The following is a 57,671-nucleotide window of genomic DNA, read 5'->3' on the forward strand; positions in this document are numbered from 1 at the left end:
ACACATTCAAAACAAAGAAATTGTGGACTATCCCCAACGATACGAAAAACTTCGTCGTCGGTAATCATATTGTTACAGACGAAACGAATAACAAGCTATACGCTTTATGTTTTCCGAATGATTGTTCGAACAGCTATATCTTGCTAAAATCGTTCGATTTGACAGATGGGAATAACTGTACGAACTATGCCGATACAATCCCTTTCTCCTTCAATGATGTAAATTCTTTCTGTACACTCTACTACGACTCGTTACAGTCGAAGCTGTATGCCGTAACCAATTATAACTACAACAATAAATCAAATATAAACATATACTCATTAGCTTATCCCCCGTTAAAAATAGAAGATACGCTGCAAACAGTTGCAGGACATAAGGCACTTGTTACAAAGACAGGGTTCTTCATAGGTATAGGAATTTGCATAATTGCAGGTATGGGCTGTATGTACCTCTGCTACCGAAAAAAGAAAAGGAGAAGAAAAGAAAGCCACATTCCTCACAATCCTCCGGTCGTTACAAATACGGATCGTTCCTCCAAGACAACTACCCAAGACGAAAACTATAAGCCCCAACCGGACATTCACAAAAAATCATCTATTCTTTTCTTAGATGGATTTCAAGTATGGGATAAAAATGGTGCAGATATCACCAAATCATTCACACCTATTTTGAAACAACTGCTCATTCTTATCATATTATATAGCGTAAATAACAAGAAAGGGATTTCAAACGTCACTCTGAGAGAGTTGCTTTGGTTTGATAAAACAGACGAAAGTGCCCAAAATAACCGCCGAGTAAATATCCGAAAACTAAAACTTTTGCTGGAAAAACTCGACGGTGTAGAACTTGTAAAAGAAAGCACCTATTGGGCGTTAAAGTTCACTCACGCTTATTGCGATTATATCGATGTTTGTAATTGGATCGACAAAGTAAAAAACAAAGAACCTATCACAGCCGAAAACATCAATGATTTACCCTTAAACCTGCTATCGGGACAATTATTGCCATATGTCCAAACAGACTGGTTGGATTCTTTCAAGTCCGATTACACGAATTCCGTATTAGATATGGCAATAAATTTATCCAAGCAAGAATATATAAAGGGAAACAACGAATTATTAATTCAGATAGCCAACAGCATGTTTGCACACGACAAAACAGACGAGTATGCATTGATTCTCAAATGCCACACATTATATAAACAAGGAAGAACCAGCTTGGCCAAAACGACATTCGACACATTCTGCAATGAATATAAAGCAATGCTGAATACGAATTACACAAAAACATTCAATGAAGTAATTAATTGTCAATTGTAATCCGCAACTACATAGAAGAATAAAAACGAACGTTCATCGAGACCGGTCAATAATCGTCCATATATATTTATTTATATCGGACTCTCGTTAAAATACAAAAAATATACACCGAAAAAATTTTATATCCTGAATATTTCTCAAAATCGATCTTTACTTTCCCTCGTCAATATTAAATTATTGAACCTTCTGAATAATAATTTGTTATTACAAGAAAGGACAATTCCCACCGCTACGCTACACCTCCATATAGACAAATGACACGAGAAAGAAAATTTATACAAAACTTAACATATTGAATAAAAAGCAATTAGGCAATTAGCCACAGAAAATATACATTTGCATCTGAACTCGTGAGAGAAACAAATTAATTATATGAAACAATTCATTCGATATACGATATTATGCGTCGGATACATTTTAGGCTCCCAAAGTCTTTTGTACGCCGAAACGCCAACCGATAGTATAGATACTATTCCTACCGACTCGATTATCGCAAAAAAAGATACCACCGTAAAAAAACTGAACATATTCCAAAAGGTTCTGAAATACTTCGATGACTCCAATGCTCCACGCCCCGATAAAAAATTCGATTTCGGTATCATCGGAGGACCTCACTATTCTTCCACGACAAAGCTGGGAATAGGCTTGGCTGCCTCGGGGACATACCGGTTACGAAGAGACTCGATCACACAACTCTCCAACGTTTCGCTTTATGGAGATGCCACGACCACAGGCTTTCTTTTGATAGGAGTAAAAGGGAATAATATCTTTCCCAAAAATAAATTCAGGATAGATTACGACTTTTATTTATACACATTCCCGAGTGACTTTTGGGGCATAGGTTACGAAAACGGAAATAACAACGCCAACAAAAGCTCCTACGACAGACTGGAAACTATTTTACGTATCGACTGGCTGGCTCGCTTACATAAGGACCTCTACGGAGGAATTTCTACGGGATTTAACTGGGTGAAAGGATCGGATTTCACAAAAATCGAACTACTCGAAGGAGAAGCCCGAGAAGTAATCAGCACGAGTATAGGAGCCACACTTGTATACGACAGTCGCGATTTTATTACCAACGCAGCAAAAGGAGTTTATATAAAAGTTAACCAACGATTCTTCCCCAAATTCTTGGGCAATAAAAAAGCGTTTACTCGCACCGATTTCATTTTCGATTATTATCACCGCCTATGGGAAGGAGCGATCCTTGCTTTTGACCTACATGGAGAATTCAATTACGGCGATGTACCCTGGAATATGCTTGCAGCTTTGGGAGGGTCGGCCCGTATGCGAGGATACTACGAAGGCAGATACCGAGACAAAAATTTAATCGAAACTCAAATAGAACTCCGTCAACACATTTGGAGGCGAAATGGCATAGCCGTATGGGTAGGAGCAGGAAACGTATTTCCTTCGTTCTCAGGTTTTAAATGGGGACATACACTCCCCAATTACGGAATAGGCTATCGCTGGGAGTTCAAAAACCGAGTCAATGTACGACTCGACTACGGATTCGGAAAAAAAGGACAATCGGGATTTTTATTCAACATCAATGAAGCATTTTAATCAAATATTTACACAGAGGCGCATATTTTGGATTTTTTCGGGAATCATGTTGGTTCCCAATATTTTTCTATGTTTTACAGAACAATTGCCACTCCTGTTCAAAGTCTCCTATATCCTCATTCCGGGAGCTTTATACCTTTTGTTATTAATTCTCTCCCGCAAACCGGGAATCACCTTTTGGGCTCTTTTTCCCCTTCATTTCATAGGCGCGTTTCAATTGGTACTACTCTATCTTTTCGGTAATTCCATTATCGCCTCAGACATGTTCCTGAACATGTTTACGACCAACAGCGGAGAGGCTTTCGAATTACTCGATAAATTGGCTCCGGCGGTAGTAGGCGTATTCTTACTTTATCTTCCGGCATTGGCTCTTGCCGTTTACTCCATACGTCGCACCGAGACCCTCACACCTCTTTTTCAAAAAAGAGTGTTCATGTTGGCTATGCTCATGATCGGTAGTGGAATACTTGTTTACACACCTGCTCACCGAAAATATCCTCATACGGCAAGGCTCGACAACCTTTACCCCATCAACGCGTTCAACAATGCCCGATTCGCCGTGGACAGTTGGGAAGCAGCAAAGAACTATCCACGCACATCGAGAAAATTCGACTACCGGGCCACATCGACAAGAGACACCGAACTCCCCGAAATCTATATCTTCGTAATCGGAGAAACCTCCCGCGCCGGAAACTGGGGGCTATATGGGTACGAACGAAATACGACCCCCAAACTCGACGCCATGCCCGATGTCATTCATTTCGACGATGTACTGACACAAATCAATGCGACTCATAAAAGCGTTCCGTTAATGCTATGCCCCGCCGATGCACTCAATTACAATGAGATATACCGACAAAAGAGTCTTATTTCGGCATTTAAACAAGCCGGATTCCACACGTCGTTTCTCTCCAACCAACTGCGCAACGGATCATTTACCGAGTTCTTCGCCGACGAAGCAGACTGTACGATCTATTTCGCCGCACCGAAAAATAAACCGCATCTACATGACGATGTACTATTATCCGCAGTCGACTCGTTACTGAACATAGGTAAAACGAAGCAACTCATTATCCTTCACACCTATGGCTCCCACTTCAATTACTGTGAACGATACAATACCGATTGTCGAATATTCACCCCCGACCACATTAAAGAAATCGATCATAAGAACAAGCAAGCCATGATAAATGCCTATGACAACTCGATCGTTGCCACCGACAAATTCTTGGCACAAGTTATCGATAAACTCGACCGAACCGGAAAAACTTCGGCCATGCTGTATCTCTCCGACCACGGGGAAGATCTGCTCGACGATGAACGTAATCGATTTCTGCACGCCTCCCCCATTCCCACCTATTACCAGCTTCACATACCCTTTGTCATTTGGTTCTCGGATAATTACTCTACTCTTTTCCCCGATGACATACGACAAGCCCGGAATCGGCATACCACCCCATTCGACTCGCGAGTCGTATTCCACACCCTACTGGGTATCGGAGGCATCGAAACCGAATATCGCGATGACCAACTCTCCCTCATAAGTCCGTCGTTTCATCTCGAAAAAAGATATTATGTAGGAGAACAAAACATACCTATTCCTGTTCGACGTCTGCCACTCGAAGAAGAAGATTTACAAGCCTTCGAACGATACGGAATCTCTCCCCGATAATACAATACTTGCATCCTTGATTCTCTTTACTTCTCCTAAATAAAGGAGAAGCGAATATTCATATTTTTATATTTTATAACTATTATAATAGACCGACAAGGGAAAAGCAATAATCAAATATTTACTACAAAATAAATATTCTATACGCTGTTACACTTTCAAAATTCAAGAAATTCACTTTAATATAAGACAAAAGCTATTTTTAAAAAATCTATATTTTAAATCAATTTCAGAGAAATCAGCCCCAAATTAGTTAAAATAGCATAAATACAATACAGGTAATACGACAATATCGATGTATTATTTAATATTATAAATATTTTTGCAAATAGAGTTTCATTACAAACCAAAAATATTCATTATCAATTCTGTTTCACTATGAAAAAAAATCTAATCACATTTTGCTTTTTATTGCTATTATTTGTGCCCTTTGGTACAAAAGCGCATCTGATCGCTCCACGGAACGCATCAGAAAAAACGACTGTCATTCCGGCCTCCCGAATCTCCTCTCCAAAGGGACTTACAAAAGTTTTGGAAAACACAGTCGACGGAACGACCCTTTATGGGAACCTTATCTTTGCTCAAAGTTGGGGAAACGATTCCAGTCCTATGGGTATCTACAAATTCAATACGACAGACAACCCTAAGGCAGAATTGGTGTATCGTTCCGAAGCCGGACCGATAGGAGCCAATGGAGGAGCGACTCTCGTCGATGCAAAATATTTCTACTGTATTACCTATACAAAATTAAGCGGTACGACGATAAGCAACGAATTGATTTGTTACGACATCGAATCGTGGACAGAGGTAAGCCGTAAAGCTATACCTTTAACGACTATTTCCACCGACATGACTTGGAATCCGGCAGACCAAAAAGTGTACGGAGCCTTCTACAACACGACTAAAAACGGTTATGTATTCGGAACTCTCGACCTTGAAACCGGTGCAGTAAACAAACTATCGGATATCACTCTGCAAGACGACAAGGGATATCCTGCCGGATTCGTAGTCATAGCAGCCAATTCCATCGGTGAAGTATATGGCATTTCCCAAATGGGAGATTTATACAAATTCAATACCGAAGACGGCTCATATAGCCTTATCGGAGCTACCGGATACACACCTCTTTACCAACAAAGCGGATGCTTCGACTTCACGACCAAGCAACTTTATTGGGCAGCCTGCAACGAAAATTCCTCCGGTATTTATCAAGTAAACACCGATACGGGAGAGGCTACACTACTCGGGTCCTTTAACGATTTGGAAGAATTTGTGGGACTATATTCCCTAAGTCCTAACGCAGACCTCGAAGGGCCGGGAAGCGTTACCGACATCGACATCGCATTCGAAGGAGCAGCCCTTTCAGGTACAATAACTTTCAAACTCCCCACTACGACTGTCAGTGGTAACAAACTCTCCGGCGATATAAACTACACCGTTGAAATAGACGATGAAACCCTTTCGTCAGGCACATCGACCGCCGGTTCGCTTGTCGAACTGCCGATAACCCTATCCGAAGGGAATCACACTTTGGGAATCACGACACATACAATACATGGCACAGGTCCGGCTTACAAGGCCTCATTCTATGTCGGCACAGATACTCCGGCAACGGTCACAGGAATCACGGTCAACCGAGAAAGCGACAATGTAACAATCGCATGGGAAGCAGTAACGAAGGGTCAACATGGAGGATACGTAGATATAAGCCTATTGACTTATAACGTCATACGCAAACCCGACAACAAGATTATCGCTACCCGAACAACCGAAACGACCGTCACGGATACAGAGCTACCTCTCATTCTGAGTGAATACACATACGAAATCATAGTCTCAGACGGCACTCGACAAAGTGATCCCGCTCTATCCGACGGAATAATGCTCGGTTCATATCTCGAACCACCTTACAACCATTCGTTCAAGTCGATGGATAGTTTCGACCAATATACTATCATCAATGCCAACGAGGACGACAAAGCATGGACGGCAACGGTCAACGGTGCACAACTCAATTATAGCCGCACACTCGCCGCCGACGACTGGATCGTCTCTCCGGCCATGAAGTTGAAAGCGGGTTTCCTATATACCCTCATCTTAAAAGGACGTTCCAGTAGCGCCACTTACAAAGAACGGTTTGAAGTAAAATACGGGACAGAAGCAACAGCCGACGCTTTGACAAACGTCATTATAGAACCTAATTTCTTCACAACCTCGAAAGAAGAGACCTTCCAAGCTGTATTCTCGCCTCAATCCGACGGAACATATTATATAGGTATTCACGGTATCAGCGATAAATACATGGGGTCGTTATATATCTATTCCATCGAAATTACAGAGCCGATCAACGCGCTTGCCCCAGCAGCGACAGACGAAATGAACGCTGTTGCCGCTCCCGAAGGAGCGCTCGGAGCGACCATATCGGCGACCGCCCCCTCTAAGCGAGCCGATGGCAGCAACTTGACAACAATCGCCAAAGCCGAAATTTGGAACAAAACAAAAGAAAGACTTGTAGGAAGCATCGACAATCCACAACCCGGTAGCGAAGTATCCATAACCGATACTCAGGCTGCTAACGGATTCAATACCTACTCGATCGCATTCTTTAATGAGGCTGGAAAAGGATACGAAACAGAATGCAATGCATACATCGGGATAGACATTCCCACCGCTGTTATAAACCCACACGTAGTACAAGCCGGAGACAAGGCAGTACTTACATGGGAAGCACCTGTGACAGGTATCAACGGCGGTTACATCGACCCCGAAAAACTAACCTACCAGATTTCGCAATTGCAGCCGATGTCTGTTTCGACTGCCACCGAAATAACCGGACTTACCTATACCGACGAATCATTGAACGCCGATTCGGGACAAATGCTTCTAAGTTATCAAATAAGCGCAAAAAGTATCGCAGGCGAGGGCGAAGCCACACCTACCAACTCCATACTTTTCGGGACTCCCTATCCGGCTCCATTCACAGAGTCTTGGCCTGAGGGTAAAACCGAAAACGACCCGTGGGCAATCGACATCGTCGAAAAAGGATATGGCGATTGGTCGGTAACACAGACCAGTTTCTCCACAATATTGGGAGCACAAGACGGCGATGACGGTTGGATATCGTTCAGCGGACCCGGCTCGTACCGACTGGTTTCTCCCAAAATAAACGTCGCTACACTCGAAAATCCGGTGTTGAAAATATGGGTAAATAATCCCGACGGGTTATCCGAGATTCATATTCAGGCAAGTGTCGATTTAGGTACAAATTGGACAACGCTTCTCGAAATCAACAGCGCAGACAATAATATATGGAAATGCCACGCCATCGACCTTAGTAACTATCGCAACGCAGACTTCCTGCAAATAGGTATTCTCGGAGCAACCGAAGATTGGGGCGCCGAAAGCGTCATGATCGATAACCTGCGAATTTTCGACCAACTGGCAAACGATCTTGTTCTGAATGGATTTACAGGTCCCGAATCGGTTATCGGGGCAAAGCCGGCAGACTATTCTGTCAAGATATATAACGATGGAACCAATGAGGCTACCGACTACAAAGTATGTATCTATTCGGGAGACAAACTCATTGCGGAACAAAACGGTAAACCCATACGATCCGATGCCTACGAGACTTTCGATTTCGTCCTTTCGTCACCGGTAAACAGTACGGTCTTCGACCTCACTGCAAAAATAGAATTCGATGGCGATCTCGACACAGACAACAACTCGGCTGCACTGTCGGTCGCAGTCGAACGACCCAAATATCCCACCATCGACAACCTCAGTGCCGAAGATAACGACAACTCGGTATCGCTCACATGGAGCAGACCCGCTTTATCCTGTATCCCCGATCCCGCTACCGACGACATCGAAAGTTACGAAGAGTGGAGTATCGGCGGAATTGACGACAGTAATCGTACCGGAACCATCGGAGACTACACGGTGTACGACAACGATGGTCAAACGACGGCCAAGATAAACGCATGGGCTCCCCAATACCCGAACAGCGAAGCGAAAATGGCATTCCAAGTCATGAGTACGAACTCCGAATCTCTGTCACAACAATTGACTTTCTATGGCCTCACCGCTCACTCGGGCAAACAATTGTTCGCTTGTTGGAGTACTATGGGAGGAGCTGCCAACGACGATTACCTGATATTACCCGAGCTTAAAGATGGCAATAGAAGTATCAGTTTCTGGGCTCGCTCAATTCCTTTTATGTATGGAGGAGAAGGCTATGACAAGTTCGAGATCGTGTACTCGACCGGCAACAACGACATCGACAACTTCGTAATCCTCGAAGGTAGCGAAACAATCGTCCCCGATGGATTGGAGCGAGATCCTGAAAACGGATACAACAAATACAGCTTCGAACTGCCGGACAATGCCAAATATGTCGCAATCCACTGTATATCTTCGGGCAAAATCGGTTTGCTCATCGACGATATAGAGTTTATTGCAGCCAATATGCCCGATGAAACGCTTATCCTCAATGGATATAACCTGTATCGCAATGGCGAACTGTACAAACAACTCCCGGCGACCGAGGGCTATACCGACACGGAAATAGAAAAAGGAAACATTTATACCTACAATGTCACGGCCGTATTCGATAAAGGAGAATCGCCATATTCCAACACGGTTACGGTAGATAGGTCTCAATCGGGTATCGATGAGACATCTGGAAACCCGATAAAAGTATATGCCGCCGGCCACACGATCGTCATTGAAAATGTCGATAACCGGCAAGCCGAAATATTCAAAATAGACGGTAGCAAAATTTTCGACGAGATTATTTCTTACAAAGACCGGATTCGCGTTGAAACCGGCATATATATTGTTCGCATCGATGGAAAATCGTTCAAAGTCATAGTCCGATAAATCGTTCGACTGATCGATTATCCTTATTCATAAAGGCTAAACCCTTTTCAGGGTTTAGCCTTTATGCTATCGGCGAACAAGCACACGTCAAGTTTTATTACCCTTCATTCACACCTTTTTTGCCTGTTCCGAAAGTCCGAATAAAAAAAGTACTTATATTTGTAGAACATAAAAACAGAGGCGAAGCGACACGACATCATAAATTTATATGTCGTCTGCACAATCTGTTTCGACAAATACACTAACAATACCTATATGGACAGTACAGCGCTTTCGAGATCAGACAGCATAGTTCTCATTCCCACTTACAATGAGAAAGAAAACATTGCCGCAATTATCCATGCCGTATTCGAACTTCCCCGTCAGTTCCATATACTCATCATCGACGACAACTCCCCCGACGGAACAGGAGCGATTGTCAAAGATTTACAAAAACAATTTCCGGGCGCTCTCCACCTCATGGAACGAACCGGGAAACAAGGGCTGGGAACAGCCTATATTGCAGGATTCAAGTGGGCTATCGAACACCGATACGAATATATTTTCGAGATGGATGCCGATTTCTCCCACAACCCCAAAGACCTGATGAATCTGTTAGCCGCTTGCAAAACCGGTGGTGCGGATATGGCTATCGGTTCCCGCTACGTCACGGGAGTGAACGTAGTTAATTGGCCTATGGGAAGAGTCATGATGTCCTATTTCGCATCAAAGTATGTGCGTTTCGTCACCGGTATGAAAATACACGACACGACCGCAGGATTCGTTTGTTACCGACGTCGGGTACTCGAAACGATCGGACTCGATTCAATCCGATTCAAAGGATATGCCTTTCAAATCGAAATGAAATTCACGACCTACAAATACGGATTCACCATCAAAGAAGTACCCATTATATTCATTAACCGAGTATTGGGTGAAAGTAAAATGAACACCAGCATATTCGGTGAAGCTGTATTCGGAGTCATCAGATTAAAAATAAACAGTTGGTTCCGCAAATACCCCAAGCAGGGAAATTAACCGCCGACGCCTCAAAAGACAACCGGTCATGTGCAGAACAATCATTACAAACGGAACAATCGTAAACGATGGAGAACATTTCATCGGGAGCATCATCGTCAAAGGAGAGTTTATCGAATCCGTCATAAAGGGAAAACTTCCTGAAAATATCGTATGCAACACAGACCGTATCATCGACGCCTCGGGCAAATGGATTCTCCCCGGAGTTATCGACGACCAAGTGCATTTCAGAGAGCCGGGACTCACTCATAAAGCCGAGATCGCCACCGAATCGGTTGCAGCGGTCGCAGGAGGAATCACCTCCTTTATGGAAATGCCCAATACCGTTCCCCAAACGACGACCCTCGAAGCCCTTGAATGGAAATACTCTCGTGCAGCCGAAGTTTCCCCGGCGAACTATTCTTTTTATATCGGCGCTACCAACGATAATTTCGAGGTACTGAAACAGGTTGACTTCTCACAGGTTTGTGGTGTAAAAATTTTCATGGGATCATCTACCGGAAATATGCTGGTAGACAGCGAAAAAACATTACGACGGATCTTCGCCGAAATTCCTGCGCTCATCGCCGTACATTGCGAACAAGAATCCATCATACAAGCTAACAAAAAATATTATACCGAACGCTTCGGAGAGGATTTACCCATTTTCTTCCACCCTCTTATCCGCAGTGCCGAGGCCTGCTATACATCTTCGGCCAAAGCCGTGGAATTAGCGACAAGATACGATACCCGATTGCATGTCCTACACCTCTCCACGGCACGGGAAATGTCTCTTTTCGACAATCATAAACCACTCTCGGAGAAACATATCACGGGCGAAGTATGCGTGCACCATCTCTGGTTCGACGACAACGACTACGCCCAATTCGGGAACCGCATAAAATGGAATCCTGCCATCAAAACCTGTGCCGATCGTCGGGCTCTGCTCGATGCACTTCGATGCGGCAAACTCGATGTCGTGGCGACAGACCACGCCCCTCACCTATGGAGCGAAAAACAAGGTTCCTGTCTGAAAGCGGCATCCGGTGGTCCGCTGATACAGCATTCCTTGCAAACCATGTTGGAACTTTCTCTAAAAGGAGAATTCACGATCGAGCAAGTCGTTGAAAAGATGTGCCACGCTCCGGCGACGCTCTACCGCATCGACCGCCGGGGATACCTGCGCTCCGGGCACTACGCCGATATCGTTGTCGTCGACCCTTGCAAACCCTACACAGTAACAACAGAAAATATTCTGTCGAAATGTAAATGGTCTCCTTTCGAGGGACACACATTCCCAATATCGATCGATCGTACTTTCGTCAACGGAAACGAAGTATTCTCCGAAGGGAAAGTATGCAATCGAACCCGAGGAAAACGACTTACATTCCACGATAATCCAACTCAAAACAAAAATGTTTAGAAAGTATTATATATGTTAATTTTTATATAAAACCCATTTCCCAATATTTATAAATGTCAATCATATGTTTTTTTTCGAATCGTTTTATTACTTTTATAGTCTCAAAACGAAACTATTTTATAACGAAATGAAACACATTAGACTTATTTTTTCAGCGATACTCTTATCGCTCGTCGTTCCATGCGGATACGCACAAACACTACAAGACTCATTGGCTATCGCCCATGCACAATGGCATACCGATACGTTGCAACACGGAGCAGTATGCATGTACACGAATATACACGTATTCGATTCACCCCAACAAATTTCTATCATAAAATACGATCCTAAAAAGTATAAAACTCAAATCGTACAAGCTCCGCAAATGACGATGACCAGCCATTTGGCAAAGGAAAATCAGGCCGAAGCCGCAATCAACGGCAGCTACTTCAATGTAAAAACAGGAGCCCCCACGACATTCATACGGCTCGACGGTATCGTTCGTGGAGAAACCACCCGTGCCGAAGCCTTTCGCACAGACGGGGCTATCTCCACAGATAAAAACAAAATAAAAATTCATACCTTCGACTCCATTACAAGTAAAAAATTGGGCAAAAAATACAAAAACATTTTGGCCGCAGGACCTCTATTGTTGAAAAACGGAGTACGCCAAATGGCTCCGACCTTCCCAGAAAACACAGGCAAAGCCACCAAAGGAAACGCCCACAGTTCCGACGTTCCACAAGGTTTCTTCAAACGCCACCCTCGTGCTTTTATCGGCATTACCCCAGACAACCAAATCATGATGGTAGTGGTGGACGGCCGTTTCAAAAAACACTCGGTAGGTATGTCTATCGATGAACTATCTTATTTGGCAAAACAATTAGGCATGCGCGACGCACTGAATCTCGATGGTGGAGGGTCTTCCACCTTGTGGAACAATAAAACGGGAATCGTCAATCACCCGTACGATAACAAAAAATTCGACCACGAAGGAGAAAGAGAAGTAAGCAACGCCATACTTGTTATTCCTAATAAATAAAGATTTACCATGAAAACACTGTTGAAAACCATAGGAATCGTAAGTACACTGATTGGCAGCTCATTTTTATTTCAAAACTGTTCCGAAAAAGAGAGTATTCCGGAAGGTATTATCCCCCCTACCGACTCGGTAAGCTCAAAGATAGAAATTAAAAATTTCTCGATCGAAGCCCAAATTCATACCTCACCGGACAGTACGGTTACCATGCAAGGCGAAGGATTTCTGCAATCCGATACAGTCGCTTTGATATCCGAGACCGCCGCCAACAATACCTATGCGTTACCTCTTGCCTCGGTTACGAAACAGAGTGCCGACATTGTCATGCCGAAAAATATCGTCTCCGATACATACCAGTTATGGCTCAAACGGGAAACAGATTCCTGCCGATTGGGAAAAACGACATTGATTATCGAGAATGCCGTAGACTTAAACATTCCCGATATTGCCGGCATGACTCTCAAAGGTGTAGTATATTGCGAAAATAAACCCTTACCCAATGTCGTCGTATCCGACGGATATAACGTAGTACAGACCGACGAGCAAGGACGATATTATATACAATCCGATAAAAAAAGTGGATTTGTATTTATCTCTGTTCCGGGAAATTACGAAGTTGCGATTAAAGACAACAACCAACCCGTTTTTTTCTATCGTTTGGCAAAAGACGATTCCGTAGAACAACACGACTTCGAACTCACCGCAACCGACAACACCAATCATGTTTTATTAGCCTTAGCCGATATGCACTTGGCCAACCGCAACAATGACCTATCTCAGTTTAAACTGAGATTTCTACCAGACTTAAATACCACGGTAGAAAAATATAGGTCAGAAGGCAAAAAAGTATACGGCCTCACGTTGGGCGATATGACTTGGGATCAATATTGGTATTCCAATCGTTATGATTTAAGCAAGTACCTGATCACTATCAAATCGGTCGATCTGCCCATTTTCAACTGTACAGGAAATCACGATAACAACCCTTACTGTGCAGACGACTGGCAAGCCGAGCAGGCTTATAAAGATATCATAGGGCCAACTTACTATTCTTTCAATTTGGGGAATGCACACTATATTGTATTGGACAACATTCAATACATCAATACAGGAGCCAGTCAAGGAACGATCGGCAAACGTAACTACAACAAGAAACTCACGGAAGACCAGCTCAATTGGTTAAAAAAGGACTTAGCGACCGTTACCGACAAAAATGCGCCACTATTCGTAGCCATGCACGCACAACTATATGCCAACCCCACATCTTTACCACAAAAAAATACTATTTCCATGAGCGGAGGATCGACACTGGTCAACTACCTCAAAGAATTTACCAACGCTCATATTATCACTGGGCATACCCACATCAATTACACCATCGAACCCTCCGATCAACTTATCGAACATAACATTGCAGCGGTATGCGCGACATGGTGGTGGACCGGTAAAAACGGATATGCAAACAACCATATTTGCAAAGACGGTTCACCCGGTGGGTACAAAATATTCACAATAAACGACAACGATGTAAAATGGCTCTACAAAGGAATCAAAGAGGAAGAATCGAAACAGTTCCGCAGCTACGACCTGAACCAATGTCATATTACAGCCGAAGCCTTTGCCCCTGAGTCCACAGAAGCGGAAATGGGAGCTTACAGCGATACTTACGGGACAAAAAATAATAAGAACGAGATATTGGTCAATGTTTGGGGATATGACCCGGAATGGAAAGTCGAGATGACCGAAAACGGCAAACCTTTGGAGGTGACACGAGTCGTTGCCAAAGACCCCTTACATATTATTTCTTACGAAGCCAAAAGGCTAAACGTAGGGGCTACCCCGACAGCCGATTTCGTTTCCTGTGCGACCGCCCATATGTTCAAGGCCACAGCATCGAACGCAACCTCTACCATAGAAATAAAAGTAACAGACCGATTTGGAAATACATACAGTGAAACAATGAATCGGCCCAAATCACTCAGTTGCTCTATGAAATAAAAGAAAGAAAAACAATAACATTAACACACAAAAGCCTATGAAACAATTTGCAAAAAAGTCTTTGGTTCTTTTCATCGCCCTATTCTTTACGGCCGCATTATCCGCAAAAACACCCAAATACATCTTTTATTGTATCGGTGACGGCATGAGTTTTGCCCATGTAATGGCAACCCAACTTTTCTACGAAAACGGGAACTATGAAGATGGAAACGAATCGCTGGTTTTCCTCGATTTCCCTGTCCGTTCCGCCATCAGAACCTATGCCAACAATAGTCTCATCACTTGCTCTGCTGCCGCAGGCACAGCATTGGCTACCGGCCATAAAACCAATTTAGCTCATATCGGAATCGGTCCTGACAAACAACCGTTAACCTCCGTTGCCAAACAACTGAGAGACAAAGGATATGCAATCGGAATTATCACCAGCGGGCAACTCGACGATGCTACCCCTGCGGCCTTTTATGCTGGGCAAATGCGAAACGACACCTACCAAATAGGTAAAGAAGGTGCAGATAGCCAATTCGATTTTTTAGCCGGGAGTACATTAATGAAACCATTTAACAGGAGAGACCCAAGCCAACCTTATATATACGACTACTATCGCCAAAAAGGCTACACGGTATGCCGAGGTCCGGAAGGCTATAACTCCAAAAAAAATGCAGACAAAATACTCCTAGTAGATACCGACACCACACTCAAAAAATGGTTACCCTACGTGATAGAAAGGGAGCCCGGTAAATTAGGTTTGGAGTTTATGGTTCAAGCCGGTATAGAAAAACTATATAAAAAGAAAAATAAAAAAGGATTTTTCATGATGATCGAAGGCGCAAGTATCGATCACGCTTCTCACCCCCGCGATATAGCTACGGCAATTAAGGAAACTATCGAATTCGATCGAAGTGTACGCTTGGCATACGAATTCTATAAGAAACACCCCGATGAAACTCTCATCATCGTAACCGCCGACCACGAAACCGGAGGGCTCACCATTGGAGAAACGACTACACACCCTTTCAACTGGGAGTATGTAAACTATCAGAAAATGTCCAAAGAATCCCTCTCCAAATTATTTCAAAAAATGAGAGAGACAGGAGAAATAGATACTTGGGAAAAAACAAAAAAAATATTGGCCGAGAACACCGGATTATGGGATAAAATTCCTGTAAACGCAGGGGAGGAGGCCCAGTTAATGCAATGCTACTACGAGACGATTGTTAAAAAAAGCAGTAAACAGGAAATTACACTATATGCAAAAAGCGAACCTCTCGTTGCCGATGCCATTGCTCTATTGAATAAAAAAATAGGAGTAGGCTGGACTAGCTTTTCACACACGGGTGGATTCGTTCCATTCTACGCCATCGGCTGCCAAGCCCGACAATTCGGAGCTTTGAACGATAACATTGAAATACCCAATACGATTCGGAAAATCATGAAAATAAAATAAGTCAATTGACTCCCATACTCCCCCAAAAACAATCTCTCTAAAAAAGTTACAGATTGTAATCGGCAAAAGGAAAGAGCCTAGTCAAACTCTATTTTGAGTATCGACTAGGCTCTTTTCATTGCCCTCGAAGATCTTCAAGTCTCAGGCTAAAAGTTTATCTTGGTTAAAATTGAGCATTGGCTTCCTTATTGCATTTCTCTCACGTTCCATGATCGGGCAGGGCACAGCAAAGCCTAAGGCTGACGATAACGTCCCATTCCAGTCTCTTCGAAGAAGAGTTAAAAGAGAGCATATTATGTTTTTTGAAGGTCTACCCCCTCGCCCTACGGGCACTCCCCCTATATTTTGCTGTGCAAAACACAGGGGAGAGAGGATTAAAACTATCCAACCTACTCTCTGCCGTGTCCCGTAACATTACGGGGTGCTGCGTTAGCAATAGGGGAGAAACCGAAGAAACAACAGTTGCTGAGGAGAGGGGGTGGAATATACAAGGACAATCCTCACTAATTATCGACTGAGTTCTGATTTCCTCTTGAACTATCATCAAGCACATGAACAACGAGCCGGACTAAAAATAAAAAGAGCTATCTCTCGCCCGAGAGTAGCTCCAATTCTTTCCTTGTTTAAGTTGCAAATTATTCAGCAACAACAGCAGCAGAGTCAACTGCAACAGAGTCAGCAGCAACAGTATCAACTACTTCTACTGCAACTTCTTCTACAACAGCAACGCTATCAGTAGCTTCTGTAGATTCAGCGGCTTTATTGCCACAAGAAGCGAAAGACATTGCAAATGCAACAGCGAAGAACAAAACTAACTTTTTCATTTCCTTCAAATTAAAGATAAAACAATATTTTTTTGCTTCAAAAACGCCACAAAGGTATATATTCTTTTTATATGTTGTACTCTTAATCTTACTTTTTTTTCAGAATCTTTCATTTTTTCTGTAAAAAATGATTCAAAAAAAGTTCAATTATCATATAAATATCGTTTTATACTCCTTTTAGGTGTTTTCTCGAATTCATTCGGATAAAGTTGAATGCGAGTAATCTGTTCATATGGAGCCAACATCTTATTTAAATTATTTCTGACCTCCTCCATAGCCATCGGTAAATCTCTATTAGAGACACCGTAACTATCCATCGCTTCATAGTCGGGACATACCAAAGCGACTAATTTCCCGTCCCGCTCGACAATTAGGCTTTCCATCACAAAAGGCATATTATTCAGTTTAGCCTCTATTTCCTCGGGATAAATATTTTGCCCGTTCGAAGTGAGAATCATTGTCTTAGAGCGACCCTTTATAAAAATAGTACCATCGGCGCTTATGGTTCCCATATCACCGGTATGCAACCACCCGTCCTCATCGAGAACCGCTTTCGTCGCCTCCTCGTTTTTATAATAACCTTTCATCACATGTTCGCCCCGCACACATATTTCACCGGGAATATTTTCCGGATCGAGAGAATCTATTTTGGTCTCTACATACCCGAACAATGTCCGCCCCGACGATCCCGGTCTAAACTCCCGATGGGGTGTATAACTGATCAACGGAGCGCATTCGGTCATTCCATATCCCACCGTAAAGGGAAATTTTATTTTATGCAAGAAAGTCTCTACCTCCCTATTTATCGGGGCTCCACCCACAATCACCTCCTCGAATCGGCCTCCGAAAGCATCGATCAGTTTCTTCCTCACCTGTCCGTAAATACGACTATCCAATATAGGAATATTTAACGCCCACCGCATAGGCGTTTTATTGAGCAACGGCTGTATCTGTTTTTTATAAATTTTTTCTAAAATCAAAGGAACACAAATAATCAAATTAGGTCTTATCTCTTCCAACGCTTTCAGCAAAATTTTAGGGGAAGGAATCTTACCCAACAACGTGATATGTGTACCCACGGCCAAAGGAACCAACAAATCGAAGGCACACCCGTAAGCATGAGCCAACGGTAGAAACGAAATGCATTTGCTACCTTTATAATGCAAGTGAGAACGAACACCGAACATGACATTCCCCGCCAAATTGTTCCCGGTTAGCATCACTCCCTTACTAAATCCGGTTGTCCCCGATGTATAATTAATCAAAATAACTTTGTCGTTATCCAAATCGGCATACTTGATGTCCTCTCTATTGAAACCGTTCGGATAAGTAGCTTTGAATTTCCGCTTCATCTCCCGCAAACACTTGGCAATCTCCTCGCCATCGCGTTGCACAAGGCAAGAAAAATCTTGTAAAGAAATAGCAGCCCTCACTTCGGGTAACTTCTCCATTTCGATATTTTCCCAAATATGATCGCCGACAAACAGCAACACCGAATCGGAATGATTGATAATATGATGTATATCATGAGGATTGAACTCTTGAAGGATCGGAACCAAAATAGCACCATACGAAACGGTAGCCATAAAGGCGATACACCAGTTAGACGTATTTTTTCCCACTAATGCGATCTTATCGCCTCTTCTGATTTGACAATGGCGAAAAAGGATATGCAATTTTGCGATTTCTCGCGCCATGTCTTCATACGTGAGCGTACGTTGTTCATTATAATCGGTCAAAGCTGGCAAATCCCAGTTTTCACGAAAACTCGACTCATATAGCTTTATAAAATTTTCGGGAATCATATTCAAGATTTAAATAGTTTGGCAACAAAGATAGTACAAACAAAAACAGAAACAAATGATATTCGGTTGTACCAAATCCTGTTTATTTGTGCATTTGCCGACAAATATACAACATAGTTTGCAAAATAGCTTCCTCATAAACAACTATTAGAAATCTATGGGAAGGTATTTTCAAACGAAATGAGTACCTTTGTTTTTTATTTTGCATTACGACCGGCTGAATATGATAGACGTCCATACATTCGAAAATAAAACAGCGGCCTACTATACATTGGGCTGTAAACTTAATTTTGCCGAGACCTCCACACTTGGAAAAATTCTCGAAGAAAACGGCATTCGCAAAGTACGACCGGGAGAGAAAGCAGACATTTGCGTGGTCAATACTTGTTCGGTAACCGAACTGGCCGATAAAAAATGTCGTCAGACAATCCGAAAGATAGCCCGGCAACACCCCGGAGCGTTTATTGTCGTCACCGGCTGCTATGCACAACTCAAACCCGAAGAAATATCCCATATTCCCGATGTCGATTTGATCTTAGGAGCTGAACAAAAACTCGATATCCTGCAATACTTGGGAGACTTGCAGAAAAAACAAAAAGGAAATATCGTCACGACCCCTACCAAAGACATCAAAAAATTCTCTCCCTCTTGTTCCCGAGGTGACCGCACCCGATATTTTTTAAAAGTTCAAGACGGTTGCGACTACTTCTGTACCTATTGTACAATTCCGTTCGCACGGGGCAGAAGCCGAAGCGGAACCATCGAACAACTTACCGCACAAGCTCGGGAAGTAGCCCTGTCCGGAGGAAAAGAAATTGTCATTACCGGAGTCAACATAGGAGACTTCGGCAAACAAACCGGAGAAACCTTTCTCGACCTCATCGAGTCCCTCGATCAAGTAGAAGGAATCGAACACTACCGTATATCCTCGATAGAACCCAATCTACTGACCGACGACATCATTTCGTTCGTGGCCCGATCGAAACGATTCGCCCCTCATTTCCATATACCTCTGCAATCGGGTAGCGACACCGTTTTGAAGTTGATGCACCGTCACTACGACACCGATTTATTTGCCCGTAAAATCGAAACCATACGGGAAAAGATACCCGATGCGTTCATCGGCGTCGATCTCATTACCGGTGTACGGGGCGAAACCGAAGAACTGTTCGAGGAAAGCCGTCGTTTCGTCGAAAGCCTCGACATTTCACAACTACACGTGTTTACCTACTCCGAAAGACCCGGAACGCAAGCGTTGAAAATCAATCCGGTCGTTCCTGTCCCCGAAAGACACGAGCGTTGCCGCCGCATGCTCGAAATCTCCGAGAAGAAATTGCACGACTTCTATTATAAATTCCAAGGGACAACACGTCCCGTATTGTTCGAGCAACCGCGTAAAGGAGCTCCCATGCACGGATTCACCGACAATTACATACGGGTAGAAATGCCCTATCGTAAAGAATGGATAAATACTTGTCGTCCTGTTAAATTAGGAGAATTTAACGAGTCGGGAGATGCTCTGCTCGCAATCGAAATATAAATTCGTGATATGAAAAAAGAGACTCTTCAAAATATCGTCTATTCTCCGCTTCACCTGTGGTTCAAACTGCATGCTATTCTGCCCATGCGGATACTATATATTCTATCCGATATTTTATATTTCCCTCTATATCACATCGTTCATTACAGAAAAAAACTAGTATCCGAAAATCTGCGCAAAGCGTTTCCCGATAAGACCGACAAGGAACTGAAACAACTGGAACAGAAATTTTATCACCACTTCTGCGACTATATCGTCGAAACTATAAAGCTAATGCATATCTCCGACGAGGAAATGCGTCGCCGCATGAAATTCGAACAGGTAGAAATCATAGACCGTCTCTTTGCAGAAAACCGCTCTATCATTATCCTGTTAGGGCATTTCGGTAATTGGGAATGGGTTCCGTCCGTAACGCTGTGGACCCACACACCCGATGTCATGTTCGCACAAATATATCGCCCCTTGAAAAACAAGTGGTTCGATCGTTTTTTCCTGAAACTTCGTTCCCGATTCGGTTCCGTATGTATTGCCAAACAAGATACGTTAAGAGCCATCTTACAAATGAAACGTTCGGGCAAACCGTCCATTACAGGCTTCATGTCCGATCAAACCCCCTCACCGACAAATATACACCATTGGGCCCGATTCCTTTCGCAAGACTCTCCCGTATTGACCGGATTCGAAAAAATCGCCCGTAAAACGGATTTCGCCGTTCTTTACTTCGATGTCGAAATCGTTAAGCGCGGATACTACAAAACGACTATACGGGAAATAGCCCTGCGCCCCAACGAACTGCCCGAATTCGAAATCACCGATCGCTACACGGCCATCATGGAAAAAACGATTCTCAGGAATCCGTGGGCATGGTTGTGGACTCACAAACGTTGGAAATACAAACACGAGGATTTTCCCGGTACATGATATGAAAAAAATCGCTGTCATTATACTCAACTGGAATGGAGCGGATTTACTGCGTAAATTTCTTCCTTCGGTATGTGCCCATACCAATGCCGATATAGCCGATGTCATAGTCGTTGACAATGGTTCCGACGATAACTCGGTCGAAGTTCTCAAACAGGAATTTCCACAAGTTAAAACGCTGCTATTCCCTCAAAATTACGGATTCGCCGCAGGCTACAACAAAGCGTTGGAGATGCTGGATTACAAATACGCCGTATTGCTTAACTCCGATGTCGAAACCACTCCACACTGGCTCGAACCTCTGTTGGAATTTGCGGAGGGCAATCTCGATGTAGCGGCTTGTCAACCCAAAATCAAGTCATTAAGGAAGCGTGAAGAATTCGAATACGCAGGTGCGGCCGGCGGATTTATCGATCGTTACGGTTACCCGTTCTGCCGGGGAAGAATTTTCAATACCCTCGAAACCGACCGGGGACAATACGACGATATATGCGACATCTTCTGGGCCAGTGGTGCGGCTCTTTTCGTCCGCTCTGAAATCTATAAAAAAGTCGGAGGATTAGATCCTTCATTCTTCGCGCACATGGAAGAGATTGATCTTTGCTGGCGCATCCATCTCGCAGGATACCGCATCGCTGTCGTACCGCAAAGCACGGTCTATCACTTGGGAGGAGCATCACTCGATGCCGCCAATCCCCGGAAAACCTATCTCAACTTTCGCAATAACCTTTTAATGCTGCACAAGAACCTGCCCTGCAAAGAAGGGAAAAAGACGCTGTTTGTCCGCAGGCTTTATGACACGCTGGCTTTTGTGCGATTCGCCCTTTTAGGACAGTTTTCCCATGCCCGTGCCATACTACGCGCCCACAACGACTTTCGGCAAATGCGTAAACGATACACCGAATTTCCGAATACCGATTTGTTAAAAACATTCCCCGAATCCGGGCGCAACATAACAATAGACTATTTTCTCAAAGGGAAAAAACGATTCCGATAAAAACCGGTTCTACCGAAACATCTGAACGACACGCTTCACAGCCGCAACAAATGCTTCCGCTTCGGCTTTCGTATTATATGCGGCGAACGAGGCTCGCACTGTACCCTCGATACCGAGAGAGGTCATTAACGGTTGTGCACAATGATGCCCCGTGCGAACGGCAACACCCAGTTTATCGAGCAACATACCCATATCGTAGTGGTGTATCCCGTCCACCAAAAACGAAATAACCGAACTTTTATGTTCCGAAGTACCGAATATACGCATACCTTCTATGTCTTGCAATCGATCGGTCGTATAACGCAACAATTCGTTTTCATGAGCGGCAATAGATTCCAATCCTATATGATCGACATAATCCAAAGCCGTCGCAAAAGCGCTCGTCCCCACATAGTCCGGTGTACCGGCCTCGAACTTGAAAGGCAACTCCCCGAAAGTCGTACCCGAAAAATCGACATGAGCGATCATCTCCCCGCCTCCTTGATAAGGAGGCATGGCATCGAGCCACTTTTCTTTACCGTATAACACACCTATCCCCGTAGGTCCATATACTTTATGAGCCGAGAACACATAGAAATCGGCATCGAGCTCCTGTACATTCACCCGCAAATGAGGTACGGCTTGTGCGCCGTCCACCAAGACAGGAACCCCCTGCGCATGAGCGTAAGCGATCATTTCACGCACCGGATTAATCGTCCCCAATACATTCGAGACATGGGCGACACCGACCAAACGAGTATGCCCATTGAAAAGAGACTTATATGTATCGACGTTCAAATCTCCACGTTCGTCGATGGGAACTACCCGGAGCTTGATATTGCGCCGGCGCTGCAAAAGTTGCCACGGCACGATATTGGCATGGTGTTCCATAACGGTGAGAATAATCTCGTCGCCGTCGTGCAGGAACTCATCTCCAAAAGAAGAAGCCACCAAATTGATTGCCTCCGTTGTTCCTCTTGTAAAAATAACTTCCGAAGACGAACCGGCCCCGATGAACTGTTGCACCCGACGGCGGGCAGCTTCGTGGGCATCGGTAGCCTCTTGGCTAAGCGTATGGACTCCACGATGCACGTTTGCATTTACCCGATAGTAAGTATCGGCAATATGATCGACCACACACTTGGGAGTCTGAGACGTAGCGCCGTTATCCAAATAGATTAACGGTCGTCCCGAAATCTCCCGACTCAGAATAGGAAAATCTTCCCTTATTTTTTCGACATCAAACATAACGGCACTCCTTTCTCATAAATCTTAATGACATGCTTGACAACCGGAGCATTTCGCCAACTCCCCACGGAACCTTTTCTCAACCAATTGGCGTAGCCGATCTTTCAAGGCATCGAGCCGTACCAACTCGATGACATCGTTGGTAAACGCAAACATCAACAACATGCGAGCTTCGGACTCGGGAATACCGCGCGACCGCATATAAAACAAGGCATTTTGGTCGAGCTGACCGACCGTGGCTCCATGACTACACTTCACATCGTCTGCATAAATTTCGAGTTGAGGTTTCGTGTACATTTTGGCGAGCGGGGATGCACACAAATTCTTATTACTCTGATAGGCTTCGGTTTTCTGCGCCCCGTGTCGAACCAATATGCGTCCACTGAACGAACCTCGCGCCGAATCGTTCAACACATATTTGAACAACTCGTTACTGTGGCAATGAGGCACGGCATGATCTATATGCGTATACGTATCGACGACCTGTCCTTTATCGGCGATAGCCATACCGCATAGAGACAATTCGGCATGCTCTCCTTCAAAAGCCGAATAGTAATTATTACGGGTTACTCCGTTATGCAATACGATACCATTGACCAATACGTTAGATCGTTCCCCTTGACGCACGAACACCGACGAAACTTTCGACGTATTCTCCGAGGACTCCTCTATATCGTAATAGTCGAACACAGCGTCGTCGTCCACGAATATCTCGCAAACTTGCGACGACAGGAATTTAACGGTGGCCTCGTCCGAGTGATCGCATACCAGCAATTTGGCCTGCGCCCGTTTTCCTACGACAATCAACAACCGGCGATTCACCATAAAATCGACATTGCCCCGAAGGATATTTACCAACTGTATAGGCTTTTCTACGATGACTCCGTCCGGAATATACAAAAAGAAACCGTCTTGGGCAAAAGCCGTGTTCAAGGCAACGGTCCCGTCTCGTTTCATATCGGCGACCTTTCCGTAATAACGCGATACCAAATCGGGGTATTGCAAGGACATGTCACAAAGGCTGCCCACCAAAACGCCGTCAGGGAGTTTAGATGATACCGGCTGAACCCGTTTGTAAAAAGAGTCATTGACAACGAAATAGAGCAACGTACTCAAATTAGGCACATCGCAACGAAACACTTCATAAGGATTGATCTCTATATCTATCCGACCCAGATTCAACCCGTAATCGGGAGAATAGACCGACTCTATATCTGTCCGCCGGTGTTCCTCGTCTTTCAAAGAGGGTAATCCCCGACTCTCCAACAAAGCCACAGCCTCTTCGCGCAACCCGTTCATCACTGCCGACGAATGGCTGTTTATCAAATTTTTTTGAGACCTATATAAATCTATATATTGTTGTACTGCACCCATATCGACTTAAATTTCGCCCAACTCTTTTTTTATCCAGTCATACCCGCGCTCTTCCAATTCAAGAGCCAATTCGGGACCGCCCGATTTCACGATTCTCCCCTTATAGAGCACATGGACGAAATCGGGGGCAATATAGTCCAACAAACGTTGATAGTGTGTGATGACAATCGTCGCGTTCTTCTCGGACTTCAATTTATTCACACCACCGGCAACAATACGCAGGGCATCGATGTCCAGCCCGCTGTCGGTCTCATCGAGAATGGAAAGACGGGGTTCGAGCATAGCCATCTGGAATATCTCGTTCCGTTTCTTTTCTCCACCCGAAAAACCCTCATTTACCGAGCGACCGGCCAGTTTATTATCCAACTCCACAATCTCCCGCTTTTCCCGCATAAGTTTCAAGAAATCGGTAGCCGACAATGGTTCAAGGCCTCTGTACTTGCGTTGCTCGTTCACAGCCGTGCGCATGAAATTAACCATACTCACACCCGGTATCTCCACCGGATATTGAAAACTCAAAAATATACCTTCGTGAGAACGATCCTCGGGTGACAAAGCCAAAAGGTCTTTCCCATAAAACTCGACCGAGCCACGAGTCACCTCATAAGCCGGATTACCGGTCAATACGGCGGAAAGCGTACTTTTCCCCGAACCGTTAGGCCCCATAATCGCATGCACCTCGCCCGGTTTCACTTCGAGGTTTATCCCTTTCAATATCTCTTTGCCATTTATGCTGGCATGTAAATCTTCAATCTTCAACATAGATATTTCGTTTTATTCTTTTCTTTATTTATTCCCTGCCGTTACTGCGACTACTTGTCCCGCCACGACATATACACCACAAGGCAAATAGTCGGTATTCAAACCCTCAACTACATTCATTATCTTCACTATTTGTCCCGTCACTTTGTAAACAGGCAACTGCATCGACCGATCACTTTGTACGAACAAACGTCCGTTTGCAGCGTACACTCGGCCCACCGAATGATCTGCCGGCGAATCCACTCCATCGACAATACGGTCAATATGCACCGGATAGCCGTCGTTTTCCCCGGGAATATATCCCCAATTCCGGCATGAAGTGCCACCTTTCATCGCATTATTATTCAACGCTTCCAAAAAACCGCTTCCGGCAGACTGCATCTCTGCTGTGCTATACGCAATACCGTTCTCGCCGACTTCTGTACCTTCTATGACTGCATCACTGTTATAATAACAAAAATGCACGTTCGACTCACTCAACCGGCACACCTTGACACCAGCGACATCGCTACATACATCGCCCGTCGAATAACTATTCCACAATAACTTATAAGCCTTTCCCACCAAGCCTCCAACGCTTCCCTGTGAAGAACCTTCCTCATCTATATGCGCATCGATTAAAGAGATATTTCCTCGATTATAGCTATTGTACACCGGTTCTTCACAATATCCGACCAGTCCACCTGCATAAATAGCATTCCAACGGGACGAAGATCGGGGAGCCGAACTTTCGATTTTCAAACCTCCACGATTCCAGCAATCTACAACCGGGCAATCTGTATTCTGACCCATCACTCCCCCGACCGACAACATCGAACCATTCGATTTAACCTCGATCTCACCTTCGTTGCCACAAGTGTACAACGAATCGGTTTGCGAACTATTATAAAAGGAATAAGAGCAAACACCTCCTACCTGTACTTCAAAACCATCGCTTTCACAAATCACGGAGTCCTTATTGAAACTGTACGTTATACCCACGCTCGCCGAGGAAACCCCGCCGACATAAGCACTCCCTTCATGGGCATTCACCTTAACGACCGAATGGTTCTCGCAACTATCCACCCGGAATGAATAATTACTTGAAATTCCGCCCACCGACACACTTCCCGAAGTATTGCCCGACACGAAAATATTTCCCCGGTTCGTACAAGAGACAATACGATTCTCTTTACCATAAACCGGTCCGCATCTACCCACAAGACCCGACACCCTTATGTCGACCACATCACTGTGAACATCTACGGTCATATGCCCCTCATTGGAACAGCCGATGAGTTTCATATCATCGGCATGAGCCACAATTCCACTTACCGAACAGATGGTCTCATGGGTCTCGCTACCCCATATTACAGAAGTAACCACGACATCGGCTCGATTGACACAACGAATAAAACGGGACTCATCACCCACCGCCGCTATCGCACCTATCTCCAAATCCAAGTCCCCGAAAGAAAAGTAATAGGTTCCGGATACTTCTACCCGGCAAGTCTCATCTAACGTCAAGTCCCTTATTTCGGCATTTCGAACCGTACCGAACAAACCGGCCACGACACGCTTGTAATCGTATCCTTCGCCTTCTTCTGCCGGCACGACCGTCAAACCGCTGATCTTATGACCGTCACCATCGAATACGCCGCTAAAATAACTACCAAACTGCTCGTTAACAGGTGTTATCCACTTATGTGCCGACATATCCATATCGGCCGCCAATCGAACGGTCTTGTTCGGATAATTCCACAGCGAACTTGTCATATATTCACCAAAAGCAGCGAACTCCTCGGGCGTGGAAATAATCATCACATCGTTATCGAAATTCTTGTCAAGCCATTCTTCATCGTAATTCCCTTCATCGAACCACGAGCCCTCTTGCGCCGAAACAGGAAAAACCTCCACAGCCAAAACACTCAATAACACAATGAGAAAAAAACGATACGCAATCCTTTTCATATCATTCTACTATTTTCCTTAACCTACCGAACCTTCCAACGAGATCTGCAATAGCTTTTGCGCTTCAACGGCAAACTCCATAGGCAGTTTATTCATCACCTCTTTGGCATATCCGTTCACGATAAGACCCACGGCATCCTCGGTAGGGATTCCACGCTGGTTACAATAGAATATTTGGTCTTCATTGATTTTCGAAGTAGTCGCTTCATGCTCTACCACGGCCGAATCATTCAGAATCTCCATATACGGGAAAGTATGCGCCCCGCAATCGGAACTCAACAACAGACTGTCACACTGGGTAAAGTTCCTTGCATTCTCGGCACTCGGCAACACTTTCACGAGTCCTCGATAGCTATTCTGGCTACGACCCGCCGAAATACCCTTCGACACGATCGTACTGCGGGTGTTTTTCCCAATATGTATCATCTTCGTTCCCGTGTCGGCTTGTTGATAATTATTGGTAACAGCCACCGAATAAAACTCCCCGACCGAATGATCGCCCGCCAGCACACAACTGGGATATTTCCAAGTAATGGCCGACCCCGTCTCCACCTGCGTCCAAGAGAGCTTAGAGTGATCGCCTTTGCACATGCCTCGCTTCGTCACGAAATTATAGATACCGCCTTTCCCGTCCTTGTCGCCCGGATACCAATTCTGCACGGTCGAATATTTCACTTCGGCACGATCATGCACTACAATTTCCACGATAGCTGCGTGCAATTGATTCTCATCACGCATAGGAGCCGTACAACCTTCGAGATAGCTCACATAGCTGTCGTCATCGGCAACAATCAATGTTCGTTCGAACTGTCCCGTATTAGCGGCGTTGATACGGAAATAGGTAGATAATTCCATAGGACACCGGACTCCTTTGGGGATATAAACGAACGAGCCGTCACTGAATACGGCCGAGTTAAGCGCTGCAAAAAAATTGTCCCGATACGAAACAACCGAGCCTAAATAACGTTTCACCAAATCGGGATAATCTTTCACCGCCTCGCTGAACGAGCAGAAAATGACACCCAATTCGGCCAGTTTTTCCCGAAAAGTTGTCCGTACCGACACACTATCCATCACCGCATCGACCGCTATACCCGACAGTTTCATCTGTTCTTCGAGCGAAATTCCCAGCTTGTCGAATGTCTTGCGTAGCTCAGGATCCACTTCATCGAGGCTTTTCGGAGCCTCTTTGGTCTTGGGAGCGGCATAATAACTGATAGCCTGATAGTCTATATCGGGAATATTCAAATGAGCCCAATGCGGCATTTCGAGCGTCTTCCAGTAAGCGTATGCTTTCAGACGGAATTCAAGTAACCATTCCGGCTCCTTTTTCTTCTCCGAAATATGGCGGATAATATCCTCGTTCAATCCGGTAGGAATAATATCTGTCTCTATATCGGTTACAAATCCGTATTTATAATCGTTAGTAGTAACGTCGTTTAATATTTCATTTGAATTATCCTGTTTCATTTTTAATCTGCTTTACAATTTTCACAACAGAGATACGGCTCGTTGCATATCGAATAAGGTATAAACAATCCCCTCGTCGGTTTGGTTTCCGAAACGAACTGCTCTTGTGCCCTCGAAAAGAGCAACGGAGCTACACGCAATGTATATCCATAGAACTGTGACGAAGCCGTCTCTTTTTCCGGAATCAGTTTACCCTTAGGATCGATAATATGGACGAGATTAAGCACTATACTCAATATGACCAAATATTTGACGGCGCCGAACAAAGCCCCGGCCAATCTATCGAGCCACCCCAATGCCACATGATGCGTAATGTGATGTATCAGCCTCATCAGTTGAACGCATATAATGTACACGATAAGGAACAATAACGAATATGCGATAACCCGGCTTACACCCTCGGGCAAATCGAACATCTCCCTCAACAACGCAGAGAACGAACTTCCGAAAAATCGGGCGACGACTATACCTGCGATAAACCCGCCCAACGAACCTACCTGACGGATAACCCCTTTGATGAGTCCGTACAGAAAACCTATAACGGCGATCAATAGGATAGTAAAATCAACATAATTCATCTCTCACACTCCCGATTCTTAACCCTGCAAAATTACTTTTTTATTTTGAATACTCCGTATTTCCGCCTTATTATCCGTCAAAGACGATAACAAAGGCCACCCCGTACCTACGAGGCAGCCTCTCTATTCCCGAAAAACGTTTCTTTCTTAAAGCGTCTTTTTCACTTCTACCTCTTCATAAGCCTCTACGAGATCGCCTATCTTAACATCGTTGTAGTTCGTGATGTTCAATCCGCATTCAAATCCCGTAGTCACCTCTTTAACATCGTCTTTGAAGCGTTTCAGAGAACCTAAATCTCCGCTATAAATCACGATACCGTCTCGTATCAAACGTATCTTGCTCGACCGTTTCAGCTTACCTTCCTTCACGATACAGCCGGCAACCGTACCGACTTTCGTAATATGATAAGTTTCCAAAACCTCGGCCGTACCCAATATCTCCTCTTTGATTTCGGGAGACAACATACCTTCCATAGCCGATTTAACCTCCTCGATAGCATCGTAGATGATCGAATAGAGACGTATATCGACTCCTTCTTTCTCGGCCAATCGGCGAGCAGCCACGGAGGGTCTCACTTGGAATCCGATGATAATAGCATTGGATGCGGCGGCCAACGTAATATCCGATTCGGATATTTGTCCTACGGCCTTATGCAATACATTGATTTGTATTTCGGGGGTGGATAGTTTGATAAGCGAATCGCTCAAAGCCTCCACCGATCCGTCCACATCGCCCTTCACAACCAAATTCAACTCTTGGAAATTGCCGACAGCTATACGACGACCTATATCGTCGAGGGTCAATAACTTGTGAGTACGCAAGCCCAATTCACGTTGCAATTGTTCGCGTTTATTGGCAATCTCGCGTGCCTCTTGCTCCGTATCCATCACATGGAACACATCACCTGCCTGAGGAGCACCGTTCAAACCGAGAATCTGAACGGGAGCCGACGGACCGGCAACTTCGATACGGGCATTTCTTTCGTTGAACATAGCTTTTACCTTTCCGTGATTGGTTCCCGCCAACACGACATCGCCTTTATGCAAAGTCCCGTTTTGTACCAATACGGTAGCAACATATCCACGCCCTTTATCCAAAGTGGACTCGATAATCGAACCGGTAGCCCTCCGGTTGGGATTCGCTTTTAAGTCGAGCAATTCGGCCTCCAACAAAACCTTTTCCATCAATTCATGTACTCCGGTTCCTTTTTTAGCCGAAATCTCCTGCGACTGATATTTACCGCCCCAATCTTCTACGAGGTAGTTCATATTAGCCAACTCCTCTTTAATCTTGTCAGGATTGGCATTCGGCTTGTCAATCTTATTGATAGCGAACACAATGGGAACACCGGCTGCCGAAGCATGATTGATGGCCTCGACAGTTTGGGGCATTACATTGTCGTCGGCAGCGACGATAATAATGGCGATATCGGTCATCTGAGCTCCGCGGGCACGCATAGCCGTAAATGCCTCGTGACCCGGAGTATCGAGGAAAGTGATACGACGTCCATCTTCCAATTTCACATTATATGCACCGATATGCTGAGTGATACCTCCGGCTTCCCCGGCAATCACATTCGAATTGCGAATATAGTCGAGTAATGAAGTTTTACCATGATCCACGTGTCCCATCACGGTCACGACAGGAGGACGAGATGTCAAATCTTCTTCCCTATCCTCTTCTTCATGAATAGCCTCGACCACCTCGGCACTTACATATTCGGTCTTAAAACCGAATTCTTCCGCAACGATATTGATCGTCTCGGCATCGAGACGCTGATTGATCGACACCATCATGCCGATACTCATACAGGTAGCGATAACCTCGTTCACCTGAACATTCATCATCGAAGCCAAATCGTTTGCCGTAACAAACTCAGTCAGCTTCAACACTTTACTTTCAGCTTCCTCCATTTCGGCGAGCTCACGTTCGCGATTCGAGAAAGCCTCTCGTTTTTCTTTACGCCATTTAGCCGATTTCTTCTGTCCTTTTGTATTATTGGTGAGGCGAGCCAATGTTTCTTTTATCTGCTTTTGTACATCTTCTTCGCTCACCTCGGCCTTTATAGGACGTTGTTTTTGTTTATTCGGTCTATTTCCTCCGTTATTTTTACCATTTCCTCCACGGGAGGGTTGTCCACCCATCGATGAAATGCTTTTCGATATATCTACCTTTTCTTTACTGATTCGTTGACGCTTCCTACGTTCACCACCTTGCTGATTAGTATCGTCACCGCCGGCAGCCTTGTGTGATTCTTGTCTCTGCTTCTCTTTACTCTCCCGCTCTTTACGTTTTTCCTCCTTCGTCTTTTTCTTCGGACGAGTTTGTTGATTCAACGCATCGAGATCTATTTTACCGACGACATTGATATTCGAGGTAAACGCCGGACGATTAATGGTAAACACCTCGTCTTCATGGGATTCCTCAACTTCCTTTTTTTCTTTAACCTCTTGCTCGACAACCGCCTCTTTTACTTTCGGTTCAACTATTTGAGGTTCTGGTTTCGATTGAGAGACAACCTCTTGTTTAGGTTCGGCGACCAGCTTGTTCTCTTCTTCGGTAGGCTTCACTTCTTCACGGGCCGACACCGCCGGCTCTGGTTTTTCCTCTTTCGTTTTCACTTCGACCTTGTTCTCCTCCGATTTAACCGGCTCTTTCTTCTCTACCGGATTTTCCTTTTTATGTTCGGACGACTTCGGACGATTCAAAGCGTCGAGATCTATTTGACCGACCACTTTCGGGCGTTGTGTCTCGGGGATAATTGTTTTCAGCTCCTTCGGTTCTTCCTTTATTGCCGATGAAGAATTACCCTCCTCCGATTCGGTAGCCGATGTAGCCTTGCTCTTTTCCTTATGACGTTCAAGACTAATGCTCTCCGATTCGAGTTTCAAATTTTTGTCCTTACTGAACTCCTTGACAAGCAGTGCATACTGTTCGTCGGTTATCTTGGTGTTAGGGTTAGCTTCAACCGTAAAACCTTTCTTTTGAAGAAATTCGACCGCCGTCTGAATTCCTACATTCAAGTCTCTTGCTACTTTATTTAACCTTATCGACATACTCAGTTTTAGTTTATAAATAATGGAAGAATTAAAGATGCCTCCGACAAAGGCACAAAGGCCGCATTGTATCGGTCCCGAAAACGAATTACTCTTCAAACTCCGCTTTCAAAATAGCGAGAACTTCGTCCACGGTGTTCTCTTCGAGGTCGGCTTTCTCGATCAATGTTTCACGAGGCAACGCAAGCACACTCTTCGCAGTGGCGCATCCGATACCTTTCAAGGCCTCAATCACCCAGTCGTCGATTTCGTCGCTGAATTCGTCGAGGTAAATGTCCTCCTCTTCTTCCTCGTCTATATCTCTGTAAACATCAATATTGTAACCCGTAAGCATGCAAGCCAACTTAATATTCAAGCCGCCTTTACCGATAGCCAACGAGACCTCCTCGGGTTTAAGAAATACTTCTGCTTTCTTCTCCTCTTCATTCAACCGAATCGAAGAAATCTTAGCCGGACTCAAAGCGCGTTGTATAAACAGTGATGGATTAGCCGTGTAATTAATGACATCGATATTTTCATTGCGCAATTCCCGAACAATACCATGTATACGCGAACCTTTCACACCCACGCAAGCTCCTACCGGATCGATACGATCGTCATACGATTCAACGGCAATTTTAGCACGCTCTCCCGGAATACGGGCAATCGCCCTTATCAAAATCAAACCATCGTGAATTTCGGGCACTTCGAGCTCGAAAAGACGGCGAAGAAATTCATTGGACGTGCGGGATACCAAAATTTTAGGATTATTGTTCTTGTTATCGACTTCCAACACGACAGCCCGTACGGTCTCACCTTTCCGGTAAAAATCCGAAGGTATCTGTTCGGCTTTCGGCAGCAACAACTCATTACCGTCGTCATCGATCAACAACATCTCCTTTTTCCAAATCTGGTAAACTTCGGCACTTACCAACTCGCCTATTTTATCTTTATATCTATTGTAAATGGCATCTTTTTGCAAATCGAGAATCTTCGAAGCCAGCGTTTGGCGCAAGTTCAAGATAGCTCGACGACCGAATTTCTCGAAATGCACCTCGTCGGTCATCTCCTCGCCGACCTCGAAATCGGGGTCGGTTTTCCGAGCCTCCGACAAAGAAACCTGCAAATTACTGTCGGTCACCGCTCCGTCTTCCACAATCTCACGGTTACGCCATATTTCGAAATCCCCCTTCGTCGGATTCACGATTATATCGAAGTTTTCATCGGTCCCGAACATCTTTGCCAATACGTTGCGGAAAGATTCTTCCAGCACACTAATCATCGTAGTTATTTCGATGTTCTTCAACTCTTTGAACTCTGCAAAGGTATCGACCATGCTAACGGGTTCCTCTTTTTTTGCCATATTATTTAAATCTGATTAGATATTTTGTATATTTTACTTCATCATATCCAAAAGCGAGGTCTTCCTCGACCTCCACTTTTCGTTTACTGGTTTCGCTCTTTACTTTCTTGGTTATCGTCACGACAAATTTCTCCGAATCGGCACTTTTCAATATCCCCGAAAGTTTCATGCCGTTTTTGGTCAACAATTCCACTTCCTTGCCTATATTTTTCTTGTACTGTCCGAGGACTTTGAACGGAGAGGTAATCCCTGCCGACCCAACCTCCAATTCATAATCTTCGACATCTCGGTCGAGCTTCGATTCCAAAAAACGATGTAACGCCACGCAGCGATCTATATCCACACCCTCCTCGTTGTCTATTTCCACGACAATCACATTATCGGGTTTTACTTGTACATCGACTACGAAACAGTCGCTTCCGGTCAACCCTTCTTCAACAAATGCCTCTATTTCTTTTTTATCTATCATAACGACTCTATGCAAAGAAAAAAACGAGGGGACATCATTGCCCCCTCTTCCATTCCAACCGCCACAAAGATAGCACAATATTATATAATACGCAACTCCACAGATTCCCTACGAACCAAAATAGGATAATTCGCACCTAAAATTTAAATATTTTTCAACAAATATATTCTTATTTAATATAATAAAAATACAAAAGAACGCAATTGTTTCCGCAACAAAAGTTCTCTGCCCCCACAATAACGATTACACAAAGCATGAAACAATGGACTGTGATCCATATATTTTAGATGAGCGAGCTCATGGCAAATAACATAATCAATCAACTCTTCGGGTAGGTACATCAAATAAAACGACAACTGTATCTCTCCCCGACGGGTACAATGCCCCAACTTTCGCCGCCCGCGACCTATCGTCACCGAAACCACTGGCAACCCCAATCTCGACGAGATTTGATTCAGCCTCCGAGGTAAAACCTCTTGCGCTCTTCTGTAAACGAAACGCCCCACTCCCCGCGACAACGTTTTCCGTACATTCGTCTCATTCAAATCGATTCCCGGAGGACAAAACACCTGTAAACAATCACCCTCATACCGAAATAAAAACTTATTCGACACACCCGGCAATAAACATATATCTCCTCCATAGCAAGGAATACTATCGCCCGTAGACAAAACTCGATTTTTCCGTATCGTCACGCTTCGAGACACCAACACCTTCAGTTTTTCACGGTTATCGTCCACTGCCGATTTCACCCGGTTTACAGCATATCCTTCCGGGCAAGTAATCTGCAAACCATTATCCTTTACTCTAAATATCAAACGGCACGCCCGACTATCCGAACGAATATAAATCTCCCCGAATTCCTCGTCTCGATAAACAAACATCTACTTTCTCCTTTTCCATTTGCGAAGATAATGGAATTGGAACACATGAACAAAATCGAACAAAAATGACTCGATCGATAATTAGTCGGGATATCGGCTTAATAGAAAATCAGAGGTGATTCTCTTTTAACTTCTCTCTTGTATTCACAGACAGATATGAAAAGGAATATTCGAAGCGGCATTATAGTCCTCTTCCCTTCCGCGTTTCGTAGCCTTACGGGGTGTTTTGCAACGACAAAAATCGAAGCAGGGAAGAAAGCGAAATTCATACCAATCTCTCCCACTGTGTTACGCAGAGATATAGCGGGAGTGCTCGAAAAGCGGAAGAGCTAAATCAAGAAAAACACAAAAAGGTGTTAACGACAGAATACTATTAACCTCCTGCCCTGCGCACGCATATGCGACACCGGGGAGAAGTGTAAAATCTATCCTTATACCAAAAAAGAGAATATTCCTTTAACCACCCCACCTATACCCTGTGGCATTGCAAAGCACTCACTCCTCCACTGTGTTTTGTAACGCAAAATATAGGGGAGGTGACACGAAGTGACGGAGGGGTTAAATAAGAAGCTGTTTTAATTTATTGAGAAATAATATTATCATTGCAGGCAGGTATGTTTTCCGGCCATATTGAGCCCCTGTCTCGCATCTTGAATTCCTTGATTTTTGTCAATAGCCCGCTATTGACTGCATATCTCGGACTCCAATCTGCTGCAACATAGGTCTCAATCTGCCTCGGAATAAATTTAAAACAGCTTCTAAATATCCACAACAGAGGAAACGGATCAAGGTATCGACACTCTCCCTCTGCTCATCGTAGATGAGATAGGGGGAGTGCCCGCAGGGCGAGGGGGTTAAACTCTCAAAAACATAATTTATTATCTTCTCAATCCTTCTCCGAAGAGCCTAAAATATAGCTACCGTCAAGCAATTCATCGCTAAAATTCATGTCTATCCCCGAATTCTCCATTGAATCCAAAAACGCTCTCCCCCACGAAAAGAATTGTCGGTAAAATCTATTTACCACCGGTTTCAAAAAAAATAGTATCGCTCCACAACAAAACCGAAACAACACCCCATTAGTTAAAAAATCATATTTATTTAGTACTATGCGATACAAACTACTAAATAATACCTATATTTGTGTTGTAAAAGGTACTAAACATGAATACAGACAACGTTAAATCTCAGATGAGAAAAGGGATACTGGAATATTGTACCCTGTTGATCCTTCAAAAAAGAAGAGCCTATGTTTCTGATATTATCCAATCGCTCAAAGAAGCGAAACTCATTGTAGTGGAGGGAACGCTATACCCGCTTCTCTCCCGCCTTAAAAACTCCGGATTACTTACTTACGTTTGGGAAGAATCCACGCAAGGTCCCCCGAGGAAGTATTATGAACTTACTCCCGAAGGAACTGTTTTTCTAAACGAACTCGACAACGCTTGGAAAGAATTGAATCAAGTCATCGACCACATCAAAGAACAATAAACTAAATACACTTTTATATGAAAAAGACCGTAACCGTCAATCTCGACAAAACGATTTTCAATATCGACGACGATGCCTATACCGTCCTCGAATCTTATTTAGAAGCACTACACGACCATTTCAAAAAAGAAGAAGGCGGGCAAGAAATCATGAACGACATCGAAAGCCGCATTTCCGAACTTTTCAAGGAAAGGTTAGGGTTCGGCATGCAAGTAATCACCCTACAAGAGGTCAACGAAGTCATCGCCATAATGGGCCAACCGGACGAAATAGAAAACCCACTCGATTCGGGGACGGCTCCTGACAATAATGCAGATGGTGATAACTCTGGGCAAACGACCGATACTTCGAACAACGAATCTCATAAATCGACCAAACGGCTGTACCGCGACCCCGACAATCGCATATTAGGAGGTGTAGCATCCGGTATGGGCTACTATTTCGGTATAGACACGGTAGCCATTCGCGTCATCATGGTATTGCTGTTACCCTTATGGGCTTCATCGGTATGGATATATCTGTTACTTTGGATATGTATTCCCGAAGCCCGCACGACCTCTCAAAAACTCGAAATGCGAGGTGAAACACCCACTGTCGACAATATCAAAAGAGCCGTAGAAGAAGAAAAAGAAAATGTCTCCCGAAACGGAGGTGTCGCCAATTCGATTTGGCGAAGCATAGGGAGTATATTCCGTGGACTTTTCAAATTCATATTTATTTGTATCGGCGGGCTTATCGCCATATCCATTATCGGAGCCTTAGTTACCTGCATCATCAGTATTCTAGGTTTCTTTTTCTTAGGAACAGCAACCATAACGACCCCTTTCTTCTCGATTTTTCCCGGAGGGATGCACGTTCTTAACGGACATTGGGAACTGGTTGTATTCACACTCTCGCTATTTTTTACTTTCGGTATCCCTCTGTATGCCATACTTCGAGCCGTATTAGGATCTATATTCCACTGGAAAGCCCAATCGTCGGCACTCAACATTTTCCTACTGGTTCTTTGGATACTTTCTCTGGTCGGGCTATTCGTCTCCACCTTCATTTACATTCCCGAATATCCATTATTAAACCTATAAAGCTCCATAATTAGAAAGAGAACGCCACAAAACTGCCGGGAAACCCCAGTTTGTGGCGTTCTTGCTTTATAGAAAAATCGGGTCACTCCCGTTTATCGACCCCCCACATCAATTTCGCGCGAAGCGTTGCCGAAAAACTATGCCCCAATCGTTTCACTACTTTTATGGAAAACGGAGCCTTTCGCAACACAACTTGCGAATCTGTATCCAACATAACCGAACGACCGTCGAGACTCAACAAATAACTATGGTTGCGGCTATCCACACGCAACGTAATATTCATATCGTCATTCACGACCAACGGTCGAACCGTCAAACTGTGCGGCGCCACAGGCGAAATAACCCAATTGGCAGCCCGAGGCATAATAATAGGACCTCCTACACTCATCGAATAAGCGGTCGAGCCGGTAGGTGTCGCCACAATTAAACCATCGGCCTGATAGGTATTCAAATAACTATCTCCCACAGTCGTATGAATGGAAATCATCGATGAAGTATCCTGCTTCAAGACAGCGACCTCATTAAGAGCATAAGGCCAAAAATTCTCCGACAAACCGTTAAACTCGACTTGAAGCAACGATCGCTCCTCTATTTTATACTTTCCCTCTAAAATTTCGTTCAATACCGGTTCTACTTCTTCGGCAGGGACATCGGCTAAAAAGCCCAGACGACCGATATTCACACCCAAAACAGGAATACCCCTGTCTCCTATTTTTTCAGCAGCCCGCAGAAAAGTACCGTCTCCGCCGATACTCAATGCCATATCGGCAGTATAATCGCCTCGACAATCGATCTCCCCGATTCTATGACAAACATCGGGAAATTCTTTCGATAAAAAATCATAAAAATCCCCGTGTGCTACAAGCTCCGCCTCGGTACGGGACAATGTCTGCAACACATGCCGAATCTGTTCCGACCGAGATGGTTGATAAGTATGCCCGAATAATAAGATCCTCATATATTTCTACTTCACATTTCAAGATAATACATCAATTCTTTTATCCTTTGTTCTATCCGCTCGTCCATGACTCCATGCAACTGGTAACAACTCACTACCCGATAATCGAACCGCTCCAACGAACGAAGCACAGGGGTGGCATCTTCTCTGTCTATTCGCAAACAAGCCTTCCATATACCTGTTTTCTCATCGGGACGAATCATCAAATTCATCACTCGACAATCGTTATCCTCCACCAATCGAGTCAACTCGGTAGCCGAATAATCTTCTCGCGGAATCTCCAATTCAATAATCGCTCCCGAAGAAGAGGTTTGGCACAAATGAGCGACCGCAACCAAAGCCGAATGAATGGATATCGCGCCCACATAATGGCGATCAGTCGTTACCACCGGAAGTATATCGTCGGAGTATTGAGCAAGTTGATTGACGACATCGAACAAATGGCTCTCTTCCCGAACAGACGGAGTACGCCAGTTTTCGCGCCCGATCTTTCCGGCTACATCGTCCCGAAGCAGCTCTTTCTCATGAACGACTCCGACATACGAGCCCTCGTCCACAATCGGCAAGCTCGACAATCCAGACATCTGCATCGTCGCCAACCCTTGTTTGACCGACATTCCCGGGGTTAAAAGAGGTATTTCGGGTGATATCATATCTTTTGCTTTCATTTTTTGCTCATATTTCTGTAATTCGTATTATTTTTGCGGTAAAGATTATACAAAAATAATGAAAGGTGTGTGCAGGATAAAACAAATCCGTTTGCTTTTTACGCCGGACTGCACCTTCTTTTCGCATTTTATGCAAATATAGTGAAAGGTGAGTGCAGAGACAAGAGGGAATTATATTTCCGATTTGACTATGCCGAACCGAATTCTATATTCGTGTTTACAAATATAGTGAAAGATGAGTGCAAAGGCAAACGGAAATCACATTTCCGACTTGGCTATGCCGAAACGAATCCTACACTATACAAATATAGGTATTTTCTCGGTGGGCAAACCCGTCGGATTGTTTGAGTTAAAATTATTACCGACAATACCGAAGGTTTCAACACCAAAGTGCGATAAGGTTAATAAAGAGAAATGACAAAATTAAGTGTAAATGTCAACAAAACAGCCACCTTGCGAAACGCAAGAGGCGGTAATATTCCAAACGTGTTAAAAGTCACTTTGGACTGTGAATCATTCGGAGCAGAAGGTATCACGGTTCACCCCCGTCCCGACGAACGCCACATACGTTATGCCGATGTGTATGAATTAAGACCTGCTGTAAGCACCGAATTCAACATCGAAGGTTATCCCTCCGAAAAATTTCTCGACATGGTTCTCAAAGTGAAACCCACGCAAGTGACGCTCGTTCCCGATGCACACGATGTCATTACATCAAATGCAGGTTGGGACACCAAAAACAACTTCGATTTTCTTTCCAAAGTGGTCGACCTTTGTAAATCAGCGAATATACGAACCTCTATTTTCGTAGAACCGGATTTAGAGATAGTCGAATACGCCGCAAAAACCGGAGCCGACCGTATCGAATTATATACCGAGCCCTATGCCGTTCGCTATCCACAAGATAAAGAAGATGCGATAAAACCATTCGTCGAAGCAGCCGAGCATGCACGCGGCTTGGGATTGGGCGTAAATGCCGGGCACGATTTAAGCCTTGAAAACCTCCGGTTCCTGCATGAAAGAATCCCTTTCCTAAGCGAAGTATCTATCGGGCATTGCCTCATCTGCGACGCTCTGTATTTAGGTCTGCGGGAAACCATCAAACAATATAAAGAATGCCTGAAATAATCCATTAAACCGAACGCCATGAATTTATTGACATTGCTTTTGCAGACTACCGACACGCTTGTGACTCCCCCCGTTCTGACACCCACGGTCGAAACCGCAGGTGATTTGAACCTTTGGGAACTCGCCTGCAAGGGAGGAATCATCATGATTCCCCTTTTGTTGCTCTCCTTGTTATCCATCTACATTTTCTTCGAAAGGCTGCAAGTCATCAGACGAGCCGCACGCGAAGACAATACGTTTATGGAACGGATCAAAGACTATATCCACGAAGGCGATATAGATAGCGCATTGAAACTCTGCAAAAAAACCAATACGCCCTATTCCCGACTTATCGCCAAAGGTATCTCTCGCTTGGGTCGTCCCATGAACGATGTTTTAGTAGCCATCGAAAACGTGGGAAACATCGAGATCGCCAAACTCGAAAAAGGATTTCCGTGGTTAGCGACAACCGCCGCGGGAGCACCCATGTTGGGATTCCTCGGGACCGTCACTGGTATGGTGAGGGCTTTCTACAACATGGCATCGGCCGGAAACAATGCCGATATCTCCACGCTGTCGGGAGGTATCTATGAAGCACTGGTAACGACCGTAGCTGGTCTCATCGTCGGAATTATCGCACTCTTTGCCTATAACTATCTCGTATCACGTGTAGACGGGGTGATGAATCAGTTGGAAGCGAAGACTATGGAATTTATGGATTTGCTCAACGAGCCGGCAGAATAACTCGGAATCATGGCACTCAAACGAAGACATAAAATAGACGCGACATTTAGTATGGCATCGATGACCGATGTCATATTCCTGTTGCTCATATTCTTCATGATCACCTCTACGATCGTCTTTCCCAACTCCATAAAGGTAAACCTTCCGCAAAGTAATCAGCAAGCGGCGGCCAAACCGCTCACACGGGTAACGATCGATGAAAATTTGAACTATTACATCGCTTTCGGAAACGAAGCGGCACAACCTGTCACATACGACCAACTGGTACAGAAATTGGCAGAAACCCCGCAACACGATACCGAGCGATTCGTCGCTCTTTATGCCGACGAAACAGTCCCCTATCGCGAAATCGTCAAAATACTCAATATAGCCAACGACAACCGATTGAAAATGGTACTGGCCGCCAAGCCCGTACACAACCCATAACCCTTTTCCGTTTTCCGTGGAACAACAGAAAAAAGATAAAATACTGGCACTTGTCACGACAATCGTCTTGCACATAGTCGTCCTGTTTGTCCTGTGGCTCACTTTCTTAGGAAAGGAACCCATCGGCACAGGTAGCGGCGTATTGGTACAAGTAGGTTTTGTAGACGAATCGGCAGGTATGTTCGAATCGAATGCCGATCGTCCCGAACAAACCGAGGCGGAACGTCCCCGTGAAAACGAAGATGAGCTACTGACTCAAACCGACGAGGAAAGCATACACATCGAAAAGAAAGAAGAAAAAAAAGATAAAACCATACAAGAGAATAAAAAAGACGAGCGCATAGCCAATCAAGTCAAAAATGCTTTCGGGAAAGGAGTTTCCAACGACGGCAGCAGAGGCGATAGCGACGAAGGAAGCGGCACGCAGGGCAACCCGTTCGGTAACTCTTCGACCGGCGAAATCACCGGCGTGGGGGGATATGGAGGATACAACCTCGGCGGACGTGGGCTCGTAGGTTCATTGCCATATCCCGAATACGACAACAGTAACGATGCCGGTATCATCGCCATATCCATAACCGTGGATCCGCAAGGAAAAGTCATCAATGCTATCGCTACGGTTAACGGCAGCAAAGGCACAGCATTCTCCAACCCGAAGTTGCGGGCATCCGCCGAAGCCGCCGCCCGCAAATCGCGATTCGAGCGCAGCACGAGTTCCTCCAATCAAACAGGAGTTATCATCTATATCTTCAAACAAAATTAAGCACTTCTTTACTACGGAATTAAAGTCGAAAGGAAAAACCTCTCGACTCCTTTCCTCTTGTCCCTCGCACCTCCGGCTTGTCCCGTAGCATTACGAGACAGCCACTCACTCCTCCACTGCCGTGTCCCGTAGCATTACGGGGTGTTTTGCATCGCAAAACACAGGGGTGGTGTCCGAAGGACAGAGGGGTTAAATAAATATCCACAACAGAGGAAACGTATCAAGGTATCAACACTCTCCCTCTGCTCATCGTAGATGAGATTGGGGGAGTGCCCACGGGGCGAGGGGGTTAAACTCTCAAAAACATAATTTATTATCTTCTCAATCCTTCTCCGAAGAGCCTGAAATGTAGCTATCGTCAAGCAATTCATCGTTAAAATTCATGTCTACCCCACAGTTTTCCTACTAAACTAAAAGAACAGTGCAATAAACGTAGAAATAGCGAGAGAATAATTTACGCCGTCTAATACCCCAACGCTATATTATCGATCCAAAAAGTATTGCCCAATCCTCCTATATAGGCCGTTCCACAAGTAGCCGAAGCCATTACCAACATGTGCGTTACCGGTTCGTCGGCTTCTCCCCAACCCACTTCGACCACCGGAACCATATCGCCTTTGCTGTTTCGGCAATAATACGATTTATCTTCGGGAATAAGCCCCATATAAGATTTATAAAAAGGCTTATCGGTAATATCCCCGTAGTGAATAGGCACACTATGACCGTTAACCCAATCGGGTGTACTCTTTACATATCGTTCTCTCCCAGTGCCCACACGATGAGCGTACACATTTCCGTCCTCGTCTTCCCACCGGTGCTGCAACAAAATATATACTTCCGCGCTATCTCTTCCGGCCAACTGTTTCCGAGAACTGAATCCGGTCGATTCCGTACGGAAATCATCGGGCGAAGCCTTATATTTATAATCGAAAATCAATCGCACGGGACGTTTGGTGAACGGTATACCCATTTCCATTTTGCCATAGGGATTACTCGTCGAACGAATCGGCTCGTTCACCTCTCCTAAAAAAATACTTCCGCTCACCAACACGTGAAGATTCATCATACCCAACACACGACAATCCTCTATGACGGTTTCCATACAAGCACATGTCCCGCCATTTTGACGTTTCTCCGGTCGTACGGTATTACTGGTTTTCACTATCCCCATTACATTCGCCATCACATTCGACGACGCCCAGGGAGAACCGCCCATGTTCCGATACGCTTTATTCCCTTTGATATACTGTGTCGGAGCGATGGCGTATACAGTCTTCGTTTTTCCTCCCAACAAAGCAGATTCCTTGATTTCACGAGTTACCCAATGTTCAAAATCGCCGAAAGCTATCGGTTCCACATGTTGAGCCCTCAGACTCACCGGCTCCAAAAGACCGAGCAAAATAATAAACAAACTTAGTTTTCGCATCTTTTTCATCTTAATTTTCACAAAGTCAGACGTTACAAAATTAAATCCTCCTTCGATTTATTGTGGACAATTATCTATTTTTAAATATTCACAGGTCCTCATTTTGTATAAAACCTTTCTATTCCGCTTTTTGTTCGAAACAAAAAATGTTTCTTTATGTAAAAATACAGAGGGTTTCAGAAAAGTATTTAAATCGGAAACGATCTCTTTAATTTTCATTATTTTTGCAATATGTATGAAAATAGAAGCGGTTTAACACGAGAAAAAACATATTCGTCTTACTCGGCCCCTATCCCATCATGCGTTATTTTTGTAAAAACATTACTATTCATTTATCTTATATCGAAAAAACACAATGGACACGGCTACATTCAATACATTCCTCGTCGTCATGGCCGTTACGGCACTTATCGTTTTCATCGCGCTACATTTTATCAACGCGGGCTACGGTATGCTTTTCGATAAAAAATGGGGAGCATCACTTTCCAATCGCATAGGCTGGATCGTCATGGAAGCTCCGGTATTTATCGCCATGATTTTCTTATGGATTTTCGCCACCGACGAATACCGGTTCGACCCGATTCGAATCACATTCCTCGTCTTGTTTCAAATTCATTATTTCCAACGCTCTTTCATATTCCCCTTTCTCATTAAAGGGAATAGCCGCATGCCACTCAGTATCGTGAGTATGGGTATCATCTTCAACCTGCTCAACGCACTCATGCAAGGAGGTTGGATCTTTTATATCTCACCCCTAGACTACTACACTGCCGAATGGTTCTATTCTCCGCAATTCATCATCGGAGTTATTATCTTCTTTGCGGGAATGTTTATCAACATTCAATCCGACTCCATTATACGCCACCTGCGCAAGCCCGGTGACCGACGGCATTACATACCGCAGGGAGGAATGTTCCGATGGGTATCGTCGGCAAACTATTTTGGAGAATGGCTCGAATGGGTAGGATTCGCTATCCTCACTTGGTCATGGGCCGGAGTCGTATTCGCTTGGTGGACATTCGCCAACCTCGCCCCACGGTCGGCGGCTCTTTACAAGCGATACAGCGAAGAGTTCGGAGAAGAATTTACAAAAGAAAAACGAAAAAAAATAATACCCTTCATCTATTGACAACATGGATAACGAATATTCCCAAAAACAGGCCATACTGTTCACTCCGGCTTCGATAGGCCCGATAACCCTGAGAAACCGCACAATCCGCTCAGCGGCGTTCGAAGGCATGTGCGACCATAACGCACCCACCGAAATGCTCTATGACTACCATCGCAGCGTAGCGGCAGGGGGTATCGGTATGACCACATTGGCCTATGCTTCGGTAACCCGAAACGGGCTCTCGTTCAAACATCAATTATGGATGCGACCCGAAATCGTCAAACCGCTGCGACGCATTACAGATGCCATTCACGACGAGGGAGCCAAAGCCTCCATTCAACTTGGACATTGCGGCAATATGTCGCACCGCAGCACAGCCGGCCAGATTCCCATATCGGCATCGACCGGATTCAACCTCTATTCCCCCACATTTGTGAGAGGAATGCGTAAAGACGAAATCAAGGAAGTCGCAAAAGCCTTTGGCACTGCCGTCAATACAGCACGTGATGCCGGATTCGACGCAGTAGAAATCCATGCCGGACACGGTTATCTCATCAGCCAATTCCTGTCCCCGTACACCAACCGGCGGCATGACGAATACGGAGGCTCGCTCGACAACCGCATGCGATTTATGCGCATGTGCATGGAAAATGTGATGAAAGCGGCCGGCAGCGATATGGCGGTAATCGTAAAAACCAACATGAGAGACGGATTTAAGGGAGGAATCGAAATCGACGAAGGCATACTCATCGCACAAGAACTCGAACGCTTGGGAGCCCATGCCTTAGTATTGAGCGGAGGGTTCGTCAGCAAAGCCCCTATGTATGTCATGCGAGGCGAAATGCCCATTACCTCCATGACTTATTACATGAAAACATGGTGGCTAAAATACGGTGTCAAACTGGCCGGACGGTTCATGATACCCAAATCCCCGTTCCGAGAAGCCTATTTTCTGGACGATGCGCTCGAATTTAGAAAAGCATTGAAACTTCCCCTCATTTATGTGGGTGGTTTGGTTGCTCGTCCGACGATCGAAAAGGTGCTCGACCACGGATTCGAATTCGTACAAATGGGACGTGCGCTCATCAACGAACCCGATTTTGTCAACCGCATGAAAAACGAAGGCGAAGAACGTTGCGGGTGCGATCATACGAACTATTGTATCGCCCGCATGTATTCCATCGAAATGGCTTGCCACAAACATTTGGAAGGACAGCTTCCCCCTTGTATCGCCCGGGAAATAGAGAAAATGCACCATGCCACGAAATAAAGATCTTTCGGCATACACGGCTCTCGTCACCGGAGCGAGTTCGGGAATCGGACTCGAATATGCCCGACAGCTAGCTGCGCAGGGAGCTAATTTGGTGATGGTGAGTATCGACCGGGAAGACCTCGATCGGGAAGCAAAAAAGATTGTCGACACCAGTGGCGTATCGGTCGAAACCATTTGCATGGATTTAGCCCAACCCGATGCGGCAAACAAACTTTACGACCACTGCCGACAAAAAGGAATACAAATAGAGATTCTCATCAACAATGCAGGCATATTCTCTTTTCAGGAAATAACACGCACCGATCCGAAGAAGATAGAAACGATGCTCCAACTGCACATCGGTACAATCACTCGCCTGTCCCGCCTCTTTGCCGCAGACATGTGCAACAGGAAACACGGATACATACTCAACATGTCCTCTTTATCCTGTTGGACGCCCTATCCCGGCATAGCGCTCTACACAGCGACCAAAGCCTATATCAGAGTGTTCACTCGGGCTTTGGGCTACGAATTGCGCGACTACGGAGTCGTAGCCACAGTCGTTTGTCCCGGAGGCGTTGCCACCGGATTATACGGATTAAAACCCGGGCTACTGAAATTGGGAGTTCGGTTAGGAGTCCTTATGACAACCGAGCGCTTGGTTCGCAAAGCATTAAAAGCCCTGTTCCGAGGCAAAAAACAACTTATCCCCGGAGTATTCAACCGTCTGCTGATTCCTTTGGCATCTGTCATGCCCACCTCCATACGGCTATTTGTCAAACACCGTCTGCTCGATGAATAAAGATTATTACATAGTTACCGGAGCAAACGGTAGCATAGGACAAGCCATTACCGAAGCTCTCGCTGCCCAAAACCTCCCGGTCGTCATGGGCTGCCGGAACATAGCCAAATCACAACCCATCAGACAACGAATCATAGAGAAAACCGGTAATTCCGATATTCTCCTCTTGCCGCTCGACCTTGCCTCATTCCAGTCCATATCCCATTTTTGTAAACAACTGGCAGAAACGGGTATCTCCATAAAAGCACTCGTTAATAATGCAGGAGTCATGTGCAAGGACTTCGGTAAAACCGTCGACGGATTCGAAACCTCGATAGGCGTCAACTACATAGGAACCGTTTTTCTCACCGAGTCGCTAATACCGCTCATGCACCCGGGGAGCCGCATTGTCATGACCACTTCGTTAACCCGATATATCGGGAAAATAGATTCCTCTTTTTTCTCCGACTCACCCCGAACCTACAAACGATTCAAGGCATACGGAAAATCGAAACTCGCCCTCACCATGTACACGGCACATTTGTCCACGAAAATTCGAGATAAAGGAATATCGGTAAATGCGGCCGACCCCGGTATCGTCGATTCTGACATGATCACCATGCATTCTTGGGTCGATCCGTTAGCCAATCTTTTTTTTCGACCCTTTATCAGCTCACCCCGAAAAGGAGCGATCGGAGCGATCTATGCAGCGAGTGCGCCGGATACGGATAACATTACAGGCGAAATTTTCACAAAACACCGCCATACCCCTATCCCAGCTAAATGGAGAAAGTCTCGGCAAGCCCTATGGTTGCAAAACGAAACCGAAAAAATAATAGCCGGTATTAGGTCGTAAAACGCCCTTGCTTCCGACTGAAAATATAAAATTATACAAGACTTGTATTTTCTTATTAACTCGCCGCAACCGCCTATTAGACATAGTCACGAATGGTAATATAGGCATAATAATATGACAATTATCCAGATACGGAAAGTCTCATCTATCGACATACCTCTATTTAATCATATTTTTATAAACGACCCCCCTTTTTTCAGCACGCAGAATAAGAATTATAATTTTGTTTTTAATTCCGAAAACACTACCTTTGCCGAGTATTCAGATTTACATTTTCTCTTGTTTCAAGGGAAAAAGAAACAAGAGACATCTTTGATATTACGAACAAGTTCTGCCGGAAAAAACAACGATGTGAATCGTTATACTATCAGTCCCCTTTTTTTATGATATCGAGATTCCGGCAGAACTTTCCTTTTTTATATCCTTAGACCAAACAAATAAATATTGACCTCTCTGCACACGGTGCAAGAGATGTCATCAACAAACACAATCTTGCCTTTATCGAGTTTTACCGGAAAGCAATAAAGCACAATAACAATTCAACCTTCTCCCCTGTGTTTCCGTAAGGAAATATAGGGGAGAGACCGAAGGAACGGTAGTTCCTAAGGAGAGGGGTTGAAAGATCGTTTATTTTGCTTATGCTGGTCTTCTTAACCCCTCTGTTTTCAACCCCCTCGCCTTGCAGGCACTCCCCCTATCTCATCTGCGATGAGCAGAGGGTGAGGATTGAAAGTATCACTTTGAACCGTTTTATCCCTTCGGAACTTTATGGGGTATTCTCCTCCCCTGCCGTGTCCCGTAGCATTACGGGGTGTGGCAATAGGGGAGACACCGAAGAAACGGCAGTTTCTGAGGAGAGGGGTTAAATGATATATAAAAACACTGCTCCTTCTGATTTCCTACCGAACCTATTTAAATTAACCTCATTTTTATCACCTAAAAACAAAAACCGCCGAGCTCGTTCAGAACTCGGCGGCATTATGTATGTAATCAAATCCTTCAATTACAATTTACCGGCACTGCCCAATACATTTTCAATTTTGTGCTTGTACAATTTTTCCATGTTGTCACGAGCCGGGCCCAAATATTTACGAGGATCGAATTCTGCGGGTTTCGTCGCAAACACCTCGCGGATAGCGGCTGTCATAGCCAAACGGCTGTCCGAATCGATGTTGATTTTACAAACGGCCGATTTAGCTGCTTTACGCAATTCCTCTTCGGGAATACCGATAGCGGCATCCAATTTCCCTCCGTATTTGTTGATCGTATCAACCTCTTCTTGGGGTACAGAAGACGAGCCGTGCAATACGATGGGGAAGCCCGGAAGTTTTTCCATAACGGCATCCAATACGTCGAATGCCAAAGGAGGAGGAACCAAACGACCCGTCTTAGGATCTACATGACATTGTTCGGGTTTGAATTTATAAGCTCCGTGAGAAGTACCGATAGAGATAGCCAAAGAATCGCAACCTGTGCGAGTAGCGAAATCGATTACTTCTTCGGGGTCGGTATAAGTGTGATGTTCTGCACTTACCTCGTCTTCTACACCGGCAAGTACACCCAGCTCACCTTCTACCGTTACATCGAATTGGTGAGCATAGTCCACTACTTTCTTAGTCAGAGCTACATTCTCTTCGTAAGGCAAGTGAGAACCGTCGATCATTACCGAAGAAAATCCCATATCGATACAAGATTTGCACAATTCGAACGAATCGCCGTGATCGAGGTGCAGAACGATTTGAGGATGTTCGCAGCCCAACTCTTTGGCATATTCCACTGCACCCTGTGCCATATAACGAAGCAATGTTTGGTTGGCATAGTTACGAGCGCCTTTCGAAACTTGGAGAATTACCGGCGATTTGGTTTCAACAGAAGCCTTGACAATAGCCTGTAACTGTTCCATATTGTTAAAGTTGAAAGCGGGAATTGCATAACCGCCTTTGATAGCCTTAGCAAACATCTCTTTGGTGTTTACCAATCCTAATTCTTTGTAGCTTACCATCTTATAATAAATTAATGTTAGTAATTCCTCTTGTGAAAAGATTGCGAACAAAATCAATAGGACTTTTTCTTATTAACTAGTCCGGCTTGTTTTCGACAATCGTTGCAAAGATAAACATTTTTGCCGACTCCCTTTATCAACAAGTATAAAAAACATGCATACCGCATACTTTTTTACTAATTTTACATAACGGAAAATGTGGCATTCCACTCTCTTTATATCGATATAACCTGCAAAATGTTCAATAAATATACTCAGAAAAAGGTTAAATCTTTGTACAATCGCACATTATTGCATTTTGAAACCGTTTCTGCTTTCTCTATTCAATTATTATCTGTACTTTTGCCCTCCGTATATTTTTTATAACCCCTTAAATTCAATTCGTTTATAAAAAATGAGAAAATGGCGTATTGAGGACTCCGCCGAACTATATAACATCAACGGGTGGGGCCTGAAATATTTTTCGATCAACGACAAAGGGCACGTCGCTGTAACGCCCCGGGAGGGAAGCGCATCGGTCGATTTGAAAGAATTAATGGACGAGTTACAAGTCCGCGATGTCACATCGCCCGTATTGTTGCGTTTTCCCGATATTCTCGATAATCGTATCGAGAAAATATCCAAATGTTTTCAACAAGCGGCCGACGAATATGGTTACACGGCCAAAAACTTCATCATCTACCCCATCAAGGTCAACCAAATGCGACAGGTGGTGGAAGAAATCGTCAGTCACGGTAAAAAATTCAACATCGGCTTGGAAGCGGGTTCCAAACCCGAATTGCATGCTGTATTGGCAATCAACACCGATGAAAACTCGCTCATCATCTGTAACGGATACAAAGATGAAAACTACGTCGAACTGGCGCTTTTGGCTCAAAAGATGGGACGGCGCATCTTCCTTGTCGTGGAAAAACTGAACGAACTACGTCTCATAGCCGATATTTCCAAACGCTTGAAAATACGTCCGAACATCGGGATTCGCATCAAACTGGCAAGTTCAGGCAGCGGCAAATGGGAAGAAAGCGGAGGTGACGGAAGCAAATTCGGGCTCAATTCCAGCGAATTGTTAGAAGCTCTCGATTTCTTGGAAAAAGCCAAGATGACCGATTGCCTCAAACTGATACACTTCCACATCGGCAGCCAAATCACAAAAATACGCCGCATCAAAAATGCACTCAAAGAAGCCTCGCAATTTTATGTCCAGCTCCAAAACATGGGATTCCACGTAGAGTTTGTCGATATCGGCGGAGGCTTGGGTGTCGATTACGACGGAACCCGTTCCTCATCGAGCGAGAGCAGTATGAACTATTCTATACAGGAGTATGTCAACGACTCCGTCTCGGCGTTGGTCGATGCTTGCGCTAAAAACAATTTGCCGCAACCGAACATCATCACCGAGTCGGGACGATCGCTTACTGCCCATCATTCCGTACTAGTATTCGAAGTACTGGAAACTACCTCGCTCCCGATATGGGACGAGAAAGAAGAACTCGGTGAAAATCCTCACGAACTGGTAGACGAGCTCTATAAAATATGGGACAACATGAATCAACCCCGGTTGCTCGAATCGTGGCATGATGCCCTGCAAATCCGGGAAGAAGCGCTCGACCTGTTCGGGTTGGGTCTGCTCGACTTACGTACCCGTGCCCAGATAGAGCAACTATTCTGGTCTGTGGCTCGCGAAGTGAACGAAATCGCCTCCGACATGAAGCATGCTCCCGAAGAACTTCGGAAAATCTCCAAACTTCTGCCCGACAAGTATTTCTGCAACTTCTCTCTGTTCCAGTCGTTACCAGATTCATGGTCGATCGACCAACTTTTCCCCATCATGCCCATCAGTCGGCTCGACGAGCGCCCCGACCGCACGGCAACCATACAAGACATTACTTGCGATTCCGACGGAAAAATCAATAATTTCATCTCGTCGCACGGAGCGAACTCGCACCTTGCCGTACATGCGCTCAACAACAAGGAGCCCTATTACATAGGCGTATTCCTCGTGGGAGCCTATCAAGAGATATTGGGAGATATGCACAACCTCTTCGGTGACACGAATGCCGTGCACGTCAGCGTGTACAAAGACCGCTACGAAATAGACCAAGTCATCGATGGCGAGACGGTGGCCGAAGTCCTCGACTACGTGCAGTTCTCACCCAAGAAACTGGTTCGCAGTGTGGAAACATGGGTAACCTCGTCTATGAAAGCCGGCATCATCACTCCCGAAGAAGGTAGAGAATTTCTCTCCAACTACCGATCGGGTTTGTACGGATATACCTATTTAGAAAACGACTAACTTTTCACATGGATTATCGGGACACGAGTTTCCCGGTAATCCATTCCTATTTAAAAATGCAACGCTATTTCATCTACCTCTCTTTCAACGGTGCGCAGTATCATGGCTGGCAAATACAGCCCAATGGAATCACTGTGCAAGAAGTCCTTGAAAAAGCGTTAGCCACATTGCTCCGCCGTGAAACTCCGGTGACAGGAGCGGGACGAACCGACGCCGGCGTCAACGCCCGACTCATGGTTGCCCACTTCGACGCTCCAATACCCCTCGACAATCCGACCGAAACGGCCGACAAACTCAATCGTATTCTGCCGCCCGACATAGCTGTCTACGAAATACGTCCCGTCATTGCCGAAGCACACAGTCGATTCGATGCTTTGAGTCGCACCTACAAATACTACATAATAGATCACAAATCACCATTTATCGAATCCTTCGCCTGCCGTTATCGGGGAGATCTCGACTTCGACAAAATGAATACGGCGGCCGAACAGCTCTACCGATATACCGATTTCACCAGTTTTAGCAAACTGCATACCGATGTTAAAACCAATAATTGCCGAGTGACATTCGCCCGCTGGGAACCCGAAGGCGAACGACAGGTATTTACCATCACTGCCGACCGCTTCCTCCGTAACATGGTGCGGGCCATCGTAGGAACGCTGCTCGATGTAGGACGGGGAAAACTTTCGGTGGAGGACTTCTGCCATATCATCGAGCAAAAAAACCGTTGCGCCGCTGGAACTTCGGTCCCCGGCAAAGCGCTCTTTCTTCACGACATCGTTTACCCCGACCACATTTTCCTACCCCGTTAACCACCCTCTCACATCTTGTGGAAATCAAACACATCACACAAAACAAGGCCGACTTCCTCGACCTGCTTTTATTGGCCGACGAAAACGAAACTATGATAGCCCGCTATCTCGACCGCGGCGAAATGTTCGCATTGTATGATGACGATTTGAAAAGTATCTGTGTTATCACACAAGAAGGGAAAAATCTTTACGAAATTAAAAATCTGGCCACCTATCCGCCATTCCAACGACAAGGATATGCCCGTCGGCTAATCGAATACATAGAAAATCGCTACAACGCACCCGGCACGATACTGCAAGTCGGCACAGGTGACTCGCCTCTCACGATACCCTTTTACGTGCATTGTGGGTTCCGCTACTCCCATCGTATTCCTCGTTTCTTTACCGACAATTATCCGCACCCCATCTTCGAAGGAGGGAAACAGCTCGTCGATATGATCTATTTGAGAAAAGAACTCTGAGAATTTCTTTCGAAATTTCCCGGACAACGACTCTTGCGCGACCACCTATCGAACCGCTTTCTTCCACTTCGTGATTACGAAATATAACCCCAACAAGACAAACGGAATACTCAATATCTGCCCCATATCGATAGGCAACACGTTCTCGAAATCCACCTGCCGCTCTTTCAAAAATTCGATAAAGAAGCGGGACAAAAATATCAAAGTAATACACAATCCGAAGTAAAAACCTCGTCCGTAATTATCCTTTTTATATCGAGCGACCCCGACCATAATCAAGAAAAACAGAAAATAAGCGATAGTCTCGTACAACTGAGCCGGGTGACGAGGGAGCATATCCACACGCTCGAATACAAAAGCCCACGGCACATTGGTAGGCAAACCTATAATTTCGGAATTCATCAAGTTGGCAAGCCGTATGAAACCCGCCGCCAACGGTGCGGCGATACCCATCATATCGAGAATATCGAGATAATGAATCTTGGTCTTGCGACAAAATATAGCAAGGGCTATAATCAACCCCAACGTTCCACCATGACTTGCCAATCCCGCATATCCCGTAAACTTCCAATCGCCATCGGGATAAAAGTGTACCGGCAAAACGATTTCCAACGGGTGACTCAGGTAATAGTCAGGCTCATAAAACAAACAATGTCCCAACCGTGCCCCGATAAAAATACCTAAGAAACTGTATAAAAACAAATTCTGAAACGTATCGACAGGTAAACCCTTCGATTGATACAATTTATAAACCACCTGACTGCCCGCCAAAATGGCGATAAACCAAAAAATACTGTACCAACGTATCGCAATACCGGCAATCGAAAACAATATGGGATCGGGATTCCAATGGATATATAGCAACTCCATAATTTACAATGATATATATTAAAAAATAGTACAAGCCGAGAGTGGAAACAAATTCACTTGGTTACACCGGGGCACAGTCTATTTTCGTAAAATGCAAAGATAACGCAAGGCACGAAAAGGGCAAAACGGACTTGTTCATTTTTTATTTCGAATCACTACCTATCTGCAACAGACTTTTCAAAAAACAACACAAACAAAGTCCTAATCTACCATCTTCTGCCTCTTTCCCAATCTCATCGGAAATAAGCAGGAGAAGATGGGGTGAAGAGACCCATTCAGTCAGACACCCGTTCCACTTACACCAAACATCTATTTGTAAAAATTAAAACAGTTTCTAACTTTGCAGGCGATTTACAGATATAACTAAAAGATACAAAAGATGTGGTTATCACTCGCTTTTCTCTCGGCTTTCCTATTAGGCTGTTACGAAGTCTGTAAAAAGAAATCGCTCGACAACAACGCTGTCATTCCTGTACTCTTTCTCAATACCTGTTTTTGCAGTCTGTTGTTCCTCCCGTGTATTGTCCTTTCCTACGGGTTTCCCGAACTTATGCGAAATTCACTCTTCTATGTGCCCCCTTCCACCGGTCACGAGCATATTTATATCATAGGCAAAGCGGCGCTCGTCCTCACATCATGGACTTGTGCCTATTTCGCCACCAAACATTTGCCCATCACCATAGCCGGGCCAATCAAGGCTTCCCAACCCATTCTCACACTCATAGGAGCATTACTCATCTTCGGCGAGCAACTGAATCTCTACCAATGGATCGGAGTTATTCTGGCAATCGTCTCGTTCATTATGCTATCCTTCTCCGGAAGAAAAGAAGGTATCAATTTCAAACACAATATCTGGATTCTCTTTATAGTCCTCGCCACAATCACCGGTGCGGCCAGCGGGTTGTACGACAAATATCTCATGTCGCACGGCTTCGACCGAATGACCGTACAAGTATGGTACTCCTACTATCAAATGGCGATGATGACCGTTATTCTCTTTGTATTATGGTATCCCAAACGTAAGCATACCACACCTTTTGTTTGGAAACCCTCTATCTTTTTCATCTCCTTGTTTCTCGTTTGTGCCGACTTCGTATATTTCTACGCCCTCAGCTACCCCGACTCCATGATTTCTATCGTCTCTATGGTACGTCGCAGCAGTGTCGTCGTCAGCTTCATAGCCGGCGCATTCCTGTTCCGAGAAAAAAATATCCGTAGCAAATCATTCGATTTGATACTCGTCCTATTGGGTATGTTCTTCCTTTATCTCGGCACAAAATAAAAGGCGGTAACAATATTTACGGCTGTTTTTTTGGCTCACAGAAGCAAATATGATTACTTTTGTGTCAAACGATCGTTATGAAACTAAGGAATCTGTTATTCTGTTTATGCTCGATAGTCACCTTGACATCATCGGCAATAGAACCGGTAGCGCAATTATTCATTGCCATGCCCGACTCGCTCGTCCCCTCTATCGAAATAAACCGTAGGAAGGACTTGATCGATTTGATGCACGCCGGACAGAAAGCCGAGATTGTCACGAAACTAGGCGGTAAAGCCGAGATGACACTGCTACAAGACAGCCTGCTCTCGATCGACCTGTCGAAACGCAGTAAAATGGAAATACGGTGGTATGATACAACCGGCAACGATACGATTATCGCTCTTGTCAATACGGTATATGCCCCGGCGGGAGACAGTCGCATACGGTTTTTCGACACTGCATGGAAGGAACTCCCCGCTTCGGAACGCATTCGCCAGATACGACGGGAAGAGTTTTTCCAATTCCCCGATAGCTTGACAAAGGCAAAAAAAGAAGACTTGTTACGTCCGGTAGACATTTTCCTTGTGGAGTACAACTTCGCTACCGACGGTTCTCTATGTGCCCGGCAGTCATGGGCAAACTATCTAGACAAAGAATCATCCGATCGTATCGAACCCTATCTGCAAGATTCAATCGTGTTGCATTGGAACGGAAAAAGATTCAAATAAAACAACCTCACTTTCCTGAACAGAATCAGATTCAATCGCAGCGATAATCATCTTATATCATCAGAGACCAAACGGGCTCAGTCGATAATTAGTAGGGATTGACCTTGTATATTCCAACCCCTCTCCTCAGAAACCGTTGTTTCTTCGATGTCTCCCCTATACGGCTAACACCACACAGGGGAGAAGGGTAAATACAATCTCCATCTCATTCTCCAAAATAATGCGGCAGAGGGGAAACTCTTCCCTTACCGTTTCTCGCAACCCTATGGAGTATATGTCGCCAAACAAAATATAGGAAGAGGGGACACGTAGTGACGGAAGAATCGGAAAACAGAAAGGTATTAACCTCCTGCCCTGCGCACGCACGTGCGATAGGGGAGGTGCGGAGGGGTTCAAAAACACCCGCAGCAAAGGGAACGGATTAGGGCATCCCCCTCTCCCCCTGCCGTGTCCCGTAGCTTTACGGGGTGTTCCCATAAAGGGATACAAGGAGAGTACCCGCAGGGCGAGGGGATTAAACTTTCAAAAAGCAATATATTGTCTTTCTCAATTCTTCTCCGAAGATATCCGGAATGAGGTTGTCGACAGAGATTCATCTCTAAAATCCAAGTCTATCCTCACAAATTTTCTACTAAATCACAAAACGGGGTTACCTGTAAAGGTAACCCCGTTTAATTATACAAAAAAACCTCTTTAAAACTCTGCGTTTTTCGGTGTACGAGGGAACGGTATCACGTCGCGGATATTGGTCATACCCGTAACGAACAACAGCAACCGTTCGAATCCGAGCCCGAAACCCGAGTGGGGAGCCGTACCGAAACGGCGGGTATCGAGATACCACCACATATCCTTCATCGGGATATGCAACTCTTCGATACGAGCAAGCAACTTATCATAATTTTCCTCACGCTGCGAACCTCCGATAATCTCGCCGATACGGGGGAACAGCACGTCCATCGCCCGAACCGTCTTGCCATCGTCGTTCATTTTCATATAAAAAGCCTTTATCTCTTTCGGATAATCGGTGAGGATAACCGGTTTCTTGAAATGTTC

At 44.8% G+C, this 57,671-nt stretch carries 45 protein-coding genes (2 of these 45 cut by a window edge); 27 read left to right on the forward strand and 18 right to left on the reverse strand.

The window, feature by feature from the left end:
• The 9 genes from HMPREF9448_RS11230 to HMPREF9448_RS11270 form a co-directional block, all read left to right on the forward strand.
• Positions 1 to 1,319: the 3' portion of a hypothetical protein gene (locus tag HMPREF9448_RS11230; protein ID WP_008862693.1), read on the forward strand. The gene continues 1,255 nt to the left of window position 1, outside the view; only the last 1,319 of its 2,574 coding nucleotides appear in the window; its start codon lies beyond the left edge, outside the window; it ends in the stop codon at positions 1,317 to 1,319.
• Positions 1,320 to 1,691: 372 nt separating this feature from the next.
• Positions 1,692 to 2,888, forward strand: coding sequence for a BamA/TamA family outer membrane protein (locus HMPREF9448_RS11235; RefSeq protein WP_008862694.1), 1,197 nt, complete (start codon positions 1,692 to 1,694; stop codon positions 2,886 to 2,888).
• On the forward strand, positions 2,875 to 4,560 hold the full coding sequence (locus tag HMPREF9448_RS11240; RefSeq protein WP_008862695.1) for a phosphoethanolamine transferase: 1,686 nt from the start codon (positions 2,875 to 2,877) through the stop codon (positions 4,558 to 4,560). Before HMPREF9448_RS11235 ends, HMPREF9448_RS11240 begins: the two co-directional genes overlap by 14 nt.
• A gap of 378 nt (positions 4,561 to 4,938) precedes the next feature.
• Positions 4,939 to 9,441 carry a choice-of-anchor J domain-containing protein gene (locus HMPREF9448_RS11245; RefSeq protein WP_008862696.1) on the forward strand — a complete coding sequence of 1,501 codons (4,503 nt, stop codon included), beginning with the start codon at positions 4,939 to 4,941 and terminating at the stop codon, positions 9,439 to 9,441.
• Between the two features lie 255 nt (positions 9,442 to 9,696).
• Positions 9,697 to 10,458 carry a polyprenol monophosphomannose synthase gene (locus HMPREF9448_RS11250; RefSeq protein ID WP_008862697.1) on the forward strand — a complete coding sequence of 254 codons (762 nt, stop codon included), beginning with the start codon at positions 9,697 to 9,699 and terminating at the stop codon, positions 10,456 to 10,458.
• Positions 10,459 to 10,486: 28 nt separating this feature from the next.
• The gene (locus HMPREF9448_RS11255; protein ID WP_008862698.1) at positions 10,487 to 11,860 is read left to right on the forward strand and encodes a dihydroorotase; all 1,374 of its coding nucleotides are present in this window, start codon (positions 10,487 to 10,489) and stop codon (positions 11,858 to 11,860) included.
• 127 nt (positions 11,861 to 11,987) lie between these two features.
• On the forward strand, positions 11,988 to 12,884 hold the full coding sequence (locus tag HMPREF9448_RS11260) for a phosphodiester glycosidase family protein (protein WP_040296255.1): 897 nt from the start codon (positions 11,988 to 11,990) through the stop codon (positions 12,882 to 12,884).
• A gap of 9 nt (positions 12,885 to 12,893) precedes the next feature.
• On the forward strand, positions 12,894 to 14,879 hold the full coding sequence (locus HMPREF9448_RS11265; RefSeq protein WP_008862700.1) for a calcineurin-like phosphoesterase C-terminal domain-containing protein: 1,986 nt from the start codon (positions 12,894 to 12,896) through the stop codon (positions 14,877 to 14,879).
• Positions 14,880 to 14,916: 37 nt separating this feature from the next.
• On the forward strand, positions 14,917 to 16,323 hold the full coding sequence (locus HMPREF9448_RS11270; protein ID WP_008862701.1) for an alkaline phosphatase: 1,407 nt from the start codon (positions 14,917 to 14,919) through the stop codon (positions 16,321 to 16,323).
• 635 nt (positions 16,324 to 16,958) lie between these two features.
• On the opposite strand, the gene HMPREF9448_RS11275 is transcribed toward HMPREF9448_RS11270, so the two are convergent.
• Positions 16,959 to 17,147: a PG1828 family lipoprotein gene (locus tag HMPREF9448_RS11275; protein ID WP_008862702.1), complete on the reverse strand. Its 189-nt coding sequence runs from the start codon at positions 17,145 to 17,147 to the stop codon at positions 16,959 to 16,961.
• 143 nt (positions 17,148 to 17,290) lie between these two features.
• A complete protein-coding gene (locus HMPREF9448_RS11280; RefSeq protein WP_008862703.1) occupies positions 17,291 to 18,952 on the reverse strand; it encodes an AMP-binding protein in 1,662 nt (553 codons plus the stop codon).
• 223 nt (positions 18,953 to 19,175) lie between these two features.
• Between HMPREF9448_RS11280 and mtaB the strand changes: the two genes are divergently transcribed.
• Genes mtaB through HMPREF9448_RS11295 form a run of 3 tightly spaced genes read left to right on the forward strand, consistent with a single transcriptional unit; the run spans position 19,176 to position 22,410 of the window.
• Positions 19,176 to 20,492 carry a tRNA (N(6)-L-threonylcarbamoyladenosine(37)-C(2))-methylthiotransferase MtaB gene (gene mtaB, locus HMPREF9448_RS11285; RefSeq protein WP_008862704.1) on the forward strand — a complete coding sequence of 439 codons (1,317 nt, stop codon included), beginning with the start codon at positions 19,176 to 19,178 and terminating at the stop codon, positions 20,490 to 20,492.
• Between the two features lie 9 nt (positions 20,493 to 20,501).
• Positions 20,502 to 21,413 (forward strand): lysophospholipid acyltransferase family protein, encoded by a 912-nt coding sequence (locus HMPREF9448_RS11290; protein ID WP_008862705.1) that lies wholly within the window; start codon positions 20,502 to 20,504, stop codon positions 21,411 to 21,413.
• Between the two features lies 1 nt (position 21,414).
• Positions 21,415 to 22,410: a glycosyltransferase family 2 protein gene (locus tag HMPREF9448_RS11295; protein WP_008862706.1), complete on the forward strand. Its 996-nt coding sequence runs from the start codon at positions 21,415 to 21,417 to the stop codon at positions 22,408 to 22,410.
• Between the two features lie 9 nt (positions 22,411 to 22,419).
• Here the strand turns inward: HMPREF9448_RS11295 and HMPREF9448_RS14550 are convergent, their stop codons facing one another.
• The 10 genes from HMPREF9448_RS14550 to HMPREF9448_RS11345 form a co-directional block, all read right to left on the reverse strand.
• On the reverse strand, positions 22,420 to 23,637 hold the full coding sequence (locus HMPREF9448_RS14550) for an aminotransferase class V-fold PLP-dependent enzyme (protein ID WP_008862707.1): 1,218 nt from the start codon (positions 23,635 to 23,637) through the stop codon (positions 22,420 to 22,422).
• Between the two features lie 24 nt (positions 23,638 to 23,661).
• On the reverse strand, positions 23,662 to 25,011 hold the full coding sequence (gene sufD, locus HMPREF9448_RS14555) for a Fe-S cluster assembly protein SufD (protein ID WP_008862708.1): 1,350 nt from the start codon (positions 25,009 to 25,011) through the stop codon (positions 23,662 to 23,664).
• A gap of 6 nt (positions 25,012 to 25,017) precedes the next feature.
• Entirely contained in the window at positions 25,018 to 25,773 is a 756-nt protein-coding gene (gene sufC, locus HMPREF9448_RS11310) for a Fe-S cluster assembly ATPase SufC (RefSeq protein ID WP_008862709.1), read from the reverse strand.
• A gap of 24 nt (positions 25,774 to 25,797) precedes the next feature.
• Positions 25,798 to 27,723 (reverse strand): hypothetical protein, encoded by a 1,926-nt coding sequence (locus tag HMPREF9448_RS11315; protein ID WP_008862710.1) that lies wholly within the window; start codon positions 27,721 to 27,723, stop codon positions 25,798 to 25,800.
• Positions 27,724 to 27,741: 18 nt separating this feature from the next.
• Positions 27,742 to 29,193: a Fe-S cluster assembly protein SufB gene (sufB, locus tag HMPREF9448_RS11320; RefSeq protein WP_008862711.1), complete on the reverse strand. Its 1,452-nt coding sequence runs from the start codon at positions 29,191 to 29,193 to the stop codon at positions 27,742 to 27,744.
• 2 nt (positions 29,194 to 29,195) lie between these two features.
• The gene (locus HMPREF9448_RS11325; RefSeq protein ID WP_008862712.1) at positions 29,196 to 29,771 is read right to left on the reverse strand and encodes a CvpA family protein; all 576 of its coding nucleotides are present in this window, start codon (positions 29,769 to 29,771) and stop codon (positions 29,196 to 29,198) included.
• A 147-nt stretch (positions 29,772 to 29,918) separates the two neighbouring features.
• Positions 29,919 to 32,828 carry a translation initiation factor IF-2 gene (gene infB, locus HMPREF9448_RS11330; protein WP_008862713.1) on the reverse strand — a complete coding sequence of 970 codons (2,910 nt, stop codon included), beginning with the start codon at positions 32,826 to 32,828 and terminating at the stop codon, positions 29,919 to 29,921.
• An 88-nt stretch (positions 32,829 to 32,916) separates the two neighbouring features.
• Entirely contained in the window at positions 32,917 to 34,170 is a 1,254-nt protein-coding gene (gene nusA / locus HMPREF9448_RS11335) for a transcription termination factor NusA (RefSeq protein ID WP_008862714.1), read from the reverse strand.
• Between the two features lies 1 nt (position 34,171).
• Positions 34,172 to 34,639: a ribosome assembly cofactor RimP gene (gene rimP, locus HMPREF9448_RS11340; protein ID WP_008862715.1), complete on the reverse strand. Its 468-nt coding sequence runs from the start codon at positions 34,637 to 34,639 to the stop codon at positions 34,172 to 34,174.
• Positions 34,640 to 34,812: 173 nt separating this feature from the next.
• Positions 34,813 to 35,523 (reverse strand): M48 family metallopeptidase, encoded by a 711-nt coding sequence (locus HMPREF9448_RS11345; RefSeq protein WP_008862716.1) that lies wholly within the window; start codon positions 35,521 to 35,523, stop codon positions 34,813 to 34,815.
• A 1,164-nt stretch (positions 35,524 to 36,687) separates the two neighbouring features.
• Between HMPREF9448_RS11345 and HMPREF9448_RS11350 the strand changes: the two genes are divergently transcribed.
• Both HMPREF9448_RS11350 and HMPREF9448_RS11355 read left to right on the forward strand, forming a co-directional pair.
• Entirely contained in the window at positions 36,688 to 37,014 is a 327-nt protein-coding gene (locus tag HMPREF9448_RS11350; RefSeq protein ID WP_008862717.1) for a PadR family transcriptional regulator, read from the forward strand.
• 17 nt (positions 37,015 to 37,031) lie between these two features.
• Positions 37,032 to 38,096 carry a PspC domain-containing protein gene (locus tag HMPREF9448_RS11355; protein ID WP_008862718.1) on the forward strand — a complete coding sequence of 355 codons (1,065 nt, stop codon included), beginning with the start codon at positions 37,032 to 37,034 and terminating at the stop codon, positions 38,094 to 38,096.
• Positions 38,097 to 38,178: 82 nt separating this feature from the next.
• Here HMPREF9448_RS11355 and HMPREF9448_RS11360 read toward each other — a convergent pair whose 3' ends face one another.
• Together HMPREF9448_RS11360 and HMPREF9448_RS11365 are read right to left on the reverse strand one after the other, a co-directional pair.
• Entirely contained in the window at positions 38,179 to 39,054 is an 876-nt protein-coding gene (locus HMPREF9448_RS11360; protein ID WP_008862719.1) for an NAD kinase, read from the reverse strand.
• A gap of 11 nt (positions 39,055 to 39,065) precedes the next feature.
• Positions 39,066 to 39,722: a CBS domain-containing protein gene (locus HMPREF9448_RS11365; protein WP_040296182.1), complete on the reverse strand. Its 657-nt coding sequence runs from the start codon at positions 39,720 to 39,722 to the stop codon at positions 39,066 to 39,068.
• Positions 39,723 to 40,136: 414 nt separating this feature from the next.
• On the opposite strand from HMPREF9448_RS11365, the gene HMPREF9448_RS11375 reads away from it, so the two are divergent.
• Genes HMPREF9448_RS11375 through HMPREF9448_RS14270 form a run of 4 tightly spaced genes read left to right on the forward strand, consistent with a single transcriptional unit; the run spans position 40,137 to position 42,762 of the window.
• A complete protein-coding gene (locus tag HMPREF9448_RS11375) occupies positions 40,137 to 40,850 on the forward strand; it encodes a pyridoxine 5'-phosphate synthase (RefSeq protein ID WP_008862722.1) in 714 nt (237 codons plus the stop codon).
• An 18-nt stretch (positions 40,851 to 40,868) separates the two neighbouring features.
• Positions 40,869 to 41,573: a MotA/TolQ/ExbB proton channel family protein gene (locus HMPREF9448_RS11380; RefSeq protein ID WP_008862723.1), complete on the forward strand. Its 705-nt coding sequence runs from the start codon at positions 40,869 to 40,871 to the stop codon at positions 41,571 to 41,573.
• Positions 41,574 to 41,582: 9 nt separating this feature from the next.
• Positions 41,583 to 41,999, forward strand: a complete 417-nt coding sequence (locus tag HMPREF9448_RS11385) for an ExbD/TolR family protein (RefSeq protein WP_008862724.1) — start codon at positions 41,583 to 41,585, stop codon at positions 41,997 to 41,999.
• A 16-nt stretch (positions 42,000 to 42,015) separates the two neighbouring features.
• The gene (locus tag HMPREF9448_RS14270; protein WP_008862725.1) at positions 42,016 to 42,762 is read left to right on the forward strand and encodes a cell envelope integrity protein TolA; all 747 of its coding nucleotides are present in this window, start codon (positions 42,016 to 42,018) and stop codon (positions 42,760 to 42,762) included.
• A gap of 463 nt (positions 42,763 to 43,225) precedes the next feature.
• On the opposite strand, the gene HMPREF9448_RS11395 is transcribed toward HMPREF9448_RS14270, so the two are convergent.
• Positions 43,226 to 44,197 (reverse strand): PCMD domain-containing protein, encoded by a 972-nt coding sequence (locus HMPREF9448_RS11395; protein WP_232297248.1) that lies wholly within the window; start codon positions 44,195 to 44,197, stop codon positions 43,226 to 43,228.
• Between the two features lie 346 nt (positions 44,198 to 44,543).
• Between HMPREF9448_RS11395 and HMPREF9448_RS11400 the strand changes: the two genes are divergently transcribed.
• From HMPREF9448_RS11400 to HMPREF9448_RS11415, 4 genes are read left to right on the forward strand one after another with little or no spacing between them, the layout of a single operon-like run.
• Positions 44,544 to 45,317, forward strand: a complete 774-nt coding sequence (locus HMPREF9448_RS11400; RefSeq protein ID WP_008862727.1) for a DUF1295 domain-containing protein — start codon at positions 44,544 to 44,546, stop codon at positions 45,315 to 45,317.
• A gap of 4 nt (positions 45,318 to 45,321) precedes the next feature.
• A complete protein-coding gene (locus HMPREF9448_RS11405) occupies positions 45,322 to 46,569 on the forward strand; it encodes an NADH:flavin oxidoreductase (protein ID WP_008862728.1) in 1,248 nt (415 codons plus the stop codon).
• The gene (locus tag HMPREF9448_RS11410) at positions 46,556 to 47,353 is read left to right on the forward strand and encodes an SDR family NAD(P)-dependent oxidoreductase (RefSeq protein WP_008862729.1); all 798 of its coding nucleotides are present in this window, start codon (positions 46,556 to 46,558) and stop codon (positions 47,351 to 47,353) included. Before HMPREF9448_RS11405 ends, HMPREF9448_RS11410 begins: the two co-directional genes overlap by 14 nt.
• Positions 47,346 to 48,188, forward strand: a complete 843-nt coding sequence (locus HMPREF9448_RS11415) for an SDR family NAD(P)-dependent oxidoreductase (protein WP_008862730.1) — start codon at positions 47,346 to 47,348, stop codon at positions 48,186 to 48,188. Before HMPREF9448_RS11410 ends, HMPREF9448_RS11415 begins: the two co-directional genes overlap by 8 nt.
• A gap of 1,003 nt (positions 48,189 to 49,191) precedes the next feature.
• On the opposite strand, the gene HMPREF9448_RS11425 is transcribed toward HMPREF9448_RS11415, so the two are convergent.
• Positions 49,192 to 50,190, reverse strand: a complete 999-nt coding sequence (locus HMPREF9448_RS11425; RefSeq protein ID WP_008862732.1) for a class II fructose-bisphosphate aldolase — start codon at positions 50,188 to 50,190, stop codon at positions 49,192 to 49,194.
• Positions 50,191 to 50,584: 394 nt separating this feature from the next.
• Here HMPREF9448_RS11425 and speA point away from each other — a divergent pair, with 394 nt between their 5' ends.
• Genes speA through HMPREF9448_RS11440 form a run of 3 tightly spaced genes read left to right on the forward strand, consistent with a single transcriptional unit; the run spans position 50,585 to position 53,756 of the window.
• Entirely contained in the window at positions 50,585 to 52,483 is a 1,899-nt protein-coding gene (gene speA, locus HMPREF9448_RS11430) for a biosynthetic arginine decarboxylase (RefSeq protein ID WP_008862733.1), read from the forward strand.
• A 56-nt stretch (positions 52,484 to 52,539) separates the two neighbouring features.
• Positions 52,540 to 53,295 carry a tRNA pseudouridine(38-40) synthase TruA gene (gene truA / locus HMPREF9448_RS11435; protein WP_040296259.1) on the forward strand — a complete coding sequence of 252 codons (756 nt, stop codon included), beginning with the start codon at positions 52,540 to 52,542 and terminating at the stop codon, positions 53,293 to 53,295.
• 17 nt (positions 53,296 to 53,312) lie between these two features.
• A complete protein-coding gene (locus HMPREF9448_RS11440; RefSeq protein WP_008862735.1) occupies positions 53,313 to 53,756 on the forward strand; it encodes a GNAT family N-acetyltransferase in 444 nt (147 codons plus the stop codon).
• Between the two features lie 45 nt (positions 53,757 to 53,801).
• Here HMPREF9448_RS11440 and lgt read toward each other — a convergent pair whose 3' ends face one another.
• Positions 53,802 to 54,626, reverse strand: a complete 825-nt coding sequence (lgt, locus tag HMPREF9448_RS11445) for a prolipoprotein diacylglyceryl transferase (RefSeq protein ID WP_008862736.1) — start codon at positions 54,624 to 54,626, stop codon at positions 53,802 to 53,804.
• Between the two features lie 379 nt (positions 54,627 to 55,005).
• Here lgt and HMPREF9448_RS11450 point away from each other — a divergent pair, with 379 nt between their 5' ends.
• Complete coding sequence (locus tag HMPREF9448_RS11450) at positions 55,006 to 55,908, forward strand: DMT family transporter (protein WP_008862737.1); 903 nt, start codon at positions 55,006 to 55,008, stop codon at positions 55,906 to 55,908.
• Positions 55,909 to 55,985: 77 nt separating this feature from the next.
• Positions 55,986 to 56,618, forward strand: a complete 633-nt coding sequence (locus HMPREF9448_RS11455) for a DUF3256 family protein (RefSeq protein WP_008862738.1) — start codon at positions 55,986 to 55,988, stop codon at positions 56,616 to 56,618.
• A 693-nt stretch (positions 56,619 to 57,311) separates the two neighbouring features.
• On the opposite strand, the gene asnS is transcribed toward HMPREF9448_RS11455, so the two are convergent.
• A protein-coding gene (gene asnS / locus HMPREF9448_RS11460; RefSeq protein WP_040296184.1) for an asparagine--tRNA ligase crosses the window boundary here: on the reverse strand, positions 57,312 to 57,671 show its 3' end. It continues 1,038 nt past the right edge of the window; only the last 360 of its 1,398 coding nucleotides appear in the window; its start codon lies off the right edge, out of view — the gene reads right to left on this strand; the stop codon is at positions 57,312 to 57,314.

The organism is Barnesiella intestinihominis YIT 11860, assembly GCF_000296465.1.
Lineage (GTDB): Bacteria > Bacteroidota > Bacteroidia > Bacteroidales > Barnesiellaceae > Barnesiella > Barnesiella intestinihominis.

Excerpts from the sequence above, each read along its gene's own strand:
- HMPREF9448_RS11235 (WP_008862694.1), top strand. The coding sequence starts at position 1,692 with ATGAAACAATTCATTCGATATACGATATTATGCGTCGGATACATTTTA.
- HMPREF9448_RS11240 (WP_008862695.1), top strand. The coding sequence starts at position 2,875 with ATGAAGCATTTTAATCAAATATTTACACAGAGGCGCATATTTTGGATT.
- HMPREF9448_RS11245 (WP_008862696.1), top strand. The coding sequence starts at position 4,939 with ATGAAAAAAAATCTAATCACATTTTGCTTTTTATTGCTATTATTTGTG.
- HMPREF9448_RS11250 (WP_008862697.1), top strand. The coding sequence starts at position 9,697 with ATGGACAGTACAGCGCTTTCGAGATCAGACAGCATAGTTCTCATTCCC.
- HMPREF9448_RS11255 (WP_008862698.1), top strand. The coding sequence starts at position 10,487 with ATGTGCAGAACAATCATTACAAACGGAACAATCGTAAACGATGGAGAA.
- HMPREF9448_RS11260 (WP_040296255.1), top strand. The coding sequence starts at position 11,988 with ATGAAACACATTAGACTTATTTTTTCAGCGATACTCTTATCGCTCGTC.
- HMPREF9448_RS11265 (WP_008862700.1), top strand. The coding sequence starts at position 12,894 with ATGAAAACACTGTTGAAAACCATAGGAATCGTAAGTACACTGATTGGC.
- HMPREF9448_RS11270 (WP_008862701.1), top strand. The coding sequence starts at position 14,917 with ATGAAACAATTTGCAAAAAAGTCTTTGGTTCTTTTCATCGCCCTATTC.
- HMPREF9448_RS11275 (WP_008862702.1), bottom strand. The coding sequence starts at position 17,147 with ATGAAAAAGTTAGTTTTGTTCTTCGCTGTTGCATTTGCAATGTCTTTC.
- HMPREF9448_RS11280 (WP_008862703.1), bottom strand. The coding sequence starts at position 18,952 with ATGATTCCCGAAAATTTTATAAAGCTATATGAGTCGAGTTTTCGTGAA.
- mtaB (WP_008862704.1), top strand. The coding sequence starts at position 19,176 with ATGATAGACGTCCATACATTCGAAAATAAAACAGCGGCCTACTATACA.
- HMPREF9448_RS11290 (WP_008862705.1), top strand. The coding sequence starts at position 20,502 with ATGAAAAAAGAGACTCTTCAAAATATCGTCTATTCTCCGCTTCACCTG.
- HMPREF9448_RS11295 (WP_008862706.1), top strand. The coding sequence starts at position 21,415 with ATGAAAAAAATCGCTGTCATTATACTCAACTGGAATGGAGCGGATTTA.
- HMPREF9448_RS14550 (WP_008862707.1), bottom strand. The coding sequence starts at position 23,637 with ATGTTTGATGTCGAAAAAATAAGGGAAGATTTTCCTATTCTGAGTCGG.
- sufD (WP_008862708.1), bottom strand. The coding sequence starts at position 25,011 with ATGGGTGCAGTACAACAATATATAGATTTATATAGGTCTCAAAAAAAT.
- sufC (WP_008862709.1), bottom strand. The coding sequence starts at position 25,773 with ATGTTGAAGATTGAAGATTTACATGCCAGCATAAATGGCAAAGAGATA.
- HMPREF9448_RS11315 (WP_008862710.1), bottom strand. The coding sequence starts at position 27,723 with ATGAAAAGGATTGCGTATCGTTTTTTTCTCATTGTGTTATTGAGTGTT.
- sufB (WP_008862711.1), bottom strand. The coding sequence starts at position 29,193 with ATGAAACAGGATAATTCAAATGAAATATTAAACGACGTTACTACTAAC.
- HMPREF9448_RS11325 (WP_008862712.1), bottom strand. The coding sequence starts at position 29,771 with ATGAATTATGTTGATTTTACTATCCTATTGATCGCCGTTATAGGTTTT.
- infB (WP_008862713.1), bottom strand. The coding sequence starts at position 32,828 with ATGTCGATAAGGTTAAATAAAGTAGCAAGAGACTTGAATGTAGGAATT.
- nusA (WP_008862714.1), bottom strand. The coding sequence starts at position 34,170 with ATGGCAAAAAAAGAGGAACCCGTTAGCATGGTCGATACCTTTGCAGAG.
- rimP (WP_008862715.1), bottom strand. The coding sequence starts at position 34,639 with ATGATAGATAAAAAAGAAATAGAGGCATTTGTTGAAGAAGGGTTGACC.
- HMPREF9448_RS11345 (WP_008862716.1), bottom strand. The coding sequence starts at position 35,523 with ATGTTTGTTTATCGAGACGAGGAATTCGGGGAGATTTATATTCGTTCG.
- HMPREF9448_RS11350 (WP_008862717.1), top strand. The coding sequence starts at position 36,688 with ATGAATACAGACAACGTTAAATCTCAGATGAGAAAAGGGATACTGGAA.
- HMPREF9448_RS11355 (WP_008862718.1), top strand. The coding sequence starts at position 37,032 with ATGAAAAAGACCGTAACCGTCAATCTCGACAAAACGATTTTCAATATC.
- HMPREF9448_RS11360 (WP_008862719.1), bottom strand. The coding sequence starts at position 39,054 with ATGAGGATCTTATTATTCGGGCATACTTATCAACCATCTCGGTCGGAA.
- HMPREF9448_RS11365 (WP_040296182.1), bottom strand. The coding sequence starts at position 39,722 with ATGAAAGCAAAAGATATGATATCACCCGAAATACCTCTTTTAACCCCG.
- HMPREF9448_RS11375 (WP_008862722.1), top strand. The coding sequence starts at position 40,137 with ATGACAAAATTAAGTGTAAATGTCAACAAAACAGCCACCTTGCGAAAC.
- HMPREF9448_RS11380 (WP_008862723.1), top strand. The coding sequence starts at position 40,869 with ATGAATTTATTGACATTGCTTTTGCAGACTACCGACACGCTTGTGACT.
- HMPREF9448_RS11385 (WP_008862724.1), top strand. The coding sequence starts at position 41,583 with ATGGCACTCAAACGAAGACATAAAATAGACGCGACATTTAGTATGGCA.
- HMPREF9448_RS11395 (WP_232297248.1), bottom strand. The coding sequence starts at position 44,197 with ATGAAAAAGATGCGAAAACTAAGTTTGTTTATTATTTTGCTCGGTCTT.
- HMPREF9448_RS11400 (WP_008862727.1), top strand. The coding sequence starts at position 44,544 with ATGGACACGGCTACATTCAATACATTCCTCGTCGTCATGGCCGTTACG.
- HMPREF9448_RS11405 (WP_008862728.1), top strand. The coding sequence starts at position 45,322 with ATGGATAACGAATATTCCCAAAAACAGGCCATACTGTTCACTCCGGCT.
- HMPREF9448_RS11410 (WP_008862729.1), top strand. The coding sequence starts at position 46,556 with ATGCCACGAAATAAAGATCTTTCGGCATACACGGCTCTCGTCACCGGA.
- HMPREF9448_RS11415 (WP_008862730.1), top strand. The coding sequence starts at position 47,346 with ATGAATAAAGATTATTACATAGTTACCGGAGCAAACGGTAGCATAGGA.
- HMPREF9448_RS11425 (WP_008862732.1), bottom strand. The coding sequence starts at position 50,190 with ATGGTAAGCTACAAAGAATTAGGATTGGTAAACACCAAAGAGATGTTT.
- speA (WP_008862733.1), top strand. The coding sequence starts at position 50,585 with ATGAGAAAATGGCGTATTGAGGACTCCGCCGAACTATATAACATCAAC.
- truA (WP_040296259.1), top strand. The coding sequence starts at position 52,540 with ATGCAACGCTATTTCATCTACCTCTCTTTCAACGGTGCGCAGTATCAT.
- lgt (WP_008862736.1), bottom strand. The coding sequence starts at position 54,626 with ATGGAGTTGCTATATATCCATTGGAATCCCGATCCCATATTGTTTTCG.
- HMPREF9448_RS11450 (WP_008862737.1), top strand. The coding sequence starts at position 55,006 with ATGTGGTTATCACTCGCTTTTCTCTCGGCTTTCCTATTAGGCTGTTAC.
- HMPREF9448_RS11455 (WP_008862738.1), top strand. The coding sequence starts at position 55,986 with ATGAAACTAAGGAATCTGTTATTCTGTTTATGCTCGATAGTCACCTTG.